At 41.0% G+C, this 51,239-nt stretch carries 54 protein-coding genes, 2 tRNA genes and 2 pseudogenes (1 of these 58 only partly in view); 21 read left to right on the forward strand and 37 right to left on the reverse strand.

Annotated features, from left to right (window positions below; translation table 11 throughout):
- The 19 genes from ADI74_RS03800 to nrdR all read right to left on the reverse strand — a co-directional run.
- Positions 1–3,241, reverse strand: the 5' portion of a protein-coding gene (locus ADI74_RS03800; protein ID WP_049537112.1) for an SIALI-17 repeat-containing surface protein. The gene continues 368 nt to the left of window position 1, outside the view; 3,241 of the gene's 3,609 nt are visible here — the first part of the coding sequence; it begins with the start codon at positions 3,239–3,241; its stop codon lies off the left edge, out of view.
- A gap of 337 nt (positions 3,242–3,578) precedes the next feature.
- Positions 3,579–4,559, reverse strand: a complete 981-nt coding sequence (locus ADI74_RS03805; protein ID WP_049537114.1) for an acetylxylan esterase — start codon at positions 4,557–4,559, stop codon at positions 3,579–3,581.
- A 158-nt stretch (positions 4,560–4,717) separates the two neighbouring features.
- The gene (locus tag ADI74_RS03810) at positions 4,718–5,200 is read right to left on the reverse strand and encodes an acyl-CoA thioesterase (RefSeq protein ID WP_049537116.1); all 483 of its coding nucleotides are present in this window, start codon (positions 5,198–5,200) and stop codon (positions 4,718–4,720) included.
- A 310-nt stretch (positions 5,201–5,510) separates the two neighbouring features.
- Positions 5,511–7,526 carry an ATP-dependent DNA helicase RecG gene (recG, locus tag ADI74_RS03815; RefSeq protein WP_049537118.1) on the reverse strand — a complete coding sequence of 672 codons (2,016 nt, stop codon included), beginning with the start codon at positions 7,524–7,526 and terminating at the stop codon, positions 5,511–5,513.
- A 21-nt stretch (positions 7,527–7,547) separates the two neighbouring features.
- On the reverse strand, positions 7,548–8,651 hold the full coding sequence (alr, locus tag ADI74_RS03820; RefSeq protein WP_049537120.1) for an alanine racemase: 1,104 nt from the start codon (positions 8,649–8,651) through the stop codon (positions 7,548–7,550).
- Positions 8,641–9,003 carry a holo-ACP synthase gene (gene acpS / locus ADI74_RS03825; RefSeq protein ID WP_049537183.1) on the reverse strand — a complete coding sequence of 121 codons (363 nt, stop codon included), beginning with the start codon at positions 9,001–9,003 and terminating at the stop codon, positions 8,641–8,643. Before acpS ends, alr begins: the two co-directional genes overlap by 11 nt.
- Positions 9,004–9,048: 45 nt before the next feature.
- Positions 9,049–10,080, reverse strand: a complete 1,032-nt coding sequence (locus tag ADI74_RS03830; protein ID WP_049537121.1) for a 3-deoxy-7-phosphoheptulonate synthase — start codon at positions 10,078–10,080, stop codon at positions 9,049–9,051.
- Position 10,081: 1 nt separating this feature from the next.
- Positions 10,082–11,113, reverse strand: a complete 1,032-nt coding sequence (locus ADI74_RS03835; RefSeq protein ID WP_049537123.1) for a 3-deoxy-7-phosphoheptulonate synthase — start codon at positions 11,111–11,113, stop codon at positions 10,082–10,084.
- A gap of 79 nt (positions 11,114–11,192) precedes the next feature.
- Complete coding sequence (secA, locus tag ADI74_RS03840; protein ID WP_049537125.1) at positions 11,193–13,706, reverse strand: preprotein translocase subunit SecA; 2,514 nt, start codon at positions 13,704–13,706, stop codon at positions 11,193–11,195.
- 115 nt (positions 13,707–13,821) lie between these two features.
- Positions 13,822–14,592 (reverse strand): DNA alkylation repair protein, encoded by a 771-nt coding sequence (locus ADI74_RS03845; RefSeq protein ID WP_049537127.1) that lies wholly within the window; start codon positions 14,590–14,592, stop codon positions 13,822–13,824.
- Positions 14,593–14,735: 143 nt separating this feature from the next.
- On the reverse strand, positions 14,736–15,026 hold the full coding sequence (locus ADI74_RS11420; RefSeq protein WP_049537129.1) for a hypothetical protein: 291 nt from the start codon (positions 15,024–15,026) through the stop codon (positions 14,736–14,738).
- Between the two features lie 19 nt (positions 15,027–15,045).
- Positions 15,046–15,384 carry a hypothetical protein gene (locus ADI74_RS11295; RefSeq protein ID WP_049537130.1) on the reverse strand — a complete coding sequence of 113 codons (339 nt, stop codon included), beginning with the start codon at positions 15,382–15,384 and terminating at the stop codon, positions 15,046–15,048.
- Positions 15,385–15,507: 123 nt separating this feature from the next.
- A complete protein-coding gene (locus ADI74_RS03860) occupies positions 15,508–16,104 on the reverse strand; it encodes a LemA family protein (protein ID WP_049537132.1) in 597 nt (198 codons plus the stop codon).
- Positions 16,105–16,264: 160 nt separating this feature from the next.
- Complete coding sequence (locus ADI74_RS03865; protein WP_049537134.1) at positions 16,265–17,134, reverse strand: TPM domain-containing protein; 870 nt, start codon at positions 17,132–17,134, stop codon at positions 16,265–16,267.
- A 205-nt stretch (positions 17,135–17,339) separates the two neighbouring features.
- Positions 17,340–18,650, reverse strand: coding sequence for a ribosome biogenesis GTPase Der (gene der / locus ADI74_RS03870; protein ID WP_001207688.1), 1,311 nt, complete (start codon positions 18,648–18,650; stop codon positions 17,340–17,342).
- A gap of 13 nt (positions 18,651–18,663) precedes the next feature.
- A complete protein-coding gene (locus ADI74_RS03875; RefSeq protein ID WP_049537135.1) occupies positions 18,664–19,377 on the reverse strand; it encodes an NADPH-dependent oxidoreductase in 714 nt (237 codons plus the stop codon).
- Complete coding sequence (gene dnaI, locus ADI74_RS03880) at positions 19,374–20,270, reverse strand: primosomal protein DnaI (protein WP_049537137.1); 897 nt, start codon at positions 20,268–20,270, stop codon at positions 19,374–19,376. The genes ADI74_RS03875 and dnaI overlap by 4 nt, the downstream gene beginning before the upstream one ends.
- Complete coding sequence (locus ADI74_RS03885) at positions 20,271–21,434, reverse strand: DnaD domain protein (RefSeq protein WP_049537138.1); 1,164 nt, start codon at positions 21,432–21,434, stop codon at positions 20,271–20,273. It abuts the gene before it with no gap.
- The gene (gene nrdR, locus ADI74_RS03890; RefSeq protein ID WP_001203678.1) at positions 21,435–21,908 is read right to left on the reverse strand and encodes a transcriptional regulator NrdR; all 474 of its coding nucleotides are present in this window, start codon (positions 21,906–21,908) and stop codon (positions 21,435–21,437) included.
- A 140-nt stretch (positions 21,909–22,048) separates the two neighbouring features.
- On the opposite strand from nrdR, the gene ADI74_RS03895 reads away from it, so the two are divergent.
- The 3 genes from ADI74_RS03895 to ADI74_RS03905 are packed head-to-tail and all read left to right on the forward strand — an operon-like array spanning position 22,049 to position 23,858.
- Positions 22,049–22,414, forward strand: coding sequence for a GntR family transcriptional regulator (locus ADI74_RS03895; protein ID WP_049537140.1), 366 nt, complete (start codon positions 22,049–22,051; stop codon positions 22,412–22,414).
- 4 nt (positions 22,415–22,418) lie between these two features.
- The gene (locus tag ADI74_RS03900) at positions 22,419–23,114 is read left to right on the forward strand and encodes an ABC transporter ATP-binding protein (RefSeq protein WP_049537142.1); all 696 of its coding nucleotides are present in this window, start codon (positions 22,419–22,421) and stop codon (positions 23,112–23,114) included.
- Positions 23,115–23,129: 15 nt separating this feature from the next.
- Positions 23,130–23,858, forward strand: coding sequence for an ABC transporter permease (locus ADI74_RS03905; RefSeq protein WP_049537143.1), 729 nt, complete (start codon positions 23,130–23,132; stop codon positions 23,856–23,858).
- Between the two features lie 31 nt (positions 23,859–23,889).
- Here ADI74_RS03905 and ADI74_RS03910 read toward each other — a convergent pair whose 3' ends face one another.
- The gene (locus ADI74_RS03910) at positions 23,890–24,585 is read right to left on the reverse strand and encodes an LrgB family protein (protein WP_049537145.1); all 696 of its coding nucleotides are present in this window, start codon (positions 24,583–24,585) and stop codon (positions 23,890–23,892) included.
- Positions 24,582–24,956 carry a CidA/LrgA family protein gene (locus ADI74_RS03915; RefSeq protein WP_000781326.1) on the reverse strand — a complete coding sequence of 125 codons (375 nt, stop codon included), beginning with the start codon at positions 24,954–24,956 and terminating at the stop codon, positions 24,582–24,584. The genes ADI74_RS03910 and ADI74_RS03915 overlap by 4 nt, the downstream gene beginning before the upstream one ends.
- 196 nt (positions 24,957–25,152) lie before the next feature.
- On the opposite strand from ADI74_RS03915, the gene ADI74_RS03920 reads away from it, so the two are divergent.
- From ADI74_RS03920 to queF, 7 genes are all read left to right on the forward strand, one after another.
- Entirely contained in the window at positions 25,153–25,533 is a 381-nt protein-coding gene (locus ADI74_RS03920) for a MarR family winged helix-turn-helix transcriptional regulator (RefSeq protein WP_000221650.1), read from the forward strand.
- 96 nt (positions 25,534–25,629) lie between these two features.
- The gene (locus tag ADI74_RS03925) at positions 25,630–25,851 is read left to right on the forward strand and encodes a DUF4649 family protein (RefSeq protein WP_000570267.1); all 222 of its coding nucleotides are present in this window, start codon (positions 25,630–25,632) and stop codon (positions 25,849–25,851) included.
- A 15-nt stretch (positions 25,852–25,866) separates the two neighbouring features.
- Positions 25,867–26,181, forward strand: a complete 315-nt coding sequence (gene trxA / locus ADI74_RS03930) for a thioredoxin (protein WP_001029581.1) — start codon at positions 25,867–25,869, stop codon at positions 26,179–26,181.
- Positions 26,182–26,383: 202 nt separating this feature from the next.
- Complete coding sequence (gene queC / locus ADI74_RS03935) at positions 26,384–27,037, forward strand: 7-cyano-7-deazaguanine synthase QueC (RefSeq protein ID WP_049537147.1); 654 nt, start codon at positions 26,384–26,386, stop codon at positions 27,035–27,037.
- On the forward strand, positions 27,037–27,480 hold the full coding sequence (gene queD / locus ADI74_RS03940; protein ID WP_049537148.1) for a 6-carboxytetrahydropterin synthase QueD: 444 nt from the start codon (positions 27,037–27,039) through the stop codon (positions 27,478–27,480). Before queC ends, queD begins: the two co-directional genes overlap by 1 nt.
- On the forward strand, positions 27,473–28,189 hold the full coding sequence (queE, locus tag ADI74_RS03945; protein WP_049537150.1) for a 7-carboxy-7-deazaguanine synthase QueE: 717 nt from the start codon (positions 27,473–27,475) through the stop codon (positions 28,187–28,189). The genes queD and queE overlap by 8 nt, the downstream gene beginning before the upstream one ends.
- A gap of 17 nt (positions 28,190–28,206) precedes the next feature.
- Positions 28,207–28,698, forward strand: coding sequence for a preQ(1) synthase (gene queF, locus ADI74_RS03950; RefSeq protein WP_000082575.1), 492 nt, complete (start codon positions 28,207–28,209; stop codon positions 28,696–28,698).
- A 57-nt stretch (positions 28,699–28,755) separates the two neighbouring features.
- Here the strand turns inward: queF and ADI74_RS03955 are convergent, their stop codons facing one another.
- The 11 genes and pseudogenes from ADI74_RS03955 to ADI74_RS04005 all read right to left on the reverse strand — a co-directional run bounded on the left by ADI74_RS03955 (position 28,756) and on the right by ADI74_RS04005 (position 38,007).
- Positions 28,756–29,424: an MIP/aquaporin family protein gene (locus tag ADI74_RS03955; protein ID WP_049537151.1), complete on the reverse strand. Its 669-nt coding sequence runs from the start codon at positions 29,422–29,424 to the stop codon at positions 28,756–28,758.
- A gap of 109 nt (positions 29,425–29,533) precedes the next feature.
- Positions 29,534–30,325, reverse strand: coding sequence for a DUF2785 domain-containing protein (locus tag ADI74_RS03960; RefSeq protein ID WP_049537184.1), 792 nt, complete (start codon positions 30,323–30,325; stop codon positions 29,534–29,536).
- A gap of 70 nt (positions 30,326–30,395) precedes the next feature.
- Positions 30,396–31,178 carry a hypothetical protein gene (locus ADI74_RS03965; protein WP_049537153.1) on the reverse strand — a complete coding sequence of 261 codons (783 nt, stop codon included), beginning with the start codon at positions 31,176–31,178 and terminating at the stop codon, positions 30,396–30,398.
- A gap of 28 nt (positions 31,179–31,206) precedes the next feature.
- On the reverse strand, positions 31,207–33,003 hold the full coding sequence (gene pepF / locus ADI74_RS03970) for an oligoendopeptidase F (protein ID WP_049537154.1): 1,797 nt from the start codon (positions 33,001–33,003) through the stop codon (positions 31,207–31,209).
- 10 nt (positions 33,004–33,013) lie between these two features.
- A complete protein-coding gene (locus tag ADI74_RS03975) occupies positions 33,014–33,757 on the reverse strand; it encodes a 16S rRNA (uracil(1498)-N(3))-methyltransferase (RefSeq protein ID WP_049537155.1) in 744 nt (247 codons plus the stop codon).
- Between the two features lies 1 nt (position 33,758).
- A complete protein-coding gene (prmA, locus tag ADI74_RS03980) occupies positions 33,759–34,709 on the reverse strand; it encodes a 50S ribosomal protein L11 methyltransferase (RefSeq protein ID WP_049537156.1) in 951 nt (316 codons plus the stop codon).
- Between the two features lie 137 nt (positions 34,710–34,846).
- Positions 34,847–35,319 (reverse strand): annotated as a pseudogene (locus ADI74_RS03985) (GNAT family N-acetyltransferase).
- Positions 35,312–35,749: an NUDIX hydrolase gene (locus tag ADI74_RS03990; RefSeq protein WP_049537157.1), complete on the reverse strand. Its 438-nt coding sequence runs from the start codon at positions 35,747–35,749 to the stop codon at positions 35,312–35,314. The pseudogene ADI74_RS03985 and the gene ADI74_RS03990 overlap by 8 nt, the downstream one beginning before the upstream one ends.
- Positions 35,750–35,802: 53 nt before the next feature.
- Positions 35,803–36,342 carry a hypothetical protein gene (locus tag ADI74_RS03995; protein WP_049537159.1) on the reverse strand — a complete coding sequence of 180 codons (540 nt, stop codon included), beginning with the start codon at positions 36,340–36,342 and terminating at the stop codon, positions 35,803–35,805.
- A gap of 102 nt (positions 36,343–36,444) precedes the next feature.
- The gene (locus ADI74_RS04000) at positions 36,445–37,518 is read right to left on the reverse strand and encodes a site-2 protease family protein (RefSeq protein WP_049537160.1); all 1,074 of its coding nucleotides are present in this window, start codon (positions 37,516–37,518) and stop codon (positions 36,445–36,447) included.
- Positions 37,519–37,536: 18 nt separating this feature from the next.
- On the reverse strand, positions 37,537–38,007 hold the full coding sequence (locus ADI74_RS04005) for a DUF3013 family protein (RefSeq protein ID WP_049537161.1): 471 nt from the start codon (positions 38,005–38,007) through the stop codon (positions 37,537–37,539).
- 115 nt (positions 38,008–38,122) lie between these two features.
- On the opposite strand from ADI74_RS04005, the gene ADI74_RS04010 reads away from it, so the two are divergent.
- The 5 genes from ADI74_RS04010 to ADI74_RS04030 all read left to right on the forward strand — a co-directional run bounded on the left by ADI74_RS04010 (position 38,123) and on the right by ADI74_RS04030 (position 41,117).
- The gene (locus ADI74_RS04010; RefSeq protein ID WP_049537164.1) at positions 38,123–39,394 is read left to right on the forward strand and encodes a replication-associated recombination protein A; all 1,272 of its coding nucleotides are present in this window, start codon (positions 38,123–38,125) and stop codon (positions 39,392–39,394) included.
- A 264-nt stretch (positions 39,395–39,658) separates the two neighbouring features.
- A tRNA-Lys gene (locus ADI74_RS04015) sits at positions 39,659–39,731 on the forward strand.
- Positions 39,732–39,883: 152 nt separating this feature from the next.
- Complete coding sequence (locus ADI74_RS04020; RefSeq protein ID WP_009730472.1) at positions 39,884–40,243, forward strand: hypothetical protein; 360 nt, start codon at positions 39,884–39,886, stop codon at positions 40,241–40,243.
- Between the two features lie 223 nt (positions 40,244–40,466).
- Positions 40,467–40,982: a DUF308 domain-containing protein gene (locus ADI74_RS04025; RefSeq protein ID WP_049537166.1), complete on the forward strand. Its 516-nt coding sequence runs from the start codon at positions 40,467–40,469 to the stop codon at positions 40,980–40,982.
- Between the two features lie 62 nt (positions 40,983–41,044).
- Positions 41,045–41,117 (forward strand) — tRNA-Lys (locus ADI74_RS04030).
- A 140-nt stretch (positions 41,118–41,257) separates the two neighbouring features.
- On the opposite strand, the gene ADI74_RS04035 is transcribed toward ADI74_RS04030, so the two are convergent.
- Entirely contained in the window at positions 41,258–42,346 is a 1,089-nt protein-coding gene (locus ADI74_RS04035) for an AI-2E family transporter (protein ID WP_001055024.1), read from the reverse strand.
- A 9-nt stretch (positions 42,347–42,355) separates the two neighbouring features.
- A complete protein-coding gene (locus ADI74_RS04040) occupies positions 42,356–43,645 on the reverse strand; it encodes a membrane protein (protein WP_001062781.1) in 1,290 nt (429 codons plus the stop codon).
- Positions 43,646–44,450: 805 nt separating this feature from the next.
- Between ADI74_RS04040 and ADI74_RS04045 the strand changes: the two genes are divergently transcribed.
- Positions 44,451–45,596: a low temperature requirement protein A gene (locus tag ADI74_RS04045; protein WP_049537168.1), complete on the forward strand. Its 1,146-nt coding sequence runs from the start codon at positions 44,451–44,453 to the stop codon at positions 45,594–45,596.
- A gap of 458 nt (positions 45,597–46,054) precedes the next feature.
- Here ADI74_RS04045 and ADI74_RS04050 read toward each other — a convergent pair whose 3' ends face one another.
- A complete protein-coding gene (locus ADI74_RS04050; RefSeq protein ID WP_049537169.1) occupies positions 46,055–47,536 on the reverse strand; it encodes a M protein trans-acting positive regulator PRD domain-containing protein in 1,482 nt (493 codons plus the stop codon).
- A gap of 296 nt (positions 47,537–47,832) precedes the next feature.
- Between ADI74_RS04050 and ADI74_RS04055 the strand changes: the two genes are divergently transcribed.
- The 5 genes from ADI74_RS04055 (at position 47,833) to ADI74_RS04075 (ending at position 49,754) form a co-directional block, all read left to right on the forward strand.
- Positions 47,833–48,069 carry a GlsB/YeaQ/YmgE family stress response membrane protein gene (locus tag ADI74_RS04055; protein WP_033630119.1) on the forward strand — a complete coding sequence of 79 codons (237 nt, stop codon included), beginning with the start codon at positions 47,833–47,835 and terminating at the stop codon, positions 48,067–48,069.
- A gap of 99 nt (positions 48,070–48,168) precedes the next feature.
- Positions 48,169–48,732 carry an alkaline shock response membrane anchor protein AmaP gene (gene amaP / locus ADI74_RS04060; RefSeq protein WP_049537172.1) on the forward strand — a complete coding sequence of 188 codons (564 nt, stop codon included), beginning with the start codon at positions 48,169–48,171 and terminating at the stop codon, positions 48,730–48,732.
- 10 nt (positions 48,733–48,742) lie between these two features.
- Positions 48,743–48,913 (forward strand): DUF2273 domain-containing protein, encoded by a 171-nt coding sequence (locus ADI74_RS04065; RefSeq protein WP_000454669.1) that lies wholly within the window; start codon positions 48,743–48,745, stop codon positions 48,911–48,913.
- An 11-nt stretch (positions 48,914–48,924) separates the two neighbouring features.
- Positions 48,925–49,509, forward strand: coding sequence for an Asp23/Gls24 family envelope stress response protein (locus ADI74_RS04070; RefSeq protein ID WP_049537174.1), 585 nt, complete (start codon positions 48,925–48,927; stop codon positions 49,507–49,509).
- 41 nt (positions 49,510–49,550) lie between these two features.
- On the forward strand, positions 49,551–49,754 hold the full coding sequence (locus ADI74_RS04075) for a CsbD family protein (RefSeq protein WP_000102421.1): 204 nt from the start codon (positions 49,551–49,553) through the stop codon (positions 49,752–49,754).
- 218 nt (positions 49,755–49,972) lie between these two features.
- Here the strand turns inward: ADI74_RS04075 and ADI74_RS04080 are convergent.
- Both ADI74_RS04080 and ADI74_RS04085 read right to left on the reverse strand, forming a co-directional pair.
- Positions 49,973–50,495 (reverse strand): annotated as a pseudogene (locus ADI74_RS04080) (hypothetical protein).
- Positions 50,496–50,562: 67 nt separating this feature from the next.
- A complete protein-coding gene (locus ADI74_RS04085) occupies positions 50,563–51,087 on the reverse strand; it encodes a hypothetical protein (RefSeq protein WP_049537176.1) in 525 nt (174 codons plus the stop codon).
- Positions 51,088–51,239 lie beyond the last annotated feature (152 nt).

Consider the following 51,239-nt stretch of genomic DNA (forward strand, 5'->3'; position numbering starts at 1 on the left):
CAGCATTCACACCGCCTGTAAATTCAGGCTTCTCGACTGTTGGAGCTGCCTCTTCGCCTGCTGTGCCTAATGAACCTGTATATTCTGGAAGTTTATGAACTGCCGCCTCAACAGCGTTGACACCGCCTGTAAATTCTGGCTTCTCGACTGTTGGAGCTGGCTCTTCGCCCGCTGTACCTAATGAACCTGTATATTCTGGAAGTTCATGAACTGCGGCCTCTTCACCATTCACACCGCCTGTAAATTCTGGTTTATCAGCCGTTGGAGCTGCTTCTTCGCCTACTGTTGCTAACGGACCTGTGTACTCTGGAACTTCTGTCACAGCCGCTTCTTCTGCATTAACACCTCCTGTGAATTCAGGTTTATCAACCGTTGGAGCTGCCTCTTCGCCTGCTGTACCTAGTGGGCCTGTGTATTCTGGCTTCTCGACTGTTGGAGCTGGCTCTTCGCCCGCTGTACCTAATGGGCCTGTGTATTCTGGCACTTCATGAACAGCAGCTTCACTTCCGTTCATTCCATTCGAAAGCTTAGCCCCCGCCACAGAGACTGGTAAATTATGCATACTTTCAATTGCACCTTCTGCCAGACCTGTAACTTTTTGCCCCATATCCTCTGAATCCACCGTAAATAGGAGAGTTTTCGTATCATACTGGGTCATGAAGCGTGCTGTTTTGCCATTTGCCAATTGAAGGGTTGGAGCCTTGTTGACCAATACTTCCGAATCAAACTCCATCGCAAGAATACCTGGCCATTTTTCAATCGCGTATTTCACTTTTGCTTCTTTAGGAGAAATCCAATCCTTGGTCAAGAAATCCCAGTTGAATTTCTTATAGGATAAAGTATAATCGTTTTGATTGCCATCCGCATGCTCATAAAGCAAACCATATTCGCCATTTCCAAGATCTTGGAGCGAGTTGTAAGCAAACTTACCACTTTGTATAGGATTGTGTTTCAGCCATGTCAACTCACCATTCTCCTCAACACGAGCTAGGTGAACCAAACCATTATTGCGTCCAGGACCACCAGCATTGCTTAGTAGAATGTATTCCTTTCCTTCATGCATGGTGTGAATAGCGGACATTTGAACATAAACATCTTTTACTTGAGGATAACGTTTGATTTCCTTATCCCACGTTGCTCCCCCATCATGACTGGTCGCAACCTGAAGATCACCAGTCAACCCGCGCATAAAGAGCTTGAGATCCCCATTATTCAACTGAACAACAGTTGACTCCGTATTTTGGGCGCCTGGATTATTCATGGTTGAAGAGTGAATGGTTTGGTTGCCTACTGGGCGGTTATCATTAACTGCTTCCCCTGCTTGCCATGTTTCTCCATGATCATCTGAATAAATTACACGAGATGATTGAGAACCACTTAGGTAGGAAACGTTGTTTGTTGTATAAACTGGAATCACCAGTCTTCCCTTATGAGGTCCTGTACGCAAGGCAATCCCCGTACCAGGTCCAGTTCCTAGGAAGTGCATCCAATCTTTCCGAATCCCATGTGTAATATCTTTTGGTGCAGACCAAGTCTTCCCATCGTCATCACTGTAGGACATCCATAGGTAGTTGGTATTGGAAACTCTAAAAATATTCTTCTCGCTATACTCAAAATAAATATTTCCGATTAGCTCATTCCCTTTATACAAATCCCCCTTATCGCTGTAGGCTGGTTTTTTAGGGTCAACGACGACGCGATAATCTGTCTTTCTATTTTGAGGGTCGAAAACCTCTCCGTTTTCTCGAATCGTATAGCGACCTGATTCTCCTTGCTTATATAAAACTTGATAAACTTTATCTCCCACTTGTTCATAAGCTTTCGGAGCTTGTCCCGGCAATGAAAATACTGCCTTACTTTCAAGGAACATGTCATAAATTGCAAAAATTCTCTTTGTTTCAGGGTCTTGCACCAAGGCCATATCAATATTAACTGGAGATGGCCAATCTGCATGTTTAGCGTGCTCATTGTCACGAGGATTTGAGATTACAATTCGATCTCCCCATGTTTTTCCATTATCTGAGCTACGACGAACAACCATCCCAATATCTCCCCAGTCAGAATGGTGCAAACGTCTTTCATCCGTTCCAGCAATCAGTGTTCCTTTATCTGTCTTGAGAAGAGCTGGGATACGATAACTCTTGATACCATCTTTATTTGGTTGATTATTCCTACCACCTTCAAAGACATCTTCTTTCTCAGTGACTTTTGCTCCCTCAGGAAGTTTCTGTTCCAATTCACCTCTTTCAAATAATTGACTTCGTGTTTGAACTTCATCTGGGCTTAAAGCACGATCGTAAACAGTTAGGTTTCGTACTTGTAAGTTTGATGCCCAAACTGTTTTATTGCCCCGTTTGGTTGCTCCAAGTTGAGCTTGATTAACATCTGGCATATCTTTAATGAAGTTACCAGATTTGAGACTTGTTCGAGATAAGACACCGTTCACATAGAGGCGAACTCGACCATGAGGTAACTCTGCTGTCGGTTGTTCGACAGTAAAGGTCACAGAATTCCATTGTCCAGGACGAACTTTCAAAGGAGCATCTGTATACTTATCATAGAACTGCTCCCCGTTAGCGCCACGCCCTTCAATAAGAGCTGTATTATCAAGGACCGACATAGTAAAGTACTCATTTTCCTTGGTGTCACTGGATACAGAGAAGAGATTGTAAAAGCGTGGAGCTGATGCATCTGGTTTGAACTCCATGTGAACTGTAGCATTTTGAAGTTTCTTTAGTTTGTCTAGTTCATTTGATAAATCAACTCTCTGACCATTTGCTGCATTGGTTTCAACATCTTCTTTTTCAAGGACAGGATTAGCATTTTTTAAATCTCTTGAGTAATAGTCACGAGGAATAGCACCCTGATCCTCTGATTCCTCTTCCTTATTTGCTTCTTCTGCAGGGGTTTCCGTAGAGGATGGGGTTTCTGATTCTGCACTCTCATTTTTTTTCAAATGATCTTGGTCCACCTCAACGCCGTTGTCTTGAGCTGCTGCCAATTTACCAGCCAAATCCTTATCCAAATGAGCAAGATCTCCCGAGGACGCTTCTTTTGGCAATTTTGATAAACCTTGACTAGGTTCGACAGTTTCTGTACTGGCCCCTGCTACATTGGCTTGCTCTTGAGCTAAGACTGGATTTGCTCCAAATACCACTGTACCAATCACTACCGATGCTGCACCGACCGCAAATTTTCGAATTCCGTATCGCTGTTTCCGATCTAAAGATTTGTAATTCATGTTTGTCCTTTCATTTTTCATAAAATAAAGCGCTTTCTTTTTCTTTAAAAAATTTTTATTGTCTCTCAAGAGACAAGTTTTACAAGAAAGTATCCAACTTAATGAGAGCTCCCAATCCTCTCCCATTTTCTGCTGAGCCCAAGTTTTTAATCACCCAGCAGCCTTTTTCCTCCTTTCACAAGTGACTTTTCCTTTATTATACAATAAAGTCTTATATTTATATCTGTGTTCCCACAGAATAGATTTTACTTTTAAGAATATTTTAATATTTTAAATTTTCTAAAAGTACTTTCAGGTTTTGGACATAAAAAAGAGAGCTCCAGGGCTCTCTCATACATTATTTTGCGTACTTAAAAGGAATCTCACTACCACAGAGCCAGTTATAAACTTGGTCATTGACAAAAACATTCATGGCTTCGTGGGCATACTCAGGCATGATGCGATATGCCTTATCACAGGTCAGACGGTTGTAAATTGCAAACTGGGTAATAGGATAACAAACATCATCGTCCAAGCCCGTAATCATCTTGACCTCACCTTGAATGCGATGGGCAAGATTTTTCACATCGATATAGGCAAGAGTCGCCATAATTTCCTCCTCTGTTTCATGGAAGGGATCGTGGAACTTGAAATATCGGAAGAGTTCATCATAGGCTTCACTGGTATTGCCAATCTCAAGCACTCGTCTAAAGTCAGACAAGAAGGGATAGATGGCAACTGTTTTCTGAATCCGAGGATTGAGCGCTGCTGCAACCAGGGCTAAAGCTCCTCCTTGTGAGGCACCATAACTAGAAAGTCGCTTCTCATCCACCTGAGGTAGACTAGCAATAATTTCAACCAACTGGTAAATATCCAGATAAACATCCTTATAAAAGAGATGCTCCCGACCTTCCACAGCACCACGGATGATATGTCCCTTAACGGTATTTCCCAAAGGAGAGCGCAAACCATCTTGCGAATAACCTGATTGGCCTCGAACATCCATAGAAACAACACCGTAACCAGCCACAGTATAGGCCAGCATGTCGGCCCAGTCCCAGCCACGTCCCATATAACCATGAAAGTGGAAGATTACCGGAACTTTCTCCTCACTTTTTGGAAGGACGACACGTGCATAGACTCTTCCGTCATTGCTTCCTTCAAAGGTCAGCTCATAACACTTGACTTGAGGAATATGAAAATCCCTTTCCTCCAGCTGGTAGGCTGGAAGAGTGGAAACTTTTTTGACTTCCTCATCCCAGAAAGCGTCAAAGTCTTCTGGAATCTCATCCCGTCCTAGGTAGGTCTTGATTTCTTCTAGCAAAGCTGGATTTTTCATAGCATGCTCCTTTTGATTTGTAATCGCTATCATAACTCTAGCATATCTGGGAAAGCAATGCAAGAAAGAATGGTAAACAGAAAGTGATTTTAGATTCTCCTCCCTCAAACTGATCGTCTGAAAGTAGTTTTAAAATCTTAAACTTCTAATCTTCCGTTTTACATATGATCCTTCACAGCAACTGCTACCATTCTGGCTTTGGCACGGACTTTAGTAGCCACTGTCATCTCCATAGCAATAATTGCTTTTCTTTCCCCTAATTCCTCCAGAGTAGAAGTAACCACAATTTCATCTTCAATTGGACTAGGACTAAGGTAATCAATCTCCAAGCGAGCTGTAATAAAACGTCCTATCACAGTTGATTCCGTCAGTTCCAACCCTTTTTGATGATGGGCAAACCAAGCTGCTGAGGCCGTGCCATGGCAATCAAAAATAGTCGCTATCATTCCTCCAAAGACATTTGATGGAACTCCACCAGTATAAGCATTTTCAAGCTTTATCCGACTAATACAACTCTTTCCATCTATACTTGGATAGGTTTTTAAATGTAAGCCTAAATCATTCTTGGGACCACATCCCCAACAATGCTGAAATCGTTCTCCATACCTATCTTGGATAGCAATCGTTCTTGTTTCAAACATTCTTTTCACTCCTCCTTACTCAGATGGGGCAATTATATCAAGCTTTAGTCAAAGAGTAAATAGGCTTGGAGACTAATATCTTTTTATTACTCGACTAAGTTTGATTTATAGTCGATTATTTTATAAAAATAAAAAGAGCGTTTCCGCTCTTTGTGTATCAATAGGTGCTAGCTCCTTTCTCTAGTTTGAAAGTCTGAAATTTCTTTTGGTAGGTTACTTTAATAGTCATGTGAGAGTCCTCATTTCTTTTTGATAACTCTAGTATAAGACCCAAACCTAAAAGCTAGCTTATAGATTTCTTAGAAAAGGCTTAATCCAGATGTTCTCTCTTTTCTAGGTGGAGAGCAATCATCCGCCATTCTGGATCCTCTTTCCAATCTTTTATCGAACTAATGTAGCTGGCAACCTTTCTGGCTTCTTCTAAAATCGGAAAATCTTCGATGATATCAGCCACTTGAAACTCTGGTAGTCCTGATTGTCTGGTTCCAAAAATCTCACCAGAACCTCGCATTTTCAAATCTTCCTCCGCAAGGACAAAGCCGTTGGTGGTTTCTGTCATGATACGCATGCGGTCCTTCCCAGAATCCGTCTTGGGATTGGCAACGAGAACAGCATAGGACTGCTTGTCCCCCCGACCCACACGACCTCTGAGCTGGTGAAGCTGGCTGAGACCGAACCGATCGGCATCCATGATAATCATGACGGTCGCATTAGGGACATTGACTCCAACCTCGATAACAGTTGTCGAAACTAGAATATCTGTTTTTCTCTCTTTGAAATCCTGCATAATCTGGTCTTTTTCATCACTCTTCATCTTACCATGTAGAAGAGCCACTTCGGTCTTGCCTGCAAAATGAGCCGTCAACTCCTCTGATAAGGCAATGGCATTTTTCAGATCCAGAGCTTCTGATTCTTCAATCAAGGGAGAGATGACATAGGCTTGAGAACCTTTCTGAATTTCCCCCTCTAACCAAGTCAAGACCTGAGGCAGCTGCTCATGCTTGATCCAGCGAGTCACAATGGACTTCCGACCCGCAGGCATCTGGTCGATAATGGAAACATCCATATCTCCAAAGGCTGTGATAGCAAGCGTCCGTGGAATGGGAGTCGCCGTCATCATGAGAACGTCTGGATTGTCCCCTTTTTCCCGCAGAACACGCCTTTGCCCCACACCAAAACGGTGCTGCTCATCGATGATAATCAAACCAAGACGAGCATAATCCACCCCATCCTGAATCAGAGCATGGGTTCCGATAATCAAATCGGCCTCACCCTTGGCAATGGTCTCTAAAACTTCTCTTTTTTCTGCAGCTTTTAAGGAACCTGTCAAGAGAGCCAGTTTCAAGTCTGGAAAAAGATTCTGTAAACTCTCAAAGTGTTGCTCTGCGAGGATTTCTGTTGGTACCATTAGGGCCGCCTGGTAGCCAGCCGTCACCGCCGCAAACATGGCCAAGCCAGCGACTACCGTTTTCCCGCTCCCCACATCTCCTTGGAGGAGACGATTCATGTGGTGGTCGGACTTCATGTCGGCCAAAATTTCCTGTAAACTCTTTTCCTGAGCTGGGGTCAAGGCAAAAGGCAGATTTTCTTTAGCAGCTGTCACCTTTTCCTTAGACCAATTCAGAACCAGACCGCTTCCCTGAACTCTATTTTCAGACTTGAGCGTCTGCAACTGCATTTGGAAGTAAAAAAGTTCCTCAAACTTGATACGACGAAGGGCCTGCTTGTATTCTGCCAAATCCTTAGGAAAATGCATAGCACGAACTGCCTGGCAACGGGACATGAGTTTGTATTTGTCCAGCAAAGACTGGGGAAGATTTTCCTCTATCAAGAGGTCCAGTCCCTGATCAAAAGCTGTCTTGATGACCTTGACCAGCCCTGCCTGACTGATTCCTTGAGCCAGACGATAGACAGGCTGGAGGTCATCTTCAATCTGAGCCAGAACCTTCATCCCAGTCAGACTGGCCTTGGTACGGTCCCATTTGCCAAAAACGGCAAGCGTTACTCCCAATTCTATCTTATCTGCTAGATAAGGCTGGTTAAAGAAGTTCACCGCAAAAACGACTTCTCCCTGCTTAAGGCTAAAACGCAAGCGATTACGCTTAAAACCATAATACTGGACACTGGCAGGAGTTACTACCTGACCAGAAAGAACAGCCTTTTCACCATCTTCCAGCTCTAGGACCTGCTTGGTCTTGAAATCTTCATAACGGAAAGGAAAGTAGAGCAAGAGGTCTTGCAAGTTTTCAATTCCTAGTTTGGCATATTTCTCTGCCGACTTTGGTCCCACACCAGGCAAGACATGCAAGGGTTGATGTAGATTCATGCTCCCCCTCCTTTCTTAGTTTTAATAATATTCTCGTGGAATGCGATCGCTGAGGAGACAAACCACCTCATAGTTAATGGTGCCACGGTAGGTTGCTACCTGTGTTGCCGTGATTTCCTCATCACCATTCCTACCAATCAAGGTGACTTTTGTTCCTTGCGGGTAAACCTTAGGCAATCGAATGGTGATTTGGTCCATCGAAACCCTGCCGACGATTGGGCAAGCTTGTCCGTCTACCAAGACGGAAAAATTTTGCATATCTCGTGTCCAACCATCCGCATAACCGATTGGCACAGTCGCGATGATTTGCTCACTATCCGCCTGATAAGTTGCTCCATAGCCCATGCAAGCTCCAGATGGAACTGTTTTGACATGAACAAGGGCAGATTGCAAGGTCAAGGCTGGTGTCAGGTCGTAAGGCAGGTCCAAAACCTCTCCGCTGGGATTCAGGCCATACATGGCGTCTCCCATACGCACTGCATTGAAAATAGTCTCTGCATGCCAAAGAGTCGTGGCAGAATTGCTGGCATGGATCAGCTCTGGCACTTCCTTCATGCTTGACAGAATAGTCTTAAATCGTTCCAACTGGGTATTAAAGTAGGTATCTGATGCTTCATCTGCCGTCGCAAAGTGGGTAAAGATTCCCTCAACACGAGCACCCTCTTGCTTGAGCAAGTCTTGAGCCTCTTCAGCTTCACTAGCTTCTCGAAAACCAATTCGTCCCATTCCTGAGTCAATCTTGAGGTGAACTGATAGGCCAGCTAGATCAGCACCAGTAGCTAAGAGTGCTTGAATCCACTCCAGTCCAGCTACCGTCAAGGTGATGTCGTATTCTTTAGATAGGTCAATAGCTTCTATTTCAGAAACTCCTAAAATGAGGATTCGCTTGCTGAGTCCAGCCTGTCTCAGTTCGATAGCTTCATCGATATTGGAAACGCAAAAGCCGTCGACATCGTCTTGGATAGCTGTCGCAACAGCTACTGCCCCATGCCCGTATGCATTGGCCTTAACCACTGCCCACTTGAGCGTCCTTTCAGGGATATGAGCCTCCATCTGTTGGATATTTTTTCGAATGGCTCCCAGACGAATCAGAGCCTTGGTCGGTCTATGTGGACTAGCTTTCATGATTTTCCTCCAAAATGACACTGGCTGTCACAAACTGATCTGTATGGCTGATCGATAGCCAAATTTTTCCTGAAAATGGCGCCTGACTAAAATAGGGAGCCCCTTTTTCGTTGTTCAAGACTTCCAAATCCTGAAAGGTCAGTTTGCCAATACCCGTTCCCAGAGCCTTGGAAAAGGCTTCCTTAGCCGACCAACGACCAGCCAAATATTCGATTTGTCTGCGCCCTTTGAGACTGGTGAAGCGCTCCATTTCCTTAGTGGTCAGCACCCGCTTGGCAAATCCTGTATGCCGTGTAACTGCGCGTTCTATCGAAGCCAATTCTTCGATGTCAATTCCATGTCCAACTATCATTTTCATCAAAAGGAGTTGAGATTCCCCCAACTCCATCCTTTTCATTTATTTTGTTAAGGTAGTATAAATTTCGTCTACCAAGGCCACTGTATTTTCCCAACCTAGACAAGGGTCAGTAATGGAACAACCAAAGATTTCTGGTTGGTTTTGGCGACCATCTGCTAGGTAAGATTCGATCATAAAGCCTCGAACCGTCTTTTTAATCTTTTCATTCCAATCACGATTCAGCAAGGCTTGACGAACAATGCGAATTTGTTCCATATGCTGCTTGCCAGAATTGTCATGATTGGTATCGATGATAATGAAGGGATTTTCAAGTCCCATAGTCTCATAGCGATTGATGGCATTTAAGAGTGTTTCATAGTAGAAATTAGGTTCATTTTTACCATATTCGTTCATGGCACCACGAAGGATAACGTGAGCCAAAGGATTTCCTGAAGTTTCCACTTCTTGGCCATGGTAAAGGAAGGTTTGCTTGTTTTGAGCCGCATAGATGGCATTAAACATGACCCCAAGATTTCCAGATGTTGGATTTTTCATCCCAACCGGAGCATCAATCCCAGACGCTACAAAGCGGTGTTCTTGGTCTTCCACTGAACGAGCCCCTACAGCATGGTAGCTGACCAGGTCATCAACCAAAACGAGATTTGATGGATAAAGCATCTCATCAGCTGTCGTCAAGCCCGTCTCCGTAATCACACGGTAGTGCAGCTGACGAACAGCCTGCAAGCCATTGATGAGACTAGGCGCTTCGCTGGTATTTGGTTGATGGATCATGCCCTTATAGCCATCTCCATTAGTACGAGGTTTAGCCGTATAGACACGCATCACGATAAAGATTTTATCCGCAACTTTTTTCTGCAAGTCGGCTAAGCGACGAGCATATTCGAGCACGGCTTCTTCATTGTCAGAAGAACAAGGCCCCATCACCAAAAGGATTCGGTCGTCCTCACCCGAGATAATGGCTGCCAACTCTCTATCGCGGGCTTCTTTCTTTCGCAAGGCTTCAGGTGACAACTGGGTCGCAGCCTTGATTGCTTCAATATCAATTTCTTGACCTTTTTCGATAAATGCCATCTTACTCTCCTAGCGTTTGGTAAATTTCGCGAACAAGTGCTTCTGTGTTGTCCCATCCGAGACACGGATCTGTAATGGACTTACCAAAAACTTCTGGTTCATTTTGACGTCCATCTTCTAGATAGGACTCAATCATAAAACCACGAACATATTTTTTGATTTTCTCATTCCAGTCACGGTTAATCAAGGTCTGACGAACGATACGGATTTGATCCATGTATTGCTTGCCTGAATTGTCATGATTGGTATCGATGATGATAAATGGATTTTCCAAGCCCATCTTTTCGTACTGATCAATGGTATCCATCAAATTGTCATAGTAGTAGTTAGGAATATTCTTCCCGTGTTCATTCAAGGCACCGCGAAGAATGGCGTGAGACAAAGGATTTCCAGTCGTTTCCACCTCTTTGCCGAGGAAGAGAAAGCTCTGCTTGTTTTGTGCCGCATAAATCCCGTTAAACATAACATTGAGATTTCCAGATGTTGGATTTTTAAACCCTGTCGAAAACCCTGCTCCACTCGCTACAAAACGGTGTTGCTGGTCCTCAACTGAACGAGCCCCAACAGCCATATAAGAAATCAAATCATCCACCAAAGGAAGGTTTTCTGGGTAGAGCATCTCATCAGCAGTTGTCATTCCCGTCTCGGTAATCACACGATAGTGCAGTTGGCGAACAGCCTTGATTCCATTGATCAAACTAGGGGCCTCTGTCGCGTTTGGCTGGTGAATCAAGCCCTTATAGCCATCTCCATTGGTACGAGGTTTGGCTGTATAGACCCGCATGACCATAAAGATACGATCTTTGACTTCTTCTTGCAAAGCAGATAGACGCTTGGCATACTCGAGGACTGCCTCCTCATTATCAGATGAACATGGTCCAATCACCAAAAGAATACGCTGGTCTTCTCCACGGATGATGGCTTCTAGTTCTTGATCACGTTGGTATTTTTTCTCATAAGCCAAATCATCTAGTTTTGACAAGGCACGAACTTCTTCAATATTAATTTTGGGGCTTTTAGCTGTAAATACCATGATTCATCTCCTTATAAAGCAAACGGACACCAAGTAAAAAATGATTTTCACCAGGTATCCGCCTGTATCTTATCTCATATTATTGTCTCTTCCCATGACAGTTTTTGAATTTCTTACCAGATCCACATGGACATTGGTCATTTCGCCCGATTTGGCTCAAGTCCAAATCTTCTGGAAGATTTGCCTGCTGAGCTGCGATATTACGAGTCGCAGTTGTACTGATATTGTGTTCAACTTGCGGACGTTCTTGTTCATGGATTTGTGCTTTCATCATCAAGCGAGTCACATCGAATTCGATTGAACCAATCATGTCGTTAAACATGCGGAAACCTTCTGCTTGGTATTCTACAACAGGGTTGTTTTGTGCATAACCACGAAGGCCAACAGCGTTTCGCAACTGATCAAGGGCATCGATATGATCTGTCCACTTGTTGTCTACAACACGTAGAATCAAGACTTTTTGGAATTCTTTTACTGCATCTTCGTCACGAAGTTTAGCAACTTGGCTGTCATAGACTTTCAAGGCACGTTGGTAAAGTTCATCCTTGATAGCTTGGTCTGACAAACCTGCAAGATCTGAACGGTTGATTGAATCTTCTGGAAGCAAGTTATACTTAGCAAAGTTCAAGATTGCTTCCAATTTTTCGTCTTCTTTCGAACGAGCATGTGCATCCACGATACGGCCAATGGTACGACGGATCATAGCATGGATTTCAGGTGCCAAGTCACGATCTGCAGTAATGACATCATAACGTTGTGCATAGATGATCTCACGTTGTTCTCGCATAACGTCATCGTATTGAAGGACTTGTTTACGAGTGTCGTAGTTATTTCCTTCGACACGTTTTTGAGCTGCTTCAACTTGACGCGTTAACATGCGAGATTCGATGGCTTCGTCAGACATGTTGAGACGTTCAAAGACACCTTTCAAACGTTCTGAACCAAAACGTTTCATCAAATCATCTTCAAGAGACAAGTAGAATTGTGACTCACCTGGGTCTCCTTGACGTCCTGAACGCCCACGAAGCTGGTTATCAATACGGCGACTTTCGTGGCGCTCTGTACCAATGACACACAGTCCACCAAGTTCGCGAACCCCTTCACCAAGCTTAATGTCGGTACCACGACCGGCCATGTTGGTTGCAATAGTAACCGCACCACGTTGACCAGCGTTCATGATAATTTGAGCTTCTCTATAGTGGTTTTTCGCATTCAAGACTTCGTGAGGAACGCCTGCTGCAACCAATTTCTTAGAAATATAATCACTGGTTTCAACGGCAACTGTACCAACCAAGACTGGTTGACCTTTTTGGTAACGCGCCTTCACATCCTCAATAACAGCCTTGAATTTGGCATCGATACTTGCATAGAGAAGGTCTGAGTGGTCAATACGTTGGATTGGACGGTTAGTAGGGATTGGGATAACACGAATGTTATAGATTTCACGGAACTCTTCTTCTTCTGTTTTACCAGTACCTGTCATACCTGCCAATTTCTTATACATACGGAAGAGGTTTTGGTAGGTAATAGAAGCTGAAGTCTTGGTCTCGTCTTGGATTGGCACACCTTCTTTGGCTTCGATGGCTTGGTGCAAGCCATCAGAGTAACGGCGACCTTCCATGGTACGACCTGTAAATTGGTCGACAATCAAGATTTCCTGCTCTTCACTAACCACATAGTCGATATCAAGGATCATGATATAGTTGGCACGAAGGGCATTGTCAACAAAGTGAGTAAGAGCTACGTTTTCGATATCGTAGAGATTATCAAGTTTGAAGTAGCTTTCTGCCTTGTCAATACCAGAATCAGATAAACCAATCGTCTTAGACTGCACGTCAATGATATAGTCGTCCTTGTCCAAAGACTTCACAAAGTGGTCTGCCATATGGTAGAGTTGGCTTGTTTCAACTGCGTTGGCACCTGAAACGATCAAAGGAGTACGGGCTTCATCGATCAAGATCGAGTCCACCTCATCGACCAAGGCATAGTTGAGCGGACGTTGTACCATGTTTTCTGCACGAACGACCATGTTGTCACGAAGGTAGTCGAAACCAATCTCTGAGTTGGTTGAGTAGGTAATATCGCAAAGATAAGCTTCTTTTTTCTCCATTGGAGATTTAGCTGCCAAGTTGATCCCTACTGAAAGACCGAGCCATGAGTAGAGCTCACCCATCTCAGTCGCGTCACGTTCTGTTAGGTATTCATTGACTGTAACTACGTGAACCCCTTTACCTGCAAGGGCATTGAGGTATACTGGCATGGTCGCTGTCAAGGTTTTCCCTTCACCAGTACGCATCTCTGGAACGTCACCATGGTGAAGAACAATCCCACCCATGACCTGAACTTTATAAGGGAAAAGTCCAAGGACACGTTTTGCAGCTTCACGAACTACCGCAAAAGCCTCATATAGCAATGAATCAAGTGATTCACCCTTGTTGTAACGTTCTTTAAATTCGTCAGTTTTTGCTTTTAGCTCTTCGTCTGACATCGCAGCCATTTGACTCTCATAATTAAGAACCTTATCTGCCATCTTTTCTAGACGGCGAAGTTCTCCTTTATCATTTTCAATAATCGTTTTTAAAATATTAGCCATGATTTTCCTTACTTTTAATTCTGAATATTTTAGAATGTTCTTTTCATTTTAGCATATTTACTATTATTTTTCAAGAAAGAATCCTTAATTTACAACGGAAAAGACCAGTCAAAATTCAGCTTTTTTTGCATAAATCTTCTGATGCTATTTTTTTGTTTTTTGTTCGTGAGGCATGCTTGATGATCCAGGCACAACTTGGACTCAAATCTTCCCTTTGCCAAGCTTGAATAATTCTTTCAAACTTATCGGGGGCTTCCTTATATAAATCATTTAGATTGTTGGCTACGCTTTTTTGAATGGACTTGTCTCCATCATCCTTTAGATTGGTCAGAATAGTGGTGAAATCCTCAAAATAATCCAATACCACGGTTTGTCTCTTAGCCCAAGGTAGACGGATACGCATGCACTCGCTAGCAAGTCTACGAACGCGCAAGTTTTCATCCTGACTCCATTCTAACAGCAAAGTCATTGTAGCCTTAGGATAGCGAGCCAGTAAGGGTCTCATGGAAAATTCTCCCGTAAACCGCTTGGTGAGTTCCTTACTAAAGGCCGCGCTCAATTCAAATTCCTTGTCTCCATATAGCTCTACATATTTGCCGATTGGCCAAAGCCAATACCCTTCTGAAAACATGCCTAAACCACCCTCTAACTCAGGACCTAAAATTTTCTCAAAAACCTTGAGAGAGTCCTGATAAGATAGGGGGAGACATTCTTTGATACTTTTAGCCAAGAGTTCTTGACGTTGGCTAAACTCCAACTCTTCCAAGTCTTTTTCTAGCAACAAGCTGAATTTTTGTCCATCAAAGGCAGGGGACGCTTCTTGCAACCGTCGACTCAAATCCCTAGCATAAGCCAAGTCATAATAATCCTTTACTTTTTTCGCCATTTTTAAATTCCTTAATCTTCTGTTTACGGAACTTATTATATCATATAGATAGCTCGTCAACAAAATCATTTTCACTTCTCAAACTATTTTGTCAAGAAAGTAAAAAGGACTAGAAGCTCGTCTAGTCCATCAATTTTTAATGTTTAATTTCCCAAAAATGCTGGCAATAAGCCAAAGTACAAAAAGAGATTAATCCAGAAGGCCAAGCAAAAGATGATGCCAAAGATAAGAAGACTGATTTTTTTAATCAGCACCGAGTATAGAATGGATAAAACTCCAAAAACCACAAAGAGTTTTTTCATAACGAAATAATATACTGAAACTCCTCCTATTTGCCAATCCCAAGGAAGGAAAAACATGAGGAACCAGAGGATGCAAAGCGTAAGAATATAGATTTTGTAATAGCTATACATAAATTGCCTTACCTTTGACATCTTAAACCTCCTCTAAAAATTAGCTATTCTGTGATGAGCCTCTGTTATTGATCTGTCTCAGCTTGAACATTCTCTTCAGGCAGACATAGACTTTCCAGTCATTCACAAGAGACAAAAAGACTAAAAGAATCCATATCCCCCACATTGTTAGATCCATGGGATTTTTCAAGACAAAATTGAAAATTAACAAAGAAAAAATTGTAAAAGCGATACTGAACAAAGCCCACAAAGGGAGATATATCCAGTAAAAGTAATAGAAAAACACGAAATATTTACTATCTTTATCCGCCTTCTCAATCCAATGAAAAAAATAAAAGTAAGGTGACAAAATTAATAGTTGCAGAAGTCTTTCTAGCATAGCTTTCTCCAAGATTTCATTTTATTTTATTATACCAAAAAAACCTGGAAAAGGCTTTCCAGGTTTGAGTTTGAAATTACTAGTCATGCTATAGAAATCACTTTATTCATAAATTGATTCACTTTATTGGCTTGATGAAGAAGTTCCAAAATCAACCTTAGGAACTGTCTTGGCTTCTTCTGTTTCTTTAAAGGTTTCCGCTTCTTTAAAGTTCATCATATTCGCAAAGAGCACGGTTGGAAAACTTCTCAGTTTTTGATTGTACTCGGCTGCGACCTTGTTATAATCCTTACGTGCTACAAAGATACGATTTTCACTTCCTGAAAGTTCGACCATTAGTTGCTCAACATTTTGATTGCTCTTGAGTTCTGGATAATTCTCCGTCAAGGAAATCAAGCGGGAAAGAGCAGAGCTCAATTCTCCCTGAGCATTTTGGTTTTCTTCCGATGTTACTGAGCTACTACCGATTTTAGCTCTAGCATCCGCAATCTTGGTAAAGACTTCGGTTTCATGATTCATTTGTCCTTTAACGGACTCCACCAAGTTACCAATCAAGTCTGAACGACGTTGGAGGGCTGTAGAGACATCAGCCTGAGCCTGCTCCACTTTAGTCTGTTCACCAACCAGACCGTTATAGGTCGTCACTGCGGAACAACTTCCCAGAACTAGTAGTCCAAAGAAAATCGCCACTATTGAGAGAATTACTTTATTTTGTTTCATATCAAAACCTTAACACTTTCTTTTATCAACTTTTCTGAGAAAATACTCAGATTTTAAATCAATTTCCCAAACTTTGTTTTTATTTTTAATTTAGGAGTGAACTGTTGCAAAGGAGTCACATTACTGAATGGAGAAATTGGTTTGTGCAATATATAATTACTCACCAGTCATCAGACGAACCGCCGCCATCAAAGCCACCGCCGTCCCAGCCTCCAGATGAATCGGAGCCCGAGTCAGACCAAGAAGAACCTGAATCAGTCCAAGAGGATCCTGAATCTGATGAGTCACCGCCCCACCAACCTCCGCCAGAATCATCTCCACGTGAACCACCACGGCCTCCAAAAATAAAGCCGATAATCATCACGATGAAGTAAATGAGAACTCCAAATCCGATAACTCCGTCTCTCGAACTGCTTTTTCGGTTCCGTTTTGAAGATCGACTCTCAGCGGTATACTTTTCAATTTCTCTTAGACGACTAGAATTAGTAGCATAGTCGTAACTACTTTTAGAACTTGAAGAAGGTGTACTCGATCCACTATAGAACATGTAGTTGAGATTATTGACTATCGAGAGAACGCCATTGTTGTAGTCTCCCTTTTGAAAGTAAGGTCGTGCTGTTTTCAAAAATTTATTGGTCTGATAGTCAGTAATCTTACTGGCCACATTATTACTGGTTTCAATCCGTGATTTTCTATCCTCTACCGCAAGCACAATCAAGGCTCCATTGTTGTCGCCCGAGTAGCCAATCTTCCAAGCTCTAGCTGTTTCATTAGCTACTGTTTCGATTGTTTCTCCATCTAGGCTTTTCACAACATAAACGCCTACTTGGAATTTTTCTGCTTTTTGACTATTTACCTTATTCAATCCCCGGATTAGACTGATTGTCGACTCAGTCAGATAGTGATCCGGGTCATAGATCCCGTACTCAGGTTTTTCAGGTACTGTGAATGCTGACAAGAAGAGAAAGACCATCAGCAACCCAAGCAAGCGAACCAACAAACTATGTTTAAATAATCTGCCTTTTTTCATAATAACCTCCCTGATAAAGGAAAATTGATTTAAGGAATTATAGCATTTTGATTTTTACAAAGAAAGTACATTTTCATTACAAATAGATTACAAAAAACAGAAAAATGATTGAATTTTGATGACAGGTTTTTTTCATCTATTTTACAGAAAAAAGAAGACATCCCAGTCTTCTTTTAAGTTATTCTTATTGGAAAATAAGCAAGGGTTACTTACGTTTTCTCGCAATCAAATGAATCGGTGTTCCTTCAAAGACAAAGGCCTTGCGGATTTGATTTTCCAAGAAACGCAGGTAAGAGAAGTGCATGAGTTCTTCTTCATTGACAAAGATGACAAAGGTTGGTGGTTTTGTTGCCACTTGGGTTGCATAGAAGATTTTGAGACGTTTTCCTTTGTCTGTCGGTGTTGGGTTGATGGCAATGGCATCCATAATCACATCGTTGAGAACCGCAGACGGAATGCGTGTGTTTTGACTTTCACTAATTTGCTTGATCATCTCAGGCAGTTTATGGAGACGTTGCTTGGTAAGAGCGGATACAAAGACAATCGGCGCATAAGGCAGATACTGGAACTGCTCACGGATATCTTCTTCCCATTTCTTCATGGTGTGGTTGTCTTTCTCAAGGGTATCCCACTTATTGACCACGATAATCATCCCTTTACCTGCTTCGTGGGCAAAACCTGCGATACGCTTGTCGTATTCACGGATACCTTCTTCGGCATTGAGGACCATCAAGACCACGTCAGAACGGTCAATGGCACGCATGGCACGCATGACAGAGTATTTCTCCGTATTTTCATAGACTTTACCAGACTTACGCATACCAGCTGTATCAATCATGGTAAACTCTTGGCCATCCGTATCTGTAAAGTGGGTATCAATGGCATCACGCGTTGTCCCAGCTACTGGACTAGCAATCACGCGGTCTTCTCCCAAAATGGCGTTGATCAAACTTGATTTTCCAACGTTTGGACGGCCAATCAAGCTGAATTTAATGACATCTGGATTTTCTTCTTCAACTTCATGTGGTAGATTTTCCACGATGGCATCCAGTACATCACCCGTACCAATACCGTGGACAGACGAAATTGGCAGTGGTTCACCCAATCCAAGCGCATAGAAATCAAAGATATCATTTCGCATCTCAGGGTTGTCAACCTTGTTAACGGCAAGGATGACAGGCTTATGGGTTTTATAGAGTTTGCGAGCTACGTACTCGTCCGCATCTGTAATCCCTTCTTTACCTGAAACGACAAAGACGATGACATCTGCTTCTTCCATGGCAATTTCTGCTTGGTGTTTGATTTGCTCCATGAAGGGAGCATCAACGTCGTCAATCCCTCCAGTGTCAATCATACTGAAAGAACGGTTAAGCCACTCACCCGTTGCATAGATACGGTCACGTGTCACACCCTCGACATCTTCTACAATTGAGATTCGCTCACCAGCGATTCGATTAAATAGGGTCGATTTCCCAACATTGGGACGTCCCACAATGGCAATAGTTGGTAAGGCCATGTTTTCTCACTTTCTACAATAACTTTTTCTGTTCTAGATTCTTCCGAGTTGAACTAGGTTCGGCTTGACCAAACTGCTCTGCTAAACGCTGACTCCAAGAGGTCGTCGCACGCGTACCAGCATAGTCCGCCTGAACTTTGTCATAGTCCAAAATCGCTTCAACTGGCTGTTCTTGGTATTCTTCTTCAAAAACCACTTGGCTCAAAGGCAGTCTTGGTTTGACATCATGTTGTTGGTTTGGCACGCCGAGGGCAATCCCAAAAACGGGGTAGGTATAGTCAGGCAAATTAAAAAGCTCTGCAACTTCTTCTGACTTGTAACGGACCAAACCGATAATCACACCACCATATCCCAGACTCTCTGCTGCAAGCAAGGTGTTTTGACCAGCAAGCGCAGCATCCACAGACGTGATAAGGAGACCTTCTACCCCTTGAGGTTGGAAAGTGTCCGTATGAAGACTTGCTCCCTTTTCAGCTCGGTTCAAATCACCAACAAAAAGCAGGAAAGCAGCTGACTGGCGAATGGCTTCCTGAGGAACCAATTCATATAAGGCATCTTTCTTCTCTTGGCTACGTACAAGAATCACAGAATAAGATTGGAAATTTTTCCAAGAAGACGCCATTTGAGCAGCAGTCAAGATTTCATTTAAGTGTTCTTGAGGAATCTCTTGCTCCTTAAAGCGACGAACTGAAGTATGAGCTTTCATCAGTTTAATGGTTTCTGTCATCGGCGATTTTCTCCTTCTAGTCTTGTTTCTTCTGCTAAATAACGAATACGTTCCATAACCCGTCTAGCTTCCCAAGTCTCATCATTTCCATTCTTTCCTTTGGCAAAATGTTTTTCCAAATCTTGGAAATTAAAGTTGGAAGTAAAGAAGGTCGGCAAATCTTCCTGCATACGATACTGTAGAATAACTTGGAGAATCTCATCACGCACCCAAGGGGTAGACTGTTCTGCACCAATATCATCTAAAATCAGAACTTCAGAAAGCTTAATCTCATCCACCAAGGTCTTCACAGATCCCTCACCGATGGCATTTTTCACATCAATGACAAAACTTGGATAGTGGAGAATGGTTGTTGAAGCGCCACGTTTTTCAGATAGGTCATGGGCCAGGGCCGCCATCATGAAACTCTTACCGACACCAAAATCCCCATAAAGGTAGAGACCTTTTCGGATACTAGGGTAAAGGTCAACAAAGGCATAGAGTCTCTCAAAAATCGGCAAACGGCCTAGATCATCCAAGTCTATCTGAGCCAATTTCGCTTTCTTGAGACTTGCTGGTAGATTGATCAACTTGAGACGATTCTTGATGGCCGCCTCTTTTTCGGCCGCGATTAGTTCTGGTGTTTCTTCATAAGATACATCCGCATAACCGTGATTCATGACCAAGATAGGCTTGTAGCCACGCGCTATATAGTCTGCATCCCCACGAAGAAACTTATCCCGTTCTGTGATATATTGGTTGAACTTGGAGATGCTACGATTTAACTCCTCTTGGCTGAGGGATTCTTTCTGGATAAAAGCCGCTACATCGGGGTCCTTCATGATCTGCTGGACTAGGTCCTGATACTGAAAACGACTTGTCTGACGTTTGATTACGTCACCAACACTTTCCATCTAGTCTCCTCCTTCTTCTAATCGGGCTAACATTTCTTGTTTTTTACGTTCTAGTTCCAAACGAGTTTCCTCGCTGGTTTGATTCTTGTATTCTGGATTACTCCACTTAGGAACATTTGTCTTCGTTGAGCTAGCCTTGTTTTTCTGTTCTTCTTGCCCTTTTTGCTGACGCTCTCGAATCCGAAGCACAGCTTCTTCTGCTGTCCGAATCTTGCGATAGGCATAGTCGTTTGCGACTTTCATAGCATATTTTTCATTGACATTGGCCGAATCAACCTTGTTAAAGGTTAAAAGTAAGACGATATTGATGACTTCGTCCAACAAGCCTAAAGACGCCATCTGGTGAAGGAGTTCTCTTTCACTTTGGGTGATGTTTCCCTTACGCGTTTGCTTGATTTCCGCTAAAAATTGCAGGGGTGTTTTATTTTTGGCTTCATTGATAATGGTCATTTCTTTGGGACTAAAGTCAGAAGACGCTGGTTTTTGTGCTATCTTTTCACGCATGCGTTTGACAGAAATAACCTGAGCCACTGTAGTCGCCTTGGCTAATTGATAGGTTTCAAACCAAGTCCATTTTTTTTCATCTGCGATGGCAAACAATTCCAAAACATCTGCCTGCTCATTTTCAAAACGCAAGCCATCTCGAGCCATCAGGCGCTGAAAATGTTCCAAGTCAAAATCATTTTTTAACTTGCTTTTTGACTCGATTGGTATCACTTCTTCAGTCAGGTTTGGAAAAACTTGGCTCAAGGAAACAGAGAGTGCTTCTCCCTCACTTGGAACCTGCTTCATAGTAGAAACAGCTGTATCCCCAATCTTTCTCTCCAATAATCTGCTATAGACAGAATGACTTAGAAATTCCTGACTGGAGAGAGGAGAATGAAGCTGTAATTCATAGTTCTCCCCCTTCTGATAAAGGGTCAACAAATCCAAAGCAGATAAGACTTTAAGGGATTGGAGCAAGGTAGGCATGCCAAAGTTTAAGTGATTGAGGATATGGGAAAAGAGATGCTCCTTTTGCCCACCATCCCAAAAGGTAATGGCATATAGATAGAGGCTCAGCGCCTCCTGACCGATAATCGGGAGGTAGCACTGCACCAGAGAAGAGGTATCTTGTGACACCCGATTATTCTTTAGAAAAGAAAAACGGTCATTTGGCTTCATTTATTTTTCCTTTTTCTTTTTTGAGGATTGGGTGATTTGCTGGAGCAGACTCTCTAACTCACTCACATCCTTAAAACTACGGTAAACACTGGCAAAACGAACATAGGTAATCTCATCAAGCTCTGCCAATTCTTCCATGACTAAAGACCCAATATATTCACTTTGGATTTCATTCTCACTGCGACTACGGAGTTTTTGCTCAATACGATTGACCACCATGTTGATTTCATCACTTGACACAGGACGCTTCTGGGCTGAGCGGATAATCCCATTAAAGATTTTATCTCTCGAAAACTGTTCTCGCGTACCGTCTTTTTTGACGACAACCAGCGTTCTTTCTTCTACTCGTTCATAGGTTGTAAAACGATGCTGACACTCATCGCACTCACGTCTTCGACGGATGGTATTTCCTTCTTCGGCTTGTCGACTATCAACAACACTAGACTTGGTAGCCCCACATTTTGGACAACGCATGCATTTCCCTCCTTGTCGTTTTCTTTTCATTATACCATTTTTTGAGCAATTCCCAAAACAATTCTTATTTTTACTTGACAAGTTTTTTGTTTTATTGTATTATTTAATTAGAACAATAAAGACATAGAAAGGAGACTATGATGTCCTGGTCATTTGATAATACAAAACCCATTTATTTACAGATTATGGAAAAAATCAAACTACAGATTGTTTCCCATGAACTGGAACCCAACCAACAGCTCCCTACCGTGAGAGATTTGGCGAGCGAGGCTGGGGTTAATCCCAATACCATTCAGCGCGCCTTGTCTGACCTTGAACGTGAAGGATTTGTATACAGCAAGCGAACAACTGGTCGTTTTGTCACCGAGGATTTGGACCTCATCGTTCAGTCCCGTAAACAACTTTCCGAGGAGCAACTGCAACACTTCGTCTCTTGCATGCTTCAATTTGGCTACAAAAAAGAAGAACTGCCAAATGTATTAAGCGACTATATTAAAGGAGTTTAAGACTATGACACTACTAGCACTTGAAAATGTATCAAAATCATATGGAGCAACTGCGGCACTTGACAATATCTCACTAGAGATCTCAGCTGGAAAGATTGTCGGGCTCCTCGGACCAAACGGATCCGGAAAAACAACCCTGATCAAACTGATCAATGGCCTCCTTCAGCCAGATAAAGGACGTGTCCTCATTAACGGACAGGATCCAAGTCCTGCTACCAAGGCAATTGTCTCTTATCTACCAGACACAACTTATCTCAATGAGCAAATGAAGGTTAAAGAAGCCCTGACTTACTTTAAAACCTTCTATCAGGATTTCAATCTTGAACGCGCCCAACATCTGCTTGCAGACCTTGGCATTGATGAAAATAGTCGTTTAAAGAAATTATCAAAAGGAAACAAGGAGAAGGTCCAACTAATCCTCGTTATGAGCCGTGAAGCCCGCCTCTATGTTCTTGACGAACCAATCGGAGGTGTGGATCCAGCCGCCCGTGATTATATCCTCAACACCATCATCAACAACTACTCACCAACCTCTACGGTACTGATTTCAACCCACTTGATTTCAGATATTGAGCCAATCTTGGATGAGATTATCTTCCTCAAAGACGGAACAGTTGTCCGCCAAGGAAATGTCGATGATATTCGTTACGAGTCAGGTGAATCAATTGACCAGCTCTTCCGCCAGGAATTTAAAGCCTAAGCAAAGGAGATTATTATGTTTTGGAATCTAGTTCGTTATGAATTTAAAAATGTCAATAAATGGTATTTAGCGCTCTACGGAGCTGTGCTTGCAATTTCAGTTTTGATTGGAGCTTTTCTTGGTAGCCTCAGCCAGAGTTACAATTCTAACAACGCTGTTTATTTCATCTTCTTTTTGGTACTAGTCTTTGGAGGACTCAGCGTCACTCTTTGGATTGCAACAATCTTTTTAATCATCCGAAGATTCAAGGGGAGTGTTTATGACCGCCAAGGGTATTTGACCCTGACCCTACCTGTCTCTGAGCACCAAATCATCATCGCAAAACTCTTAGGAGGTCTTGTCTGGTCCATCTTAAGCTATATCGTCTTTATCCTGAGTGTATTGATTATCTTCTTCTTAACACCAATAGAAAAAGACTTCACTGTTCTCTATAACTTCATTTCCCCTTACCTCAGCTACGGCTGGCTATATGCCCTATCACTATTTGTCGGTTCGATTACATGGATTTTATCCATTTACCTCTCCATCTCAATCGGGCAACTCTTTAATGAGTATCGAACAGCTATGGGGATTCTAGCCTATATCGTCATTGCCATCGTCATTGGTTATGTTTCTCTCTTTTTCCGAATTGAAAATAACTTTAACATGATGATTGGTACAGAAATCTTACGCGATCTCTTTTTATCGGCTATCTACTATCTCGGTACCTACTATATCTTAAAAAACAAGGTTAACTTGCAATAAAAAATGCCCAGCTAGAAAGCTGGGTTTTTCTTTAACTCAATATCAAACTGGCTACGATAGGGCTGACAAAGACATAGAGAATACCAGTGACGCCTATAGCCAAGCCACCCATGGCTCCTGCTACAGAGCCGTAGCGAAGGGCCGTTCCTGTTCCGACAGCATGACCTGTCCCACCGAGGGAAAGTCCCACTGCAACTGGATCATCAATCTTCAACCACTTCAAAAGGGTTGGTCCGATAACACTGGTCAAAATCCCAGTTGCTACTACAACCACCAAGGTCACGGTCGTCAAGCCTTGCAATTTTTCTGTGATCCCCACTGCCATAGCGGTTGTTACTGACTTGGGAAAGAGAGAAATGGCTAGGAAAAAGTCCATACCAAAGATTTTCGCAACTAAGGCCGTAAAACTAGTATTGACAATCACTGCTAGCAGACTACCAAAGAGAATACTCCGTGCATGGTGCTTCATCAGGTGAAAACTCTTGTAAAGCGGAATCCCTAGAGCCACGGTCGATGGGACAATCAAGTTGTTCAGATAAATCCCACCTTGGTAGTAATCTTGGTAAGAAATACCCGTCGCCTTAAGGAAAATAATGATAAAAATAGCCGACAAAAGCAAGGGTGTTGTCAAAGGATGGGGAAAACGTCTGTAAATCAACATCCCTACTAGATAAGCTAAGATAGATAATGCAATCCCAAATAGAGGATTGGAAACAAATTCACTCATTTCGTTTCTCCCTTCTCATAGTCACCCTCAAATCGTCTCTTGATAAACTGAACCACTAGGGCGATGAGGATAATGTTGATGACAGCCGCAAAAAAGACAATCAAGACAATAGGCAAAAGATAAGGAGCAATGACATCAAACTTCTCCATGATTCCCACTGCTGGCGGCAAAAAGAGAATGGTCATATTGGCCAGCAAGAAATTCCCGACCATGTTGACATGCCTGGTTCTCAACCACTTGAATTGTAGGGCGAGAAAGAGAATAATCAAACCTATAATACTGCCGGGTATGGGCAAATGAAAGAAACTGGAAATCCCCTCTCCGATTAGAGAAATCACAAAGAGAATCATTAATTGAACATATAATTTCATCCTAAACTCCATGAAATAAACTTCTTGCATACCAGTTTACTCTTTTTCCAGAAAATTTCAAGGAAATATTGAAATTCTTCTTTCTTGCAAGGATTAGTTAAAAGTAGTATAATCATTGCATGCGCAATCATCTTGTGTTACAAAGACAGTTAGTTATGACTTTGTGATTTTTACTTTGAAAAGAAAGGAGAAAGCAATGACCTATTTGGAAAAGTGGTTTGACTACAACCGCCGTCAAAAGGAAATGGAAGCCATGTTAGAAGAAACCATCGCCCAGCAGACTGAACAAAGGTTGACCTTAAAAGAGTTTTACCTACTCTACTATCTGGATTTGGCCCAAGAAAAATCTCTACGCCAGATTGACCTGCCAGATAAACTCCATCTCAGCCCAAGCGCTGTTTCTCGAATGGTGGCTAGGTTAGAAGAGAAAAACTGCGGTTTGCTTAGTCGCCGGTGTTGCGATCAGGATAGACGGGCTAGTTTTATCTGCCTGACTGACGAGGGACAGACAACTCTAGCTTACCTGCAAAAAGCCGTCGAGGAAAGACTGGAAACGAGTCTTGACTTCATTTCTTAATCAGATTTTTAAAAAAGTTGCGTGCGCAATCATTTTTCTTGACATTCCTCTTTTCAAGGAGTACAATAAAGTCAAGATCGAACAAAGGAGTTTAATATGATCGAAATTACCTATCTAGACACCAGCAAACAAGAGAGAACCATGACGTTCGAGTCTTACCAAGACTTTGAACGTTCTCAACAAGCTTGCCTTATCGGTGTCGCAGACTATTACCCAGTTCAAAAATTGACCTACAATGGTCATGATTTGGACTACCATGGGACTTATGGAGATGTCTTCTTCTATCTCATGAAACAAGATTTAAGCCAATATAACTAAAAAAGGAGAAATACAATGGCAAAAGCAATTACAGATGCAACATTTGAACAAGAAACAAAAGACGGTTTGGTCTTGGTCGATTTCTGGGCAACTTGGTGTGGTCCATGTCGTATGCAAGGTCCGATCTTGGACAAATTGTCTGAAGAACTTTCAGAAGATGTCTTGAAAATCGTTAAAATGGACGTAGATGAAAATCCAAATACAGCTCGTGCTTTTGGAATCATGTCTATCCCAACCCTTCTCTTCAAAAAAGACGGCCAAGTGGTGAAACAAGTTGCTGGAGTACATACTGCAGAACAAATCAAGGCCATCGTTGCTGAATTGAGCTAATCACACGAGAGACCAAGTACTTTATTTGGTCTCTTTTTTCTTGCCCTTTGCCATTTTTCAAAAAATATGCTAGACTGTAGGTAGAATATTACGATGTTTGGGACATGCCATCGCTAAAAAAAACCTCTACTTGGTATTTTTTAGCTCCCCTAAAGGGAGCTTTTTGCGTGCTCTGAACATTTCCCATTTTGAAAGGAGTACTATGAAACGTCAATCAGCCTTGGTCGTCTTTAGCGGCGGTCAAGATTCCACAACCTGCCTCTTTTGGGCTAAAGAACACTATGAAACGGTTGAAGCCGTCACCTTTGCCTATGGCCAACGCCATCATCTCGAAATTCAAGTCGCTAGAGAAATCGCTAAGGAACAAGGCATTCGTCATCACATCTTAGATATGTCTCTGCTGGGACAAATCACTGAAAATGCGCTGACCTCTGATATGGAAATCGAGCAAAAAGAGGGAGAGGTTCCCAATACCTTTGTTGACGGTCGCAACCACCTCTTTCTTTCCTTTGCGGCAGTTCTTGCCAAGCAACGAGGCATTAAAGACATCGTGACAGGTGTCTGCGAGACAGATTTTTCAGGCTACCCTGACTGCCGGGATGTCTTTGTCAAATCCCTTAATGTTACGCTCAACCTTGCCATGGATTATGACTTTGTTATCCAAACACCTCTCATGTGGCTAGACAAGGCTGAAACTTGGGAATTAGCCGACCAACTCGGTGCCTTTGACTATGTTCGTGAAAAAACCTTGACCTGCTACAATGGGATTATCGGAAGTGGCTGTGGAGATTGCCCAGCCTGCCACCTACGTCAGCATGGACTAGATGTTTATCTCTCACAGAAAGGAGAGGACTAATGTTTTTTGCACCCAAAGAAATCAAACAGGAGACTGGCGAGTCTCTGATCTACAACCCTCACAGAACCTTGGTATCAAAAGAATTTACCTTCGATGCTGCCCACCATCTCTTTCACTATGATGGAAAATGCAAGTCCCTGCACGGCCACACTTATCATCTGCAGATTGCTGTTAGTGGATTTTTAGATGAACGTGGCATGACCTACGATTTTGGAGATATCAAAGCTATCTACAAGGACTTCTTAGAACCCCATTTGGATCATCGCTATCTCAATGAAACCCTGCCTTATATGAACACGACTGCTGAAAATATGGTTTACTGGATTTTCCAAACCATGAGTCAAGAGTTGCCAGACGAGCGCGGTCTCCGTTTGGAATACGTTCGCCTCTATGAAACTCCGACTGCCTTTGCGGAGTTTAGACGGGAGTGGTTAGATGACTAGGGAACGTGTCCTTAAACTACCAGTTCTGGAAATTTTCGGCCCAACCTTTCAAGGTGAAGGCCGTGCTATTGGGCAGAAAACCATGTTTGTCCGCACTGCTGGTTGCGACTACCACTGCGACTGGTGTGATTCCGCCTTTACTTGGGACGGTTCTGAAAAACCAACTCGTATGACAGCTGATGAAGTAATCGCTGAGTTAGACAAACTAGGAAGCTACGACTATGTCACCCTATCTGGGGGAAATCCTGCTATCCTAGCAGCCAACATGGCTGAGCTAGTAACCAAGCTCAAGGAACGTGGTATCACTCTTGCCGTTGAGACCCAAGGCTCCCGCTGGCAAAATTGGTTAAAAGATATCGACCAAGTTACTCTCAGTCCCAAACCTCCTTCATCCAAGATGGAAGTCAACTTTGAGACCTTGGACTTTATCGTTTCCCAACTTGATCCAGACAAGGTCACCTTTAAAATCCCTGTCTTTGACGATGCCGATTTGGCCTTTGCCAAAGGCATTCAAGAACGCTACCAACCAGATGTTCTCTTCTTATCGGCTGGAAATCCTGAGCCCAAGGCTACGGGTAATATTGTCCAAGACCAACTGGACCGTCTCAAAGAACTTTGGGAACGCATCGCCGCTGATGATAGTTGGGGCAATGTCCGCGTCCTCCCTCAACTGCATACTCTCCTCTACGATAACCAACGTGGTGTTTAAATTAGAAAGAAAAAATCATGTCACAACAAGAAGAAATGAAAAACCTAAGCCTACTGGGCAACAAAGAAACCAACTACATCTTTGACTATCAACCAGATGTCCTCGAATCTTTTGACAATCGTCATGTGGAAAATGACTATTTCATCAAATTCAACTGTCCTGAATTTACCTCCCTGTGCCCTATCACTGCTCAGCCAGACTTTGCAACGATTTATATTTCCTACATCCCTGACAAGCTCTGTGTCGAGTCAAAATCCCTCAAACTCTACCTCTTTAGCTACCGAAATCATGGAGATTTTCATGAAAACTGTATCAACACCATCGGGAAAGACTTGGTCAATCTACTAGACCCTCGCTATTTGGAGGTATGGGGAAAATTCACTCCGCGCGGTGGCATCTCAATCGACCCCTACTACAACTACGGTAAACCTGGAACTAAGTATGAAGGATTGGCAGAACAACGCCTCTTTCAACACGACCTTTATCCAGAGAAAATTGACAACCGTTAAACAGATACGAAAAAGCCCTGTTCCTCAAACTGAGGAGCAAGGCTTTTTGAATTTCAATTATTCTTCTGTTCCAAGGAAGCTTTTTGCAACGAGAGCTGCAAGAACGCCACCAACGATTGGGGCAAGGATGAAAATCCATACTTGTTGAAGGGCTGCACCACCTACCAAGACAGCTGGTGCCAAGCTACGAGCTGGGTTTACTGAAAGGCCAGTGATATTCAAGCCCACAAGGATCAAAGCTGTCAATGACAAACCAATGACCAAACCAGCGATTGCACCATTACCTTTGCTTGCTGATGTTACAGTCATGATAACTAGGACAAACAAGAAGGTTGCGATGACTTCAAACAAGAATCCACCAAAGACAGTGACACCGTTTGCCAAGGCATTTTCACCAAGACTAGCAGTCGACATGCCTGAGTTAGACAAGAGGAAGAATACCGCAGCTGACGCAAGGAAAGCTCCAACTACTTGTCCAAGGATGTAGTTTACAAGCTCTGAAGATGACAAACGTTTGTTTACAAACATAGCGATTGAAACAGCCGGGTTCAAGTGAGCCCCTGAAACAGTTCCGATTGAGAAAGCTGCGACTACGATGGCCAAACCAAAAGCAAGAGCAATCCCAAGGTGGCCAAGACCTTCAACACCATTCCCAAAAACAACAGCTCCTGTTCCGATGAACACAAGCATAAATGTACCGATTAATTCAGCAATAAATTTTTTCATGATAAGTCTCCTTTTTTTAAACTATGTATTAGTCTATCAAAAGAAGGAAAGGGTTTCAAGAAAATTGACTGGAAAGTTATTTGAAGATCATGAACCGACTCGCTTATCCTTAGTACTGAAAGGATTGAATAGCTTCTTTCAAGTCATCTTGTAAAAGTTTATGACAGTCTAGTTGAAGGTAAATTTCTAGCAAACAAGATCTGAAATTGGAAAATTTATGGAAATCATTTACTTCTTTCAAGGGAAATTCGACTGTTTGCAGCCAAGCAGTGAGGAGAGACGATTCGATTTTCCCTCGTAAGATTGGTTCATAAAGTACTCTCGCTAACCGCCAATCTTCATCATTTGTAAAACGAATCTCAACACGTTTAAAGATTTTCCAAATGATTTCAAATGCTTCGGCTATATCTGACTTTGGAAAGCTAGGATGGCATATAACCTCCGTCAAGAGATCAGCCCCATGCGCAAATGCGTGGATCCACCCAAACTGATGAGAGTAACCCGTCGTCTCTTTTTCCTTTGTAAGATAGTGTAAGCCTTGATTTAGCATGGTAACCCTGATAGGAGAAGACAACTGCTGGTAATAAAGTGATTCCTTAGTACCATCGCAGGACAGTAGATTGGCATAAATAAGCGCCCTAAAAGAACGTTTAAGAGCCGAGACACCTCTACTATCAATTTCTTTGTATAGACCTTCATCAGAGGAGACCCCTTCTGAGATAAACTGAAACTGCTCAAGGGAAAACAACTCTTCTTGAATCCCTCTTGCTAAACTCGTAAAAACAAGTTCGTCTCGAATTTCTGGAGAGGCATCCCCTAAATGCTCAAGCAACCACTGAATTTCTTCTCGGCTATAGCTTGGTTTTTCTTCTGTCACTTTTCTTTGTAATTCTTTATGCATCTTATGCATCTAAAGTACCTCTGGATTTCTAGTAACTTATCAAAAAGTCATCCGAAGATGACTTTTTTTCTCATTCTATTTTTGATGGAGTTTTTCCTGCTGCAATCGCATCTGCTTCGGTCATCTCAACAACGTTGGCATTATTCGTTTTTGAAGGCATTCTATCCTTACTATACCAATAAACTTTTGATTTTCCATGGTCTGCAACATAGACAATTCTATCTTGCTGTTGAGCTTTGGTTTCAGCTTCACGTGTAATTCTTTTTTCTTCTACTTTTTGAGAAATTGATGATTCAACTGCACCTATTCTATCAAGCAGCTCTGTCTTTTTATCATTATTTTCAATCTGATTAACTATCTCTTTAGCAGACTTCACTTGGCTCGCATCTTGACTTTCTTCCAATTGTTTGACTAAGGTTTCACCTTTTTCTTGCAACTCCTTTGCAACTTTTTCTTTGGCAATTCTCTCTTCTTCTGCTTTTTCTTTAGATTTTTTCTCTTCTTCAACTCGTTTTGCCTCTTCTATACTAGATGAAGTATCCGTAGTTGAAGCTGTCGAAGTAGTAGATGTCGCAGTCTGCTTAGTTTCTGATTGAGAAGATGAAATTTTCTTTGTGACTGTCGGAGTTTTAAGAGCAACTGCAACAAAACTGACAATGAAAAGCCCTATCATTAGATTTCTTTTTCGAATATCTGGCGATTTCTTTACAAAATACCAAATACCAACTCCGCTCAAAACAAGATAGAGAGTAGGCAAAGCAATCAATAAAATGATTCCCAATAAAACTAGACCAATTTTGATAAAGAGCATTCTTTTGGGGTCTTGCTCTAGCCATTCTTTGATTCTATTCATATTACTCTCCTAAAACTCTGTCCAATCTTTACTCCCCCAACTCAGCACTGTAGGCTATAATCTGGTCAACTGTGTCAGACAAGAACTGGATGGTATCACGTAGTGGTTTATCTGTTGAGATATCGGCTCCGATAATCATGGCTGACTCAAGCGGTGTCTTGCTGCCACCTGATTTGAGGAGATTGAGCCAGTCTCTAGCTCCAGTTTCAGAGTTTTTCAGATGGAGGTAACCTGCAGTAGAGATAACAAGGCCTGCTGAGTATGTGTAGCTATACAAGCCCATGTAGTAGTGAGCTTGACGCATCCAAGTCAAGGCTGCATCATCGTCAATTTCAATGGCATCTCCCCAGAAGTCCGTCAAGACTTCCTTCATAATGCTGTTGAGCTTGCTTGCTCCAAAGGTCTCCCCTTCTTCAATAAGTGTATATACCTTACGCTGGAAGGCTGCTTCCAAGAGGTGGGTAATAAAGTTATGGAAGTAGGTATCTGTCAAGCGGTGAGCAAGAGCAAAGCGTTTTTGACGAGGGTCGTCAGACTGATGTTCCAAATAATCACTTAAAAGCAATTCATTGAAGGTTGACGGCGCTTCGACGTAGTAAGTCGACATATGGGCGTTGAAGTAACTTTGGTGATTATCTGAAAAGATGAATTGACCAGAATGCCCGATTTCATGAATCAAGGTATAGACATCGCTCAAACGGCCTGTCCAGCTCATGAGGACATAAGGGTGCACGCGATATGGATCCGCCGCATAACCACCAGAATCCTTGCCACTATTAGCAGCAAAGTCCACCCATCGTTCCTCTTGATAACGAGCAACTTCCTGACAATATTCTTGTCCCAAAGGTTCTACTGACTTCATGACCAAATCATAGGCGTCGTCAATAGTCACTTCAGGATTAAGAGCACTATCCAAGTCCAATTTCCAGTCTGCAAAGGTCATCTTTTCAAGACCATTGATCTTGGCAACATGCTTGAGGTACCTCTGAGCAACTGGCGCAAAGTCCTTCATGATGAGGTCAATCTGACGGTCAAACATGGCACGGTCCACTTCTTGCTCAGCCAGAAGATAATCAAAGACTGAGTCATATCCCTTCATATCTGCCAACAATTTCTCAGACTTGACTTGGGCTAAATAGGCTGCCGCAGCCGTATTTTGGTTCTTACGGAGTCCCTCTGAGAAAGAACGGAAAGATTTCTCACGAACCTCAGCGTCCTCGTGATTTTGATAGAAATTTTCATAGGTCACAAAGCTGTTTTTGTAGGTTTTGCCATGGGCTTCAAAGTCAGCCATCTCAAAGTCCCCAGCTCGCATCTTAGTATAAATGTCCTGTGGGCTATAGAAAACTTCCCCCAGATTGGTCAAGGCCTTCTCTACATCAGCCCCAAGATAGTGGGCTTTTTTGATTTTAGCCTGACGAATGGCTGCCGTCAAGTGGTGCAGTTCACCCAAACGGTCCAATACTTCCTCATCTGCTGCCACCAAGGCATCGTCAAAGAAAGTCAAGGCTACACTGGCATCTGTTTCAAATTCCATCCCAGCTTGGGCGATATTAGCAAAATCCTCATTGCTATAGTCTGTCGTCTGAGGCATAAAGGCGTAATTGCCGATATGGCTCATCTGGATATAGATTTGCTCCAATTCCGCAAAGGCCTTCTCAAAATCCTCAAAAGTGTGAAGATTCCCCTTGTAGTCACGGCTAAATTGGTTGATATCTTCGCGCGTTTTCTCGATTGCACGCAAGAAATCCTCACGGTCTTGGTATAGGGCGGTTAAATCCCAAAGTTCCTTTTCTGGAAATTCTGAACGGTGTTTTTGTTCCATTTTCTTCCTCTTATTTTTCTAATTCTAATAATACACTAATGGCTGATAAGGCATAAAGCGGGGCTGTTTCTGCTCGCAAAATGCGAGGACCAAGGCCTGCAAGAACAGCTCCTTTGGCTTCAAAACTTTCGATTTCTGCAGGTGAGAGACCGCCTTCTGGGCCAAAGATAAAGAGCAATTTAGCTCCTTTTTCAAGACCAGTGACTGCTTGCAGGAGCGCAGCGGCTTCTCCTTCTTTAGCCGACTCTTCGTAAGCTACCACGATAGAGTCGAACTGATCCAGCTGCGCTAGAAAATCTGCTTTTTTCTCAAAAAGTTTTACACTCGGCACCAGATTACGCTTGCTTTGCTCGGCTGCTCCAAGGGCAATTTTTTCTAGTTTTTCAACCTTTTTACCCAACTTCTTACCATCCCACTTGGCGACCGACCAGTCAGCAGGAAAGGCCCAGATCTGGCTGGCACCGAGTTCGGTTACTTTTTGAGTGATAAACTCCAGCTTGTCTCCCTTGGGAAATCCTGATGCGATGGTTACTTGAACGGGCAGTTCCACATTGTCAGCCAATTCTTGGACCAACTCAAACTGACGATTTTCCACATCCAAGACGCGCGCCAAGCGCTTGATACCATCCTCAAAGGCCAAGACAACCTCATCATCTTCTTTCAAGCGCATGACCTGAAACATGTGCTTGCTGGTTTCCTTGTCCTCAATGGTGATAGGAGAGATTGCACTGCCCTTGACAAAATACTGTTGCATGCTAGCCTCCAATCACACCTGAAATATCCTTGGTCTTCTTAAAGACACAGGCATTCCATTCCCCTTGAATCATATGGGTTTCAAGGAAAAATCCAGCTGACTCAGCCGACTCGCGCACCATGTCCCACTTGTCCTTAATAATGCCACTCATGATGAGATAACCTTCGTCCTTTACCAAACGATAGGCATCGTCTGTCAGATGAATAAGGATATCCGCTAAGATATTAGCCACAATCACATCTGCCTCAATCTCCACACCCTTGAGCAAATCACCTGCCGCTACATGGATGTTTTCCATACCAGGGTTGAGCTCAATATTTTCCTGAGCCACACGAACTGCCACATCGTCTAGGTCGTAGGCGAAGATTTCCTTGGCACCAAGCAACGAGCTGGCAATGGAGAGGACACCTGAACCTGTCCCCACATCCAGCACCGTTTCGCCACCACGAAGAACCTGCTCCAAGGCAAAGAGGCTCATCTTAGTGGTTGGATGCGTCCCAGTACCAAAGGCCATACCAGGATCTAGCCTGATGATCTTTTCTCCCGCAGTCGCCTCATAGTCCGTCCACGACGGCACGATGGTCAAGTCACGAGTGATGCGGGCTGGCTCATAGTATTTCTTCCAGTTGTCCGCCCAGTCTTCCTCAGCCAAGGCAGTCGTCCCCATCTTGACTTCTCCTAAGTCCATAAAATCTGTTAATTCTAGGAGACGAGCCTGTAAATCTGCCTCAACCACTGCTACATCAACCGTTTCGGGATAATAGGCTGTCACCACGATTTCTTCTTGCTGCTCAACCTCTGGGAAGATTTCACCAAAACGGTCGACATTCCCCACATAGTCCATACTGTCTTCGATCGCAACACCTTGAGCACCTAGCTCAATCAAGAGATTAGAGACCAGCTCCTCTCCCTCGCGCTTCACTGTAACTTTTAACTCTTGCCATGTTTCCATATTTAAGATACCAAGCCCGTAAAACACAAAGCCAAAATAGGAAACTCTCTGATGACGCTTGGGTCTAAGAGAAGTTTATCTTTTTGGCACAGTGTTTAGGGCGGGTTCAGTTTAGAAATGTAACTGAACTATCCTTTCTATTTCTCTATGCATTTTTTCATGTATACCATATCCATGCCTTCTTTTTCAGGTTCAATATGGGTTTGATGGTAGCCGTTCTTCTCATAGAAAGCAACCATACCTTCATCCTGTAATACCGTACACAAATCCCACTGTTTAATCGTCGGAAATTCCTTTTCCAGCAATTCCAATCCTTCAGAACCATAACCTTTTCCTTGATACTGGGGCAAAATCGCTGCCGTTCCCAACCAAGCCTCTGTCAACTCTTCATTGGTCTGAATTCGTAAAAAACCAATCTTTTCTTCATCTTCTTTCACAAAGTAATAATAGCTATTAGGACGTTCTACCAGTTTCCACTTGATTCGTTCGCAGTCCTCCAGATAAGGATCATACTCATCTTGATATTTCTCATAGACAGCCTTAAAGCTAGCCTTTGAATTGCAATTACGGTTTCTAAATCCTCTGCTCCTGCTCGTTCTAGTCTAATCATAGTTACTCTCCATATAATCCCTCACTCTATCCTGCAACTGGGGTACAACCCTATCTGAGCCAAGAAACTCCTCAACGCTCATCAGTTTGTAGCCCTGCCCTTCATCGCCAAAGACGATACTATCAAACTGTTCCTGCCTTAACTTGCCAACTAGAAAGACGGATTCTTTTCCCTCAAAAAGCATACTTGGGTAAACCTTACTCCAAAGCAGACAATCCTCAGTCAGATGAATTCCTAGTTCTTCGTAAACTTCACGCGCCGCGCACTCAAAAGGACTTTCATTCCCCTCACGGCCACCACCTGGTAACTCCCACATATTGGGCCAAGGAATGCTGGGCTTGTCATCGCGTAAGATAGTTAAAATCCTATCCTCACAAAAGAGGGCAATTTTACAGCCTGTGAAATTCATTCTTTTATTCAATAATTCCATGATTAAGTCTCTTCCTATGATAACAAACTGCTCTATGCTAGCATTCTACTTAGCTATTCTTGAATCAATTTTTGACAATCTAGATCCCAATATGCCTGCCATCTCCCCTGATTCTTACTAAAATAAACCGTAAACTCATCGTTTACATTATCTGCAACATAGCGAAGACTAGGTGGAGCCTCCTCGCAACTCAGTATCCATGGATGAAAATAAAAATATTTCTCTCGCCTCTCTCGACTATTGTTCAACTTTTTCTTGTTCTGAGGAATGGAGTTTTGAAACTCCCTTTCCAAACTGGACTGGATGGCATTATCAAAGTCGTTTAAAGAAGCTATCAACTGCTCAAACTGTTTCTCTTCACCAGTCTTAAAGTAAATCAAAAACTCAAATTCTCCAAAGCCTTCAGAAAACTCAAGTTCCATGATTTTTGCGCTCTCGTCATAAAGTCCCCCTTCATTAAAAAATCGGCGGCTTTCACACTTCAACACTCTCTCAAAATCTAAATTTTCAAATCGATTGCGTGGTAGAGAAATCCCATACTCTTGCGAGTTTGGGCTTATTTTCCTAAATAGCTGCTTGAAAATATGAAACATTTTTACCTCTTTTCTAGACTTCAACCCCTCTTCAGAAACACCAGTTAGATCCCCTTCTCATTTATATCAAGCAATCAAGCCGATTGAAACAAACCTAGCTTGTCAGCTTACAACAGAGTTTTCTTCATGGATTTCCTTCTCCAACTCTGCTAACCAGTTTTCATAGTAGCGTTTCTCATCTCGCAACATGCGACTAGTATTCATTTTCTGTCTAGCAATCTTCATAGCCTTGCGAGTTTGAGCCATGTCGTTCCTTACCTTAAATTGATACCAGGCTTGAATGCTCTGCATGTCTGCCATTTTTAGAGACAAAAAGGATTTAACTCCTCGATTACTTGCATACTCCTCCGCTTTTTCATGATCTCCTTCTAGCAAGGCGATTTGAAGAAGGTATAATTGAGAAATCGTTTTAGACATTGGATTATCTGTTTTCTCTAGCAAAGACTGAAACTGTTGCTTTGCAAGCTCTATATTATCATCCAATAGGAATACCAAGCCCTGAAGAGTCTGAACACTTTCTGCAAAACTCCCTCTCGCATCCTCATCAACAGGCATGATAAAGTCTTTCAAATCATATTCTTGAGGAGCTAGCAAGGTCTGGGCAGAATGCCTCAACACCAAGTAGGCGTATTGGGTATTTTCAGGATGTTGTAGCAATTCCCAAATTTTTGCTCCATCGGTAATACCAACTGGCTTAGCATTGATGAGAAGAAAAGATACATTAAGACAAATCCAAGTAGCCGCAAAATACCAGCTTCTTGTCAAAAATCCATACAATATCGCCAATAAAATCAAGCTAAGATGAACCATCAAACCGCCTGCAAGCATCAGGATGATTCTTTGGTCGCTTTCATCTTCTTTCAATCCAATATACTGAGCACCAACATTTTTCAGAACAGCTGTTCGACTAAGAGAAAACTTTCCTGACTTTTTGGTCAGAAGAAAATTCCCTAATCCAAAAGCCACCAGTCGATAGCCTGTCAGGTAACCGCAAAATGCGTGTCCCAGCTCATGAAGGATAAATATCAGATAGATGCTGAAGAAAGTAAATAGGTAACCTGGAACAAAGACAAACGAAAAGTCTAACTCTTTAAAGGCAATTGTCCCAAAAGCAAATCCTAGCATCAAAAAAACAAAGGACAGACCAGAGATAAAAGACAAGCCTATTTTCTTCATATACTTCCTCTCTAGTTTCTAATACCTTGGGTAAGGATAAAATTCTCCTTCCTCCAAGCCAACTTTTCCTTCTTCAAAGACTTCTTGGTTCCATTCCATGACAAACTCCTCTGCTTCTGGGTCTTCCAAAAAGTCCATGAGCGCATCCAGCCCAACCTCTGCAGTGTCTTTGAGGAATAGCGCAAAATAAGCTAAAAACTCACGAGAAAAACCTTTTTTAGGTAGGTAAGGGATAGCTGTCAAATAGTCTTCCTCATTGACTGTTGACTTGGCAGGATTGTAGAAAAGGACTGCTTCCTCAAAGAGGATATCGTCTGACGAAACTTTTCCATCCTCATCCACCATCTCTACTCCTGCAGCATTTTGTGCTTCTAGAAGAAAACTCACTTCAACCGCGTGATTGCGTTTGTCCCAGCTAATCTCAAAGTCAAAAGGAAAGTTCTTGTCCAATTCTTCCTCTAAAACATCTAAAAATCCGTATGTTGCCATTTTGTCCTCTTTCTATGCGACTCTTAAATCGCCCCGAATACTCGGAATTATGCTAAAATAGATACTACCATCTTACCACATATACATCAGAAAATCCATGTTAGAAAGGACTGCTATGCCTGACAATCTCGCGCTTCGCATGCGCCCAAAAACCATCGACCAGGTCATCGGTCAAGAGCATCTGGTAGGACCTGGAAAAATTATCCGTCGTATGGTGGAAGCAAATCGCCTGTCCTCCATGATTCTCTACGGACCTCCGGGTATCGGAAAGACCAGTATCGCCTCTGCCATCGCTGGAACGACCAAGTATGCCTTTCGGACCTTCAATGCCACTGTTGATAGCAAAAAACGTCTCCAAGAAATCGCTGAAGAAGCTAAATTTTCTGGTGGATTGGTCCTACTACTGGATGAGATTCACCGACTAGATAAAACCAAGCAAGACTTTCTTCTGCCACTCTTGGAAAGTGGTCTGGTTATCATGATTGGAGCGACGACTGAAAATCCCTTCTTTTCTGTCACTCCTGCTATTCGTAGCCGTGTTCAGATTTTTGAACTGGAACCTCTGTCTAACCAAAACGTCAAAGAAGCGATTCAAATGGCCCTGACTGACCCTGAACGAGGTTTTGATTTCCCAGTTGAGCTAGATGAGGATGCCCTTGATTTTATCGCAACATCTACCAACGGAGACCTCCGTTCTGCCTTTAATTCACTAGATTTGGCTGTTCTATCTACCCCTGAGAATGACAAGGGTATCCGCCATATCACGCTCGATATCATGGAAAATAGCCTTCAGCGAAGCTATATTACTATGGACAAGGATGGGGATGGGCACTATGATGTTCTCTCAGCCCTGCAAAAATCCATCCGCGGATCAGATGTGGATGCCAGTCTCCACTACGCAGCCCGCTTGATTGAAGCTGGTGATCTGCCCAGTCTCGCTCGTCGCTTGACTGTTATCGCTTATGAAGATATCGGCTTGGCCAATCCTGAGGCACAGATTCATACCGTAACTGCTCTAGATGCCGCACAAAGGATTGGTTTCCCAGAAGCTCGCATCCTCATTGCTAATGTCGTGATTGACTTGGCACTTTCACCCAAATCCAACTCAGCCTATGTGGCCATGGACAAGGCCCTTGCTGATCTCAAAACATCAGGGCATTTGCCTATCCCTCGACACCTGCGCGATGGCCACTACAGCGGAAGCAAGGAACTAGGGAATGCGCAAAACTATCTCTATCCACACAACTATCCTGGACACTGGGTCAAACAAGACTATTTGCCAGAAAAGATTCGCAATCATAGCTACTTCTCTCCAGAAGATACTGGCAAGTACGAACGGGCCTTAGCTCAACGCAAGGAAACCATTGATAAATTAAGACACTTGTGAAATCCTTTTCAAAAAAATAAATTTTCCTCTTGAATTTTTTGAAAAAAGTGGTATCATATAAATATAGAAACGCTGTGGTGTACGACTTCACACTTAAGTGTTGACCGACTATTTTTTGTATTATTAGGGAAACAAAAGTCTTCTAACAGCATGTAGGCCGTCTCACACGGAAACAGCTTCAGTTAGAGCGAGTTGCCCACCTGCTTAATTGCGCGGGTTCAATACAAACCGTGAAGTTTCGGCACCAATACAGCTTTTTTCTTTGCCTCCTTAGCTCAGCTGGCAGAGCAGCGGACTCTTAATCCGTGGGTCACAGGTTCGATCCCTGTAGGGGGCATCTAAATCAACAGGAAAAGTCTTGAGTTCCAAGGCTTTTTTTGTGTCCTCCCTACTTTTATTCTATAAACAGATACTCAAGATATATTTTGTGTGTAAAAAAGTTCTTTTACCCCTCTACGAAAAACAAAAAAGATTCTTACCTTTGCAAATTTGGATAAGATAGCAGAATATTTTAATGCAACTCCAACCCAACTCTTTGGAACGAGTAAAGAGATTGAGTTAGAAAAGAGTGTTCTTGAATCTAATGAATACTCTGATAAAGTAAGTGAAATCTTAAAAGCTGTCAAATACATCGAGCATTTCCTACATACTGATGGACAGTACTTAGAGGATTTACTTTACCTAACAAGAGGCAACCAACTATACATAGAAGATGGAAAAGAGTTGTATATTGATCCAACTTCTCAGAAAAGAACACTTCATACCCAATATGAACCTGGTTTTATTGAAGCAAGAGATAAATCTCCACTAGAACTCTTAATTGAAAATAAGGAATTGTTTGATAAATAGAAAAAGCGAGGATAACCTCGCTTCAGATTGAAGTTAAAATCTTTAGAAGACACTTTTATAAGGACTTTGTCTTCAATCTGTGAAAAGGAGTGAAAACTCCTTTTCTTTTTGTAAGTCAGACTGAAACTTCCAAATTGTTTATTTATTTTATTGACATTTTCTATAAAAATAAGTACAATAGTCTTATTATCAAACTATACTATACTATGTAGGGGGTATTGAAATGAAATTTTCTAATCGTTTACTGCTATTTCTTGCAGGAGTTGTTTTTGTCCTTTTAGGACTTTTCCTATTTACAAACCCAGTAGCTAATCTTGTTGCTTACAGCTGGTGGATTGCATTTGGTTTACTGGTTTCTTCTATAGCAGCTATTTTAGGCTATTTCTCTGTACCAAAAGTGCTTCGCTCACCTGTTTATCTTTTCCAAGGATTTGTTAGTCTTCTCTTAGCTCTTTACCTCGTTGCCTATGGCTTTGTGACGCTGCCAGTTGTCATTCCAACTATTTTAGGAATTTGGTTAATTGTAGAAGCCATTATAGCTTTCTTTAAAGGCAATCGTCTGGGATTGATTTTCCCTATTATTGGCAACCATATCATGTGGGTAGCCTTGCTTGCATTTTTACTAGGTCTAGTGATTTTGTTCAATCCAGTAGCTACAAGTGTCTTTGTCGTTTATGTCGTTGCCTTTGCATTTTTAATTGTTGGTTTCACCTATATCCTTGATGCCTTTCGTAAATAATCTAGCTGCCATTTTGGGCATATTAAAATAGCTGGGAAGTTACATTCTCAGCTTTTTCTGTTGCCTCCTTAGCTCAGTTGGTAGAGCAGTAGACTCTTAAGCTATGGGGCGCAGGTTCGAGCCCTGCAGGGGGCACATCTAAATCAACAGAAATAAGCCTTGAAACCAAGGCTTTTTTTAACGTCTAATAGCTTTTTGTAGAAAAGTATTTAAAAATAAAAGAGAAGAGAATCTCTCACTCTCTTCTCAGTATATCTTATTAAATTTAGTTTTTCTTAATCTAGCTGATTTTCCTTTGCAACGACAAATTCCTTAACCAATCGATAGATAACAGCAAATATCGGTGTAAAGAATATCATCCCAAGTAAGCCAAAGAGATTGCCTCCAATACTAGCAGCCGCAAGCGTGAAAATAGCTGGCAAACCAATAGATTGACCTACAACTCTAGGATAAATAAGGTTTCCTTCAATCAGCTGTATAACTTGATATAGAAGAAGAGAAAGTAAGGCTTGAGTAGGACTCACTGTGAAGATAAAAATCGCTCCCACAACACAAGCAATCATAGGCCCTACATAAGGAATGAACGATAGCACTCCTGCAAATATACCTGTCATTACCCCATAAGGTAGTCCAAACAGGCTGTAGCCAACCGCTATCATAACTCCTATGATGACTGCTTCAATCAGCTGACTCATCAAAAATTGGTCATAAGTCTCTAGTGCTACTTGTCCAATGTAAGTTAACTTTGTCACCACTTTCTCTGGAAATATAACTTTTAGAAGTCTACTCGTCATCGCTGCCAGATGTTCCTTACTGGATAAAAATAAAAAGGTAAATACTATAATCAGAAAGGCATTCATTATACTTGAAAAAATATTTCCTATATTACTAGTCAGACCGGATAAGAAGGTTATCAAAGCTTGACTAATAGAGCTAGACTGTCCCTGAATTCCTGATACGATAGTTGACAGCATGTCTTTGGTTACAAATTCCGAGCTGTCTAGCAATTTCCCAAGTTGAGTCAGGACTGTTGAAAGGACTGCTCCCAGCTGACTAATAGTCTGAGCAAGGGTTGGAAGCACCAAAACCAAAAGACAGATCACGATTAAGATAAGAGATAGGAAAACAAGCACCATAGCAATCGGACGGCGCAACCCTGCCTTTACCTTCATTTTAACTAGGAATTCTTCAATTTTTTTCATGGGAACATTGAGCACAAAAGCAATGACAGCACCATAAATCAAGGTAGAAGTTACTTCAAAGAGAGATACTGCCCCTGATATAAAGCTTGATGCATTCAGAATTACAAGAGTAACCAGCCCTATAAAAAGTATTAATGGGGTGTATTTTTTTACTAAATTCATAAATTCTCCTTAATAAACATGTTTAGATACGACTATACTATTTGGTTTTTCAAACTCTCGGTCAAGGTAAGCTTGGTAAGTTCCTGGTGCGATAAATCCTTTGGGTGAGAGGATATCGGTGCCAGCCTGACCGACTATGGTATCAGCCAAGAGCACACAGTTTGTAGATAAGACAAAGTAGGATTTAAACTTAGATTTGATAAATTTATAAAGTTCCCCATCTGTCTCATGTCTGATTTTATAAGCGTAGGTGTAGTCTTCCTTACCATCACCTGTCATGATTTTATCTGCACTTGGCTCCCATGGAATCGTCAGTTGTTTCAATTCAGCCAACTTTTTCTGAACTGCTTTTTCCATTTCAGGCGTCAAATCTATCCCATAACCAAAAAGCGTTTTTTGACTCTCACGTTTACATAGGTCAATGTACTTGTCACGATCACAGAAATATAAGACACCATCTCCTACCATGCCAAATAAGGTCTCAGAAGACGGATCATAGTTGCCATAAGAAATAACACGGCCTTGATAGCAGATATCCACATGACCAATTGCCGAAAACAGAGAGGTCTCAGCTGTATGAACAAAAATTTCAAGCTCCGCTGTCTTACCAGACTTCACCATTCCAAGATGGATATCCTCTCTCTCATCAGCATTTTCCTGCATGAATTTGTTGATTTTTGCTAAAGTTCTTGCAGGGATGAGAGCGGCTAGGACAATAGGTAAGCTAATTCTAATACGACGTTTGAGATGGTTTTTCCCAATTTCCCCTTCAAATAAGAAACCGTCACGGATATTGGACAGACCATAAAGGAAAAAATAAGCCCCTAATACAAAGAGTTGAAAGACAGAATTTCCTGTAGAGGACAAAAGACTAGTCCCACCAAGAAAAACTAGTACGAGTCCATCTAGTAAGAGACGAAAACGAGGTCGAATTTTGTTTTTGCGGTAGAGAACATAGGTGACAAGGTTAATACTAGCATGAAAAATCTGATAAACTCCAATCACAAGAGCCAAAATATAAATCGGCACATCCGTCGCAAGATTGGAGCCAAGCAAATATCCCAGCACTAACAATTTAACCAGTGCAACTCCCAAGGTGTCCGTTGACTGACTTTTTTTGAAAATACGTAATACTAAATCTAAGACCGTTGCTATCCAAGCTAAAAACAGAACCAGTCGAATAACCTTTACTGGCAACCAAGTCCCCGTAACCATCAAGATAAGACCTAGCAGAACAAACAAGAACCCCTGAGCAAGTAATTTCTTACCTGTCAGACCTAAAGATAGAATTTTCGCCATATAAAAACCTTTCAACAATAAAAATTAAACACTCCGATTAAACTGACTAGTAAATAGCCAACACTACAAACAGCCTGTGCCAGCAACATATGGTGACTAGAAATGACTGTAGTAATGTCACCATCTTGTCTTATGCACTTCTAAAATTTGTTATATTGATTAGAAGCCAGAGCTTATAAAAACTAGCTAAACTCGAGAGATAGACACAATTGCGACGAAAAAATGTATAACCAATTCAACTTGTTAAGGTAAGAAAGCATTATTTCCAATCTATTAATTATTCATCTATTACCTATTATGACACAATATTCCCTATAGTTCAACTTTTTACTTGTTTTTATATTACACGGACTAAAAAGTTTTCAACAGTTGATTGCATTTGTTTTAATAAGTTTTAACCTTTCTTGGTTAGATAAAAAAAGAACCATACAGTTTAGAATCTGTATGGTTTTTGCCCCACTTTTGTCCCATTTTTAAATCATGACATTGAAAATACCTAAAATCACTTATATTTCAATATTTTTAATTGCTCTCAATATGAAAGTCCTTTCCAAATCCCTGTAGGGGGCATCTAAATACAACAGGAAAAAGCCTTGATTTACAAGGCATTTTTGTGTAGTCTTAGCACTAAAAAACGATAGAAAAAACACCCCTTCTGAACTGCACCCCAAAAGTTAGACAGAAAAAACCTAACTTTTGTGGCGCAGTTCATTCGCGTCACATGAAGTTATTTAAGCATCTTCTTTTCTTTTATTACCATTTTCTGTTATAATAAATTGTACTTCTAAAATAGAAAGGTCTTAAGATGACAACTCTTATTAAACATAAACGTGTAGAATTTTCAGAACTTTTTTATGACTTAGTTTTTGTTTTTGCAATTTCAAAAGTAACTACTTTAATTGACCATCTTCATAACGGTATTTTGACTTGGAATTCTTTCCTTGATTTTTTCATTGCTACTTTGCTTCTCATCAATTCCTGGATGATTCAAACCGATTATACCAATCGCTATGGAAAGAACTCTTTATTTAACATAGTAATCATGTTTATCAAAATGGGAATTTTACTCTTTATAGCCAATATGATTGGACCTGATTGGCAACAATATTTTCATTATCTCTGTTGGGCTATTGGTACATTAACCCTTACCTTATTTTTTCAATATTTGGTTGAATTTTTTAGAAAATCAACCGATGATGTTAATCGGGAAAGTATCAAAGGTTTTCTATGGATAACAGCTCTAGGAAGTTTAGGAGTCTATCTAGCAGCTCTTCTTCCTATTTACGTTGGAGTCTCTGTCTTATTTGCTAGTATTCTGCTAACATTTATTATGCCAAGTATCTTGCTTAATAAAGATAAGCATTACCAGGTAAATCTCCCCCATTTAATCGAGCGCATCTCCCTTCTTGTCATTATTATGTTTGGAGAGATGATTACGGAGCTAGCTAACTTCTTTACAATCGAGAATTTCTCGATTTATTCGGTTCTTTATTTCATTATTATGATTTCTCTGTTCTTGTTTTATTTTGGTCAATTCGACCATGCTATTGATGAAAAATCTAATCAAAAGGGGCTATTTCTAATTTACAGTCACTATCCTATTTTCATTGGACTTATGATGATGACTGTATCGATGGGCTTTCTTCAGAATCCTGAAGCTAATCGTCTCTTTGCAACCAGCTTCTCTTATATCGGATTTGGCCTCTTCCAAGTTGCTGTCCTAGTAAATGGGCCCTGTAACAAACACTATCTTCGCTATTCGAAAAGTTACTACTGTGTCCAAGCGACACTCTATCTGGCTGCCTTGATTCTCTCTTTAATCTTTGCTTCTAATCCTATAATAGTAGTGAGTATTACAACCATTTTAGCTCTAGCTATAGCCATTCATTTTATTTATTTTTATATGACACAGAATAAAAAATATTCCAAATCTAACTGGGGGTTCTTTTAATGAGTTTATAACATAAAAAAGCTTTGGGAACCAAGGCTTTATATGATATCAATCACCGACCACGAAAATGTTTAGCTTACAGAACTGCTAGTGAAGCTCTAGAGGATGAGTTCGAGTAAATGTTGCACTTATTCTTGCAATTTATCATTTACTTGATGCACGAACTCGATATTTTTTTCGTTAATTTGTTTTTGCCCCACTTTTGCCCCATTTTTAAATCCTGACATTGAAAATACCTAAAAGTATTTCCCTAAAATCAGCTATATTTCAACATTTTTGTTTATTTTCAATATGAAAAGTTCTTACAAATTCATGCAGGGGGCATCTAAATCAACAGGAAAAAGCCTTGGTTTCAGGGCTTTTTTGCTTAGTTTTTTAGGATATTCTGAGTTTAGTATAGAGGAAATTCTTTTCTTATAAAACAAAAAACGCTATGTAGCGTTTTTTGTTATTCCTAGTTACTCGTCTAATCGAATAAACATCATTGCGTTAAGCAAAGAGATGAGAGCGACTGTATTGACATTATTGGAATAGATCAGTCTCTTATTTTCAATAGGAGGAATAATAAAATTAGAAATAATGATGTCGTAAGGTGATTCCTTTAGAGACTCAAGTGATAACTCTAATTCACCCCAAACCTCCAGCTCAAAATTGTTACTGCAATAGTAAGCAAGTGTCTCGGCTACTGATTTTGCATGATACTGATCAAAATTACTCATGACCAAAACCTTTAATTTAGGTTGATTTTGTAAAAGATTTAACACTAAGTGTTTGCTATGGGTGATAAAAGTATAGGACAAATGATTGACCTTCATTGAATTACGATCCATATCCAAAGCCTCTAGATAATGTTCAATCCCTTCCTTCACCTCTGAAACAAAGCGAGGGAAAATATTTTGAAAGTTCTTGATTGTATTGCCTTTTTGATCAAATAAGATAAACTCTGTCGATAATTCCTGACGATGCAGATGTGCAGTATTATGCAGATGCCAAATCAGATTGTCCTTATTGTCTACTTGGAGATTATACTCTCTTGATACCTGATCCACCAAATCTCCCAATAACTGATACGATTTTTTTACATAGCTGTCCGTTTTTGCATGGTTGAGAAATACTTCTTCATCTATGAAAAACATTTTTTGAAAATAGGATACAAACAGTTGACCGATCACTTCTTTATTCAGAGAAATCTGATATTCAGAATCAAAGCTCGCTACAATCTCGTCAATTCCTTCTGCCTGCATGAAAGATTCTAACAATTGATTGTTAAAAGAGTCTCTCTCAACTTCCATGAAATGACCAAACTTTATGCGATATAAATTTGTAACTAGAAGTAATTTTAACATTCTATGAGTTGATAAATTCATCGGGAAAGAAGTTGCTTTATAGACTAATTCCAATAATTGAGACAAGGGTTCTACCGAAAAATCTTCAAAGGGCCATTCAAGGAAATAATATTTCTCTGAAAAATACTGGGCAAAAAAGTAACGGATATCAATCTCATTTCCAGTGATTCGAACTGGATTGAGGCTTATTTCAAAACGATATTGTTTCTTAATAATTTTATTAATGTGACTGATGATACGATAAAGAGAGGAAGAACTGATATAAAACTCTTTGCAGATACTATCAGTATCACATCCTTCATTAAAGAAGATAAATTCTAAAATTGAAAAATGAGTTGAATGCTTAAAAAAATGATGATAGACCATCTCAATATCACTATCATCGGTATTAATGATACGGATACCATTTGTTGAGGAATGAAATATCAAGTCAGGAAAAGAAGATCTGACTTGAGACAAGTCATCTTTTACAGAACGTTCTGTACAGTGCAATAATTCTGCTAGTTCTGAAATATGAAACCAGCGTTTGTTTTCAAATAGTAATTCTAATAATTCTAATTGTCTATGACTTTTTTTCGATAATAAATCTCTCATGAATAGCTTTTCTCTCTTTATAATAAACTAAAGGATTGTCTTTCAATCTTCATGCAATTATACCACATGGAGTGCATTTATCCTCTTACAACGACTTTTGCTTGTCATAAAAAGACTAGTCTAATCCCTTAGAAACCCAGTAGCATCAAGATTTTCTTATTTATTTGTACCTAAAGTACATGTTTACAGTACGGTTTTTAAGACCAACTATTATGTTTCCAAGTTGAAATACTATATAATTAGTTCAATCAAAGAAATTGACTCTTTGATTTAGAAATAGAAAAGGAGGATACACTATGTTGTGGTCCATTATTGTAGGAGGTCTTATTGGTCTCGCCGCAGGTGCAATCACTAAAAAAGGTGGTTCAATGGGATTGATTGCAAATATCTTTGCAGGTCTTATCGGTTCATCTGTAGGGCAATCACTTCTAGGAAGCTGGGGACCTTCATTGGCTGGAATGGCTATTATTCCGTCAATCGTTGGTGCTGTGATTGTTGTTGCAGTCGTTTCATTTCTATTTGGTAAAAAATAAGCATTACCTAATAAGAAATTAAAAGTGATAAGCCATAATTTTGAATACTGTAGACGGGTAAAATTATGGTTTAAAGCTTTTCAATTGAAAGGATTTAATATGTCAAAATCAAAGAAAATATTGTTACTTATTTTCTGTATCTTAATCTTGACTATTTTCCTTCCTATTCTCATAGATTATCATCAGGTCAGTGATTTAGATATCCACTTATTCAGTTGGAGAGAACTCTACGCTGAATTCCTGATTGCTAGATATGTCTTTTGGGGGACACTTGTCCTATCTGTTTTAGTTTTAATTTCAATGTTAGTGATACTCTTTTATCCTAAACAATATCTAGAGATTCAATTAGAAACTCAAGAAGATACATTAAAACTAAAAAATTCAGCTATCGAAGGCTTTGTTCGATGTTTGGTTATTGATCATCAGTTGATGAAAGAACCAACGGTCCATGTAAATAGCCGCAAAAATAAATGTTTCGTTACTGTAGAAGGTAAAATTCTTCCTTCAGACAACATCTCAAATCGATGTCTAGTCATTCAGGATGAAATAACTCATGGATTAAAGCAGTTCTTTGGTATTGAACGTGAGGTAAAACTTGAAGTTAAAGTTAAAGAAGTTGAACCTCAAAAAACGACCAAAAAGACTGTTAGTCGTGTAAAGTAAGGAAGTAAAAATGGAATGGTTTAAAAAATACCAGTATCCAATTATTGCAGGTTTAGTAGGTGTCATTCTCGCTTGCTTTATCTTATCCTTTGGCTTTTTCAAAACACTATTTGTACTAATTTGTGGAGCCTTAGGAGCATTTGCTGGATACTATGTTAAGGAAAAATATTTAAATAAATAAAGGAGTCTCGTATGTCAAACGTAGATAAAAATGTAGAAAAAAAAGATGTCGCTGTTGTTTCTCAAGATGTTAAAGGGGAACTCACTTATGAGGATAAAGTAATCCAAAAAATCATTGGTCTTTCACTTGAAAAAGTACCTGGACTTTTGGATGTGGATGGAGGATTCTTCTCTAATCTAACAGAAAAAATTATCAATACAGATAATGTCACTCATGGTGTCAATGTTGAAGTTGGGAAAGAGCAAGTTGCAGTTGACTTGAACATTGTTGTTGAATACCAAAAGAATGTCCCTGCTTTGTACAAAGAAATCAAAGATGTTGTGGTATCACAAGTTACAAAAATGACTGATCTAGAAGTTGTTGAAGTCAATGTGAATGTTGTTGATATCAAAACGAAGGAACAGCATGAAGCAGATTCAGTTAGCCTCCAAGACCGAGTAACTGACGTGGCTTCTTCAACAGGAGAATTTGCTTCAGAACAATTTGAAAAAGTGAAATCTGGTATCGGTTCAGGTGTTGCTGCTGTTCAAGAAAAAGTAGGCGAAGGTGTTGAAGCCGTTAAGGGTGAAGCAAAGGAAAAAGCTCGCGTACACTAATTCATCTGGTCTAAATCAATCAATTTAAAGGAGGCAGAATCATGTCAACAGAAGAAAAATTAAACCAAGCAAAAGGTTCCATTAAAGAAGGTGTCGGCAAAATGATTGGCGATGAAAAAATGGAAAAAGAAGGAACAGCTGAAAAAGTTGTTTCTAAAGTAAAAGAAGTTGCCGAAGATGCTAAAGACGCTGTCGAAGGCGCTATTGAAGGTGTTAAAAACATGCTTCACAAAGACGAAAAATAAGACTAAAAGTTAATTTATCTTATAACAATAGTAGTCAAAGAGAGAACATTTACTGTTCTCTTTTTTGTATATAGGATCCTAAAAACGATTCCGATTCTTCGTTAAAAGAAATTGTCAGTTGGAAAAAGCCTTGGAATCAAGGCTTTATTACTTGTTTAAAATAATATAGCTCCTTTTAAAGATACAACATTTAAAAGGTTGCAACCTACTAGACTTGCTTATTTATCCACCACCTGAGCCTCAAATTGGGCTGGTTGGTTGTCTGGTAATGGTAATGGTAATCGTGTAGGGCTTGTTATTGGTGGCATCAAACACTTTTTCACCTTGGTAACTCACAACAACTCCATCTTTTACTAAATAAATATCTGGTTGCTTGTTTGGAAGTTCTTCATCCTCCTCGTCCAAACCATGGCTTTTTATAATTTTTTGTTCCGCTACCTCATAATATACATCACCATTTCTCTCACTCCAAACTCTTGAGCCAGTTAATTTAATTCTGCTTAAATCATTTTTCTTCAAGATAAAGAGTGAATAGTATTCCAAATCTTGTGTTCTGGGATTTACTCTTAAGTTGACGGATTGACCTGGTTGAAGAGTGTATTTGCCATAGTTCAACACTGAAAAGACAAACCAGACTAGCAGCAAACTATACAAGACTCCTATAAAGATTCGTGAGCGCCTACTTTTAAATAAACGTAAAAGTAAGACGAAAGAGACAATAAAGAGCAATTCTGTAAACATTTTGTCCCCTTTTTTATCCTCGTTGACATCCTGAACAGAGTCTCGCTTCCATTTCTCACTAGTAACATCAACCATACAAAGTCTCATACATCTTATCTAGAAAAGCTTTCAACTCTTTTTGAACAACCTTTAATAGACGTTCTTCTTCGGCTTGAGATATCGTCACACTTTCCTTATTTTGATTACTAATATAAGAATAGTAACTACGTTTTAGGGTTAATTGATGATCTAAAATATAGTAGGCATTTATTTTTTCCCCACTTACCATTGTTTCAAATAAAACCGAGACTTCATCCCTTCTAGGATTCGACATTTTCAAATCAATGTCTCCTTTTATCCCTATGGAGTCAATTCCTCCATCCAAGCGGATAGCACCGTCGGAAGGAACAATATAGCCTGCTTTTCGCATGTCAGACGCATATTTTCCTGAATCCATTAAATGTTGTAAGACAGCTATATTGTCACTCTCTTCAAAGGAGGTTTTTAATTGCATATGTTCTTGGTGGTTTTGATACTGAAAATAAAGATTGATACCAACAACTAAGGCAAGTACAGAAGCGAGCAAGATTCGTATTTTTCTAGGTCTCGACATTTTTATCTCCTCTATCTAAGAAATCATAGAAATCTTGTTTCCAACTTTGAAAGGCAACTGCCTTGTCCTCAGATATCTTTGGAACTCTAACTCAAGTGACTGCTATCTGCCCTTTTTCATGATATATTTTCGTATAGGTACTTCAACCATTT

The organism is Streptococcus pseudopneumoniae (genome assembly GCF_001074565.1).
In the GTDB taxonomy this organism is placed as follows: domain Bacteria; phylum Bacillota; class Bacilli; order Lactobacillales; family Streptococcaceae; genus Streptococcus; species Streptococcus pseudopneumoniae_J.

Coding starts and splice junctions, on each gene's coding strand:
- ADI74_RS03860 (WP_049537132.1), bottom strand. CDS start 16,104: ATGAAACAAAATAAAGTAATTCTCTCAATAGTGGCGATTTTCTTTGGA.
- ADI74_RS04075 (WP_000102421.1), top strand. CDS start 49,551: ATGTCAACAGAAGAAAAATTAAACCAAGCAAAAGGTTCCATTAAAGAA.
- ADI74_RS04040 (WP_001062781.1), bottom strand. CDS start 43,645: ATGGCGAAAATTCTATCTTTAGGTCTGACAGGTAAGAAATTACTTGCT.
- ADI74_RS03805 (WP_049537114.1), bottom strand. CDS start 4,559: ATGAAAAATCCAGCTTTGCTAGAAGAAATCAAGACCTACCTAGGACGG.
- ADI74_RS04045 (WP_049537168.1), top strand. CDS start 44,451: ATGACAACTCTTATTAAACATAAACGTGTAGAATTTTCAGAACTTTTT.
- acpS (WP_049537183.1), bottom strand. CDS start 9,003: ATGATAGTTGGACATGGAATTGACATCGAAGAATTGGCTTCGATAGAA.
- ADI74_RS03990 (WP_049537157.1), bottom strand. CDS start 35,749: ATGGAATTATTGAATAAAAGAATGAATTTCACAGGCTGTAAAATTGCC.
- ADI74_RS04035 (WP_001055024.1), bottom strand. CDS start 42,346: ATGAATTTAGTAAAAAAATACACCCCATTAATACTTTTTATAGGGCTG.
- queF (WP_000082575.1), top strand. CDS start 28,207: ATGTCACAACAAGAAGAAATGAAAAACCTAAGCCTACTGGGCAACAAA.
- nrdR (WP_001203678.1), bottom strand. CDS start 21,908: ATGCGTTGTCCAAAATGTGGGGCTACCAAGTCTAGTGTTGTTGATAGT.
- ADI74_RS03995 (WP_049537159.1), bottom strand. CDS start 36,342: ATGTTTCATATTTTCAAGCAGCTATTTAGGAAAATAAGCCCAAACTCG.
- ADI74_RS04010 (WP_049537164.1), top strand. CDS start 38,123: ATGCCTGACAATCTCGCGCTTCGCATGCGCCCAAAAACCATCGACCAG.
- queE (WP_049537150.1), top strand. CDS start 27,473: ATGACTAGGGAACGTGTCCTTAAACTACCAGTTCTGGAAATTTTCGGC.
- ADI74_RS04005 (WP_049537161.1), bottom strand. CDS start 38,007: ATGGCAACATACGGATTTTTAGATGTTTTAGAGGAAGAATTGGACAAG.
- ADI74_RS03835 (WP_049537123.1), bottom strand. CDS start 11,113: ATGGTATTTACAGCTAAAAGCCCCAAAATTAATATTGAAGAAGTTCGT.
- ADI74_RS03810 (WP_049537116.1), bottom strand. CDS start 5,200: ATGTTTGAAACAAGAACGATTGCTATCCAAGATAGGTATGGAGAACGA.
- secA (WP_049537125.1), bottom strand. CDS start 13,706: ATGGCTAATATTTTAAAAACGATTATTGAAAATGATAAAGGAGAACTT.
- ADI74_RS04055 (WP_033630119.1), top strand. CDS start 47,833: ATGTTGTGGTCCATTATTGTAGGAGGTCTTATTGGTCTCGCCGCAGGT.
- ADI74_RS03830 (WP_049537121.1), bottom strand. CDS start 10,080: ATGGCATTTATCGAAAAAGGTCAAGAAATTGATATTGAAGCAATCAAG.
- ADI74_RS11420 (WP_049537129.1), bottom strand. CDS start 15,026: ATGTCAAAGGTAAGGCAATTTATGTATAGCTATTACAAAATCTATATT.
- recG (WP_049537118.1), bottom strand. CDS start 7,526: ATGAATCTACATCAACCCTTGCATGTCTTGCCTGGTGTGGGACCAAAG.
- ADI74_RS03975 (WP_049537155.1), bottom strand. CDS start 33,757: ATGCAACAGTATTTTGTCAAGGGCAGTGCAATCTCTCCTATCACCATT.
- ADI74_RS03910 (WP_049537145.1), bottom strand. CDS start 24,585: ATGAGTGAATTTGTTTCCAATCCTCTATTTGGGATTGCATTATCTATC.
- ADI74_RS03875 (WP_049537135.1), bottom strand. CDS start 19,377: ATGACAGAAACCATTAAACTGATGAAAGCTCATACTTCAGTTCGTCGC.
- queD (WP_049537148.1), top strand. CDS start 27,037: ATGTTTTTTGCACCCAAAGAAATCAAACAGGAGACTGGCGAGTCTCTG.
- ADI74_RS03885 (WP_049537138.1), bottom strand. CDS start 21,434: ATGAAGCCAAATGACCGTTTTTCTTTTCTAAAGAATAATCGGGTGTCA.
- der (WP_001207688.1), bottom strand. CDS start 18,650: ATGGCCTTACCAACTATTGCCATTGTGGGACGTCCCAATGTTGGGAAA.
- ADI74_RS04070 (WP_049537174.1), top strand. CDS start 48,925: ATGTCAAACGTAGATAAAAATGTAGAAAAAAAAGATGTCGCTGTTGTT.
- ADI74_RS03895 (WP_049537140.1), top strand. CDS start 22,049: ATGTCCTGGTCATTTGATAATACAAAACCCATTTATTTACAGATTATG.
- amaP (WP_049537172.1), top strand. CDS start 48,169: ATGTCAAAATCAAAGAAAATATTGTTACTTATTTTCTGTATCTTAATC.
- ADI74_RS03915 (WP_000781326.1), bottom strand. CDS start 24,956: ATGAAATTATATGTTCAATTAATGATTCTCTTTGTGATTTCTCTAATC.
- ADI74_RS03925 (WP_000570267.1), top strand. CDS start 25,630: ATGATCGAAATTACCTATCTAGACACCAGCAAACAAGAGAGAACCATG.
- pepF (WP_049537154.1), bottom strand. CDS start 33,003: ATGGAACAAAAACACCGTTCAGAATTTCCAGAAAAGGAACTTTGGGAT.
- queC (WP_049537147.1), top strand. CDS start 26,384: ATGAAACGTCAATCAGCCTTGGTCGTCTTTAGCGGCGGTCAAGATTCC.
- ADI74_RS03965 (WP_049537153.1), bottom strand. CDS start 31,178: ATGAATAGAATCAAAGAATGGCTAGAGCAAGACCCCAAAAGAATGCTC.
- ADI74_RS04065 (WP_000454669.1), top strand. CDS start 48,743: ATGGAATGGTTTAAAAAATACCAGTATCCAATTATTGCAGGTTTAGTA.
- ADI74_RS03920 (WP_000221650.1), top strand. CDS start 25,153: ATGACCTATTTGGAAAAGTGGTTTGACTACAACCGCCGTCAAAAGGAA.
- ADI74_RS03865 (WP_049537134.1), bottom strand. CDS start 17,134: ATGAAAAAAGGCAGATTATTTAAACATAGTTTGTTGGTTCGCTTGCTT.
- ADI74_RS11295 (WP_049537130.1), bottom strand. CDS start 15,384: ATGCTAGAAAGACTTCTGCAACTATTAATTTTGTCACCTTACTTTTAT.
- ADI74_RS03955 (WP_049537151.1), bottom strand. CDS start 29,424: ATGAAAAAATTTATTGCTGAATTAATCGGTACATTTATGCTTGTGTTC.
- alr (WP_049537120.1), bottom strand. CDS start 8,651: ATGAAAGCTAGTCCACATAGACCGACCAAGGCTCTGATTCGTCTGGGA.
- ADI74_RS03900 (WP_049537142.1), top strand. CDS start 22,419: ATGACACTACTAGCACTTGAAAATGTATCAAAATCATATGGAGCAACT.
- ADI74_RS04000 (WP_049537160.1), bottom strand. CDS start 37,518: ATGAAGAAAATAGGCTTGTCTTTTATCTCTGGTCTGTCCTTTGTTTTT.
- dnaI (WP_049537137.1), bottom strand. CDS start 20,270: ATGGAAAGTGTTGGTGACGTAATCAAACGTCAGACAAGTCGTTTTCAG.
- prmA (WP_049537156.1), bottom strand. CDS start 34,709: ATGGAAACATGGCAAGAGTTAAAAGTTACAGTGAAGCGCGAGGGAGAG.
- ADI74_RS03960 (WP_049537184.1), bottom strand. CDS start 30,325: ATGCATAAAGAATTACAAAGAAAAGTGACAGAAGAAAAACCAAGCTAT.
- ADI74_RS03845 (WP_049537127.1), bottom strand. CDS start 14,592: ATGGCGAAAAAAGTAAAGGATTATTATGACTTGGCTTATGCTAGGGAT.
- ADI74_RS03905 (WP_049537143.1), top strand. CDS start 23,130: ATGTTTTGGAATCTAGTTCGTTATGAATTTAAAAATGTCAATAAATGG.
- ADI74_RS04085 (WP_049537176.1), bottom strand. CDS start 51,087: ATGTCGAGACCTAGAAAAATACGAATCTTGCTCGCTTCTGTACTTGCC.
- ADI74_RS04025 (WP_049537166.1), top strand. CDS start 40,467: ATGAAATTTTCTAATCGTTTACTGCTATTTCTTGCAGGAGTTGTTTTT.
- ADI74_RS04050 (WP_049537169.1), bottom strand. CDS start 47,536: ATGAGAGATTTATTATCGAAAAAAAGTCATAGACAATTAGAATTATTA.
- trxA (WP_001029581.1), top strand. CDS start 25,867: ATGGCAAAAGCAATTACAGATGCAACATTTGAACAAGAAACAAAAGAC.